The following is a 54473-nucleotide window of genomic DNA, read 5'->3' as shown; positions in this document are numbered from 1 at the left end:
CCTGCTCGACGAGCCCACCAACAACCTCGACCCGGCCAGCCGTGAGGAGATCCTGGGCGCGCTGCGCACCTACAAGGGCGCGGTCATCCTCGTCACGCACGACGAGGGCGCCGTCGAGGCCCTGGAGCCGGAGCGGATCATCCTGCTCCCGGACGGCGTCGAGGACCTGTGGGGCCCGGACTACCGGGACCTGGTGGCCCTCGCCTGACCGCCGGCGGGCCCTCGCCCGCCCCCGCCCCGTCCGCGCGGTCTGATCCAGTTCCTTATGGATCATTCGGCCCAGGGGTGATCCATCATCTGAGTGAGACGGTCTGGTACCGATCTACGACGTACGACGGCCCCGGTCGCGCCCGAGCAGGTGCGCGAGCGGGGCCGCCGGTTTTCCGGCGCCGCGCCCCTGACCAGGAGATTCCCGGTGAGGGTGAAGAAGTGTGACGGAAGTCATGCGGCGGAAGAGGAGATTCCGTTCTGCTCGGGCGTCCACCCCTCGGGAAATGCCGCCGTACCGACCTTGCGGAATGGGTGGCCAGGAAGCCGGGGAGGGGTGATCATGAGAAGTCCAGAGCGCACTTCCCACGAGGAGGCACGGGTGGCCGAGACTCTGAAGAAGGGCAGCCGGGTTACCGGCGCCGCGCGCGACAAGCTCGCGGCAGACCTGAAGCGAAAGTACGACTCCGGTGCGAGTATCCGGGCGCTGGCCGAAGAGACCGGCCGGTCCTACGGATTCGTCCACCGGATGCTCAGTGAGTCCGGGGTATCGCTGCGCGGTCGCGGTGGCGCGACGCGCGGCAAGAAGGCCGCCACGGCCTGACCTTTCCCCGGTCCCATCGGTTCGAACGGTTCCAACAGTTCCCATTCCAATGGTTCCAACGGTCCGGATCCACCTTCGGTGACCCCCGGTCGGCCCTTTGGTCGACTGGGTGGTTACTGTGCAGTCACTTAGGCCGAGAACGCGGCCGACCGCACACCGGAGGCATTCGGATGGCTCTGCTCGACAAGGACGGCGTACGACTCACCGTCGACGACACGCTCGCCACGGTGACACTGACCAATCCGGCCAAGCGAAATGCCCAATCCCCCGCGCTCTGGCGGGCTTTGGCGGAGGCCGGACGGTTGTTGCCGGGCACTGTCCGGGTCGTCGTGCTGCGCGGCGAGGGCAAGTCCTTCTCCGCGGGACTCGACCGTCAGGCGTTCACCCCCGAAGGTTTCGAGGGCGAGCCGTCCTTCCTCGACCTGGCACGTGGGTCGGACGAACTGCTCGACTCCACCATCGCCGAGTACCAGGAGGCGTTCACCTGGTGGCGCCGCAATGACATCGTCTCCGTCGCCGCCGTACAGGGGCACGCGATCGGCGCAGGCTTCCAGCTCGCGCTCGCGTGCGACCTGCGCGTGGTCGCGGACGACGTCCAGTTCGCCATGCGCGAGACCAGCCTGGGCCTGGTCCCCGACCTCGCCGGCACCCAGCCGCTGACCTCGCTGGTCGGCTATGCCCGTGCGCTCGAAATCTGCGCCACGGGCCGCTTCGTGCACGCCGAGGAGGCGGAGCGGGTCGGCCTCGCCAACCTGGTCGTCCCCGCCGACGAGCTCGACGCGGCCGTCCAGGACCTCGCCACGGCCCTGCTCGCACCGCCGCGTGACGCCGTCGTCGAGACCAAGGCGCTGCTGCGGGACGCCCAGTCGCGCCCGTACGACGACCAGCGCGCCGCCGAGCGCGCCGCCCAGGCCCGCCGACTGCGCGACCTGGCCGGGCTCTCGGACTGACACGGCCCCGGGCCGGCGCCCCGCCCAGGGACGCCCGGCCCCGGCACGGCCGCACGACCAGGGGCTTCTCCGCCCGCTGCCGCCCGGGTGCCAGGGCCCTCCGTCACACGGAAGGCCCGACCCGGTTCCGTCGCGCGCCCCGGGGCCTTTCGGACCCACGCCGCCCGGGGCGTCCCGGCACCCCCGTGACCGGGACGACCCGGGCCGGCTCCGCCGAGCGGCCCCGGGCCCCCGGTCCTCGAACGGCCGGGTGCCCGTGCTCGTACCGGCTAGTGCTCTGACCGGAAAGGTTCACCGCCTCACGACGCCCGGCACGGCACCTCGCCGCGTTGTCGCGCCACGCAAGTACGTCCAGTACAAGGCGTGGCCCTCCGCCTTGCGATGCACCGCACCGGACGCCGCGAGCCGGCAAACCTTTCCGGCCAGAGCACTAGGGGATCAGCAGCGCCTTGCCCGGCACCGTGCGGGCCTCGATCGCGCGGTGCGCCGCCTCCGCCTCGGCCAGCGGGAACGTCCGGGCGATGACCGGGCGCAGCCGCCCCGCGGCGGCCTGCTCGAACGCGACCGCCGTCAGCCGGGCGATCTCCGCCGCCGGGAACCGGACCTCCGCGATCCCCCGCACCGTGAGCCCCCGGCGCTCCACCTGTGCCGGGTCGAGCTCCGTGAAACCGCCGCTCGGCGCCCCGTGCGCCGAGATCCGGCCCCCGTCCCGGACCAGGGCGAACGCCGCCAGGCCCAGCTCGCCGCCCACCCCGTCCAGCAGCACGTCCACCGGCCCGCCGACCCGCTCCGTCCAGCCGGGCTCCGAGTAGTCCACCACCGTCTCCGCACCGAGCTCCCGTACCAGCGCCAGCTTCCGCTCGCCGCGCGCCGCACCGATCACCCGGGCCCCCGCCGCCACCGCGATCTGCACCAGCAAGGTGCCCATCCCGCCCGCCGCTCCCAGGATCAGCACCCGCTCACCCGGCCGGATCCCGATCCCCTCGGCGATGCCCGTCCCGGTCACCCCGTCGTGCGCCAGCGCCGCGGCCTCCCGCGGGCCCAGCCCCTCGGGGACCGGAACCAGGCCCTCCAGGGGGACGGGCACCAGCTCCGCGTAGGTCCCCTTCGTACCCGCCGCGGCAACGGCCCGGCGCCCCAGCCAGGCCGGATCCACCCCCTCGCCCACGGCCACGACCGTGCCCGCGGCCGCGCCGCCGGGGACGTACGGGGGCCGGATGCCGAAGGCCTCGCCCCAGCCGCCGCGGATCTGGGTCTCCACGAAGATGGTGTCGACGGCCTCGGTCCGGATCACCACCTCGCCCGCGGCCGGGACCGGATCCGGCACCTCGACGGGAACCAGCACCTCGGGACCGCCGTAGACGTCCACCCGTATCGCGCGCATGCGCTTCCCCCTTCTCAGCCTGACGCCCTCGCGCCTTCGCGCCCTCGCGTCCTCGCGTCTTGATCAACGTGACCACTCTCGGACCTCGACCGAGGTTGAGGTCAAGCGCGGACGGGCGGGGATTCCTCCGGGTGCGCCGCCCTGGGCGCGCCATTCGGGCCGCGCGCTTACGGTGGTCGGGAGTCGTTCCTTCGAGGTACGTCATTCCCAAGGAGATGCGATGACCGAATCCGCATCAGGCAGCTCCGGCAAGGAACCCGGCGAGCGGGGCCGTACGACCATCGCCGACGGGGTGGTCGAGAAGATCGCCGGGCTGGCCGCCCGCGAGGTGGTCGGTGTGCACGCCCTGGGCAGCGGCGGCGGCCTGTCCCGCACGTTCGGCGCGGTCCGTGACCGCGTCCCCGGCGGCGGCAAGCCATCCGTCAGCCGCGGGGTCAAGGCGGAGGTCGGCGAGGTCCAGACCGCCCTCGACCTGGAGATCGTCGTCGACTACGGCGTGGCGATCCGCCAGGTCGCCCGGGAGGTCCGCGAGAACGTCATCTCGGCGGTCGAGCGGATGACCGGACTGGAGGTGGTCGAGGTCAACATCGCCGTCAGCGACGTCAAGCTGCCCGACGAGCCCGACGAGGAGCCGGAGACCCGTCTCCAGTAGCCGAGAGGAGCCGCAATGAGAATGGCGGTCGCCGGTCTGTTCGCCGGCATGGCCCTGGGGTTCGCCGGTTTCTTCGGCGGTTTCGGGGCGTTCCTGCTGGTGGCGGCCCTCGGCGCCGTCGGCTTCGTCGCCGGGCGCTTCCTCGACGGGGACCTGGACCCCGGCGACCTGTTCCGCCGCCGCGACGACCGGCACGGGTGAGCCGCCCATGAGCGAGCCGAAGGCCGAGTCGATGGCCGAGTCGATGGTCGAGCCGCAGGGCGGTCCGATGCGGTCCACCCCGCCCAGGGTGGCTCCCGCCGACCGGGGATCCACCCGGATCGCCGACGGGGTGGTGGCCAAGATCGCCGCCCAGGCCGCCCGAGAGGTGCTCCCCGCCCCCTCGGGCGCGCCCCCGCACGCCACCGTCACCGTGCACCACGACATCGCGCGGGTCCGGGTCAGTCTGGAACTCGACTACCCCGCCGACCTCGCGGCCCAGTGCGCGGCCGTACGGAGTCGGGTCACCCGGCGCGTCGAGGAGTGCGCGGAGATGTCCGTGCCCGAGGTCGACATCGACGTCGAGCACCTGCACTCCACGCAGACCCGGCTCGCCGCCGGGCGGGACCGGCGGCTGCGGTGACCGCCCCGGCCGCCCGGTTCCGCTCCTCCCGGCGCATCCCCGCCGCCCTCACCGCACTCGTCCTGCTCGCGGTCGCGGCCCTCTTCCTCTACGACCTGGCCGCCGTGCGGGCCCACCGGCCCGCCATGCGCTGGCGCCACGAGCTCGCCGTCCACCTCGACCGGCTCACCCCCGCGGACCTCGCGGTGCAGGTGACCGGCGCGGCCCTCGCCGTGGTCGGGGCGCTGCTCCTGTTCCTCGCGTGCACCCCCGGCCTGCGGGGGATCCTCCCGATGCGGACCCCCGGTCAGGTCGCCGGGGTGCGGGCCGGGCTCGGCCGCAGGGACGCCGCCCAGGTGCTGCGGGACCGGGCCATGGAGGTGTCGGGCGTGCGGTCGGTGCGGGTCAGGGTGGGCCGGTCCCACGTCGCGGTGCGGGCCACCTCGCACTTCCGCGAGCTGGACGACGTACGGGCCGACCTGGACGAGGTGCTCGCCGTCGCCATCGGGGAACTGGGCCTCGCGCACCCGCCGAGTCCGCGCGTACGGGTCAGGAGGTGAGCGGGAGATGCTCGGGAAGGTGAACCGGGTCCTGCTGGCGGTCGCCGGAGCGGTCCTGGTGGCCGCCGGGGTCGTGCTGCTCACCGGCACCCGGCCGCTGCACGGGCGGCACGCTCCGCTGCTCACCGCGCAGGACCGGGTCCGGTACGGGCACGGCGAGGGCTGGTGGTGGTGGGCGGTGGTCGCCGGGCTCGCGGTGTGCGTGCTGCTGGCGCTGTGGTGGCTGGTGTCCCAGCTGCGGCGGGCCCGGCTCGCGGCCGTCGAGGTCGACACCGGGGACGGGGCCTTCGCCGTGCTGCGGGGGCGCGCCCTGGAGGAGGCCGTCGCCGCGGAGGCCGGCGCCCTCGACGGCGTGGCCCGCTGCAAGGCCTCGCTGCGGGGCCGGCGCGGTTCGCCGGCCCTGCGGGTCGCGATGGAACTGGAACCCCACGGCGTGCCCGCGGACGCGCTGTCCGCCCTCGCGGGCCCGGTCCTGGACCATGCCCGCACCTCGGCGGGCCTCCCGGAACTCCCGGCGGAGGCCCGCCTCAAGGTGACCTCGCACCGGGCGCAGCGGGTGCTGTGAGGAGCCGGCCCGACGGTCAGAAGCCGTGCCGGGCGCCGCCGTCCACCGGGAGCATGACCCCCGTCAGGTACGAGGCGGCGGGCGAGAGCAGGAACGCGGCCGCGCGGCCGAACTCCTCCGCGGTCCCGTACCGGCGCAGCGGGATCCGGGACTCGTTCCCGGCGCGGGCCGCCTGCGCGTCGCCGGACAGCGCGTCGAGTTCGCGCACCCGGTCGGTGTCGATGCGCGCCGGGAGCAGGCCGACGACGCGGATCCCGCGCGGGCCCAGATCCGCCGAAAGGGACTTGGCGAAGCCCGCCAGGCCCGGCCGCAGGCCGTTGGAGATGGTCAGGCCGGGAATCGGCTCGTGCACCGAACCGGACAGGACGAAGCCGATGACCCCGCCCTCGCCGAGCTCGGCGGCGGCCGCCCGGGCCAGACGGACCGCCCCGAGGAAGACCGCGTCGAAGGCGGCCGACCACTGCTCGTCGGTGTTGTCCGAGGCGAGGCCGGGGGCCGGGCCGCCGACACTGACGAGGATCCCGTCGAAGCGGCCGAACTGCTCGCGCGCGGCGGCGATGAGCCGGCCGGGTGCCTCCGGGTCGGCGTTGTCGGCGGCCACGCCGATCGCGTTCGGGCCCAGCTCGGCGGCGGCGTCGGCCGCCCGCTTCGCGTCGCGGCCCGTCAGGACGACCTTCGCGCCATCGGCGGTCAGCTCACGTGCGGAGGCGAAACCGAGGCCGCGGGTGGCGCCGGTGACTACGTAGACGCGGTCTTTCAGTCCAAGATCCATGCCGACACGCTACGCGGTCGCGGGCTCGGCTTCCACGGCCGCCGCCTTGGCCGCCGCCTCCTCGCGGTCCTTCTTCTCCCGTCGTACGAGGACCAGCCAGCCCACCGGCACCGCGGACGCGAACAGCCACCACTGCACGGCGTACGCCATGTGCGCGCCGATCGAGTCGTGGTCGGGTTCGGCGATGATCTCGGGGCCGTCGCCCGTCGGGGCCGGAGCGGTGAGCTCCATGTAGCCGCCGAGGACGGGCCTGCCCAGGTACTGCGCCTGCTGCGCGCTGTTGATCAGCATCACCTGGCGGTCCGGCAGACCCTTGCGGTCCTTGATGCCGCTGCCGCCGCTCGTCTCGTCGGCCTTCAGCCGGCCGGTGACGGTGACCTCGCCGGAGGGAGCGGCCGGCACCGGTGGATAGGCGCGGGGGTCGTCGCCGCCGGGCACCCAGCCGCGGTCGACCAGCGCGACCCGGCCGTCGCCGAGGACCAGCGGGGTCACGACGTGGAAGCCGACCTTGTCGTTGTTCGAGGTCCGCATCCGCACGGCCACCTCGTGAGCGGTGTCGTACGTGCCGGTCGCGGTGACGGCCCGCCAGACGTCCTCGCGGGGCACCTCGTGCCCGGGGGACGTGACCTCCGCCACGGGGACCGGCTTCGCCCCCAGGTTCGTCGCGATCAGCTCGTTCTGCGCGACCCGGTGCACATGGCGGTGGTACTGCCAGAACCCCAGCTTGATCATCACGGGGATGAGGACGAGGGCGACGAGGGTGAGGCACACCCACTGCCGGGTCAGCACAAAGCGGTACACGCGGACGACGTTACCCCCAGCGCGGAAGACCCCGGCGGCCGGGTGGCCGTCCGGGGTCCGGAGGGGGAACGGGGGAGACGGGGTGCGGGGGAGTCAGACGCGGTCGACGATGCCCACCTTCCCCTCCGCGCGGGCGCAGTGCGCCCCGCAGAACCACTGGCCCTCGACCTCGACGCCCTGTCCGATGATCTGGACCCGGCAGTGCTCGCAGACGGGCGCCATGCGGTGGATGGCGCAGGAGAAGCAGTCGAAGACGTGCACCGCGCCCTGCGCGTGCACTTCGAACGACATGCCGTAATCGTTTCCGCAGACCTCACAACGTGCCATGCGCCGAATGCTGCGCACGGCGGAGGACCGGAACAAGATCCAGCGGGGTGAGTCGCCGAGCCGGCACCCGGCCGGCGCAACGCCCCCGCTCGGGACCCGCTCAGGACTCGGGTCGGGAATCCGCGTCCGCCACGTCCCGCAGCAGCTGGGTGAAGGCCGCCTCGTCGACGACGGGCGTCCCGAAGGACTTCGCCTTGACCGTCTTCGACGTCGCCGAGTCGGGGTCGTTCGTCACCAGCAGGCTCGTGAGCCGCGACACGCTCGTGGCGACGTGCAGACCCGCCTCGACCGCACGGTCCTCCAGCAGCTCCCGCTCCACCGACGTGTCGCCGGAGAAGGCGATCCGCATCCCCTGCTTCAGCGGCTTGCCGTCCTCATAGCGCCCCGGGTTCGGGTGCGGGCACGGCGGCCGCTTGCGCGAGGGCCGCCAGCCGCTGTTCCCGTACGAGGACTGGTAGCCCACCCGCGGAGCGGCGGCCGAGTCCGACCACTCCGTCAGCGGCCGGCACTCCAGCAGGGGCAGCCGTACGCCGCCGCGCGCGGCCGCGTGCAGGGACGGGCGGAACGCCTCGGCGAGTACCCGGGCGTCGTCGAGCGCGTGGTGGGCGCGCTGCTGGACCACCCCGAAGTGCGCGGCGAGCGACTCCAGCTTGTGGTTGGGCAGCGGGAGGTTCAGCTCCTTCGACAGGGCGATCGTGCACAGCCGCTGACGGACCGGCGCGGTCACCTCGGCACGGGCGTACTCCCGGGCGATCATCTGCCAGTCGAAGATGGCGTTGTGGGCGACCAGCACCCGGTCCGCGAGCCGGTCCGCGAACTCCTCGGAGATGTCCTTGAAGAGCGGGGCGTCGGCGAGCATCGCGCTCGTCAGACCGTGGATCCACACCGGCCCGGGGTCACGCTGCGGGTTGACCAGCGTGTACCAGTGGTCCTCCACGTTGCCCTGAGCGTCGAGCCGGTAGACGGCGGCGGAGACTATCCGGTCGTCGCGAGCGAGCCCGGTGGTCTCCACGTCGACGACCGCGTACCCCTTCGGGTACGCGGTCGGCCACGTCGTCTCTGCGGTCGTACGGTCGGCGAGCATGGTCACAGAGGATATCGGCCCCGACCGACAGCCGTGGCCGCGATGTCCGCCCGGCCCAGCTCGGCCAGCAGGTCCCCGGCGCTCACCCGGGCGAACTCGCCCGATGCTTCGGCGGGTCCGGGAAACAGCCGGTACGCCGTCCCCGAAGCCGCCGCCGGGGCCGCGCCCGCGTGCACGGTCGCCAGGAACACCCGCCTGCCCGCCGCCACTTGGGCGGCCTCCGCGTCGGCGTCAGCCGCCCCGCGACGCTCCTGCGGCGGCTCCAGGGCCGAGATCCGCGAGGCGAAGGCGGCCGCCGGTTCGCAGTCCCCGGCCCGGTACAACCACAGCTCGTCGGGGAGCTCGGGACCGGCGGACCGGCGCACGACGGCCACTTGGCGGGAGCGGGCCGCGGCCCGCCACACCACCAGGTCCCACATGCTCGTACGCGTGCCGGAGCCGAAGTGCTCCCACACGTCGCGGGCGACGGACCCCAGCCGGTTCCCGTGCGAGGCCACGCTCTGGAAGCCGCCCGACGGCGGCAGGTGGACGTCCGCCCACAGGGCCCGGCGGGAGGCCAGGTCCACCACCATCGGCATGCACACCCGCGACTGCCCGGCCAGGTCGAAGCGCTGCCGGACGCTGCGCGGGTCGTACGAGGAGTCGCGCGGGCCGTCCGCCGGCAGGGCCATGAAACCGGCGAAGGCGTCCGGGAGCTCGTCGAAGGGCACGTTGTCGAAGGCGAAGACCAGTGGGACGGCGAACGCGTCCCCGTTGCCCGCGAGCGCGGCCAGGTCCAGGTCCACGTACTCGGTGGCGCCGTCCGGCGCGGGCGCCGAGGTCAGGTCGCCCGAGTGGGTGGCGGCCCCGCGCGGCCCGTGCCGGAGCGTCGTGTAGTCGCACACGCCCGTGAACCGCCACTCGGCGTCGAAGAAGGCGACGGACAGGTCGAGGTCGGTTCTGTTGCCCGCGGGCTCCGTCCAGTGCAGGAACAGCCGTAGCACCTCACCCTCGGGCAGGATCTGCGTACTGCCCCGGGGCACGGCCACCAGCGCCCGGGCGGCGGTGCGCTCGCCGAACGGCACCGTCAGGTCCGCGAGCCCGGAGTCGAGGACGGCCAGCTCGTACGGCTCCCCTTCGGCCGCCGCGAACCGGCGCAGCACCTCGGCCTCCAGCCGGGCCACGACCTCCCCGACGAGCGGCGCGGGCAGCGGGGCCCGCTCGTCCCACGCCACCTGGGCGCGGGCGACCTCTCCGCGCGGGAAGAACACCCGGCGCCCGCCCCTGCGGTCCTCGGCCCGGGCCCGCAGCGCGCCGAGCGCGGACAGCAGCGGGCCCGCGCCGACGGCGGGCAGGGCGCGCTCCAGCGCCTTCTCCAGCTCGGGGACGAACTCCTCGCCGGGATGCAGGCGCAGCAGGTGGTCGAGGCGGCGCACGAGTTCCCCCGGCCGCTCGCCGGCCAGCGCGGCAGCCGCCCCCGCGTCCCCGTGGGCGAGGGCCTCCTCGATCCGGCCGGACCAGGTGGCGGGCCGGATCCGGTCCCCGTCCACGCGGACGGCGTCCGGATGCGCGGCGGCCGTCTCCAGCAGCGCCGCGCCGAACGGGGTGGCGGCGGACACGGTGGTGGCCCGCAGCACGGCGAAGGCCAACGCGGCCCGCGGGTGCCGGGCGTGCCGCTCGAAGGGGTGCAGGCGCTCCGCGGCCCGCTTCCAGGCGGTGGGGTGCCGCAGCAGGTCCTCGACCAGGTACTGCGGGTTCAACGCGTCGAGCACCGCGAGGAGTTCCCGGCGCAGCGGCCGGCCGGGGTTGGCGAACCGCGGCAGCGGCAGCAGGCCCGCCTCTCCGCCGGAGACCACCGCGAGCAGCCGCAGCACGTCGGTCGCGGTGGTGAGCCGGGCGGCGAGCAGCGCCCGCGCCGCGTCCTCGGTCCGCCAGTCGCCCAGCAGCGTGCCGAGGACCAGCGCCTTGGTCTCCCGTACGGGGATCTCCTCGGGGAACCAGCCGAGGTCGGCCGGGGCGGCGGCGATCAGCAGGGCCAGGTCGTCGCGGTCCTCGGGGGACAGCGGGGTCTGCCGGGCGAGCAGCGAGGCGACCACGCGGGCGCAGTCGCCCGGCAGGTCGGTGCCGAGGCGCAGCAGCCGCAGCGGGCCCGCGGGCAGGTCCTCGGTCGTGCGGCCGGCCCGCTTGGCGCGCTCGTCGCGGTCCGGGCGCAGGAAGGGATCGGCGGGGTCGACGCGCCGGTTGCAGACGGGGCAGCCGGTGTGGTCGGCGCCGTCCCAGCAGGTGCGGCACACGAGGTGGGCGCAGGGCGCGACGGGGTGGACCGTGCCGTGCTCGCCGCAGAGCACGCACGGCTGCTCGGGCTCCTGGAGCAGCAGCGCGAAGACCCGGGCGACGTACCAGCGCTCGGTGTCGTGCGGGATGGAGAAGGGGAAGCGACGGAAGAGCGGCTTGTGCACCCGGTCGGCGCCCATCAGTTCGTCCACCAGCGCGAGCAGCCGCAGCCGTTCCTCGGCCAGGTCGGTCGGCGCGAGCACCGACAGGGCGGCGTACAGCTCCGCGCTCAGCGCGTGGCCGCGCTCCAGGAGCTCGCCCTCCAGGGGCCGGACCCCTTCGAGGCCGGGCGAGGCCGCGGCCGGCGGCCGGTCGATGTGGACGGTGCCGAGCCGGCGCAGCAGGACGGACTCGATGGCAGACACTGGTGGATCCCCCTCCGGACATGACGAAGCGGGGGCGGAGAGTGGGCGCGCGGGATCTTCGACAGAGGTGAGAAGGATGCACGCCGGGGAGCCGCCCCCGCGCATCCGATCCCACCACGGGCACGGGTGGTGCGGCAATCCGATTAGCCGCGCGGCGGCAACAGGGTGCCGGTCAGGGCCTGGACGGACAGCAGGAACAGCCGCTCCGCATCCGCCGGGCGGGCCAGGGCGCGGGCGAGCGCCGGGTCGTGCGGGGCCGTGGCCGGATCCCAGAGCTCGCTCTCGGCGGGGGACTGGGCGGGGGAGCGCTCGCGATTGCGCTCCACGAGCAGGAAGCCGACGATCTGGAACTGGATGGCGCGCACCACGTCGGCCGCCCGCGCCCCGCGCAGCCCGGCGACGTGCACCTCGTGGACGAGGGCCTGCTGCGCGGGCAGGAACATCCGCTCCGTGAGCCCGCGTTCGTGGACCATCGCGATCAGGTGCGGACGCGCCCGCAGCTCGCGGCGCAGGATCCGGGCCACCGACAGGATCCGCTCGGCCGGGCCGTGGCCGGCCGGTCTGATCGCGCCCATCTCCTGCACGGTCCGCTCCACGAGGGCGTCCAGCAGTTGCTCCCGGTTGCCGACGTGCCAGTAGATGGAGGTCACCGCGGTGCCGAGCTCGGCGGCCAGCTTGCGCATGGTGAGGGCGGCCGGGCCGTGCTGCTTGACCAGGGACGCGGCGGCGTCCAGTACCTCGTCACGGGTCAGCGTGCTTCTGGCCATGGATCCGGTCCGCCAATCTGTCGCATCGTCAAGAACTGGCACATCGTCAGTTCTGTTCGTGCAGGGGTCTTTACCCTTCATCGGTGGCGGTGTAACTGTGTTACAGAACCGACTCCGCTCAAGACGAGGGTGGTGCGTGAACATGGCACGCGTACGGTACGGAGCGCGAACCGAGGCAGAGATCGCGGCGTCGCGCGAGAAGAACTCCAAGCTCCCCGACATCTGGTCCACCGGTGTCGTCGCCGTCTGGGAGACCGACCCGGACGTGGTGGCGGCGGTCCTGCCGCCCCCGCTGAAGCCCGCCGAACGGCCCCTCGTACGGGCCAACATCAGCAAGGTCGACCTGCCCGGCTACCCCCTCGGCGCCGGCTCGGTGGCCGTCGCCGCCCGGCACGGCGGGGTCGAGGGCTGGTACCCGCTCGTCATGCCCATGAGCATGGAGCGTGCCCTGACCGGCGGTCGCGAGGTCTTCGGCGAGCCCAAGAAGCTCGGCGAGATAAGCGTCGAACGCGACGGCCTCGTCGTCCGGGCCGCTCTCGCCCGGCACGGGATCGCCTTCGTCGAGGTGCGCGGGGCGGTCGACCGCGAGCTGCCGCTGCCCGAGCCCACGCAGAAGGTCGACTTCTACTTCAAGTTCCTTCCTGCGGTGGACGGTTCGGGCTTCGACGCCGACCCGGTGCTCGTGCACTGCACCCGTAACGAGAAGGTCCGCAAGCTGGAGCACATCACCGGTGACGTGGTGCTCCGCGAGTCGATGTACGACCCGGTCGCCGACCTCCCGGTGCGCCGCGTCGTCGAGATCACCATCGGCGAGAAGACCACCGACCAGCAGGGCAAGGTCGTCGAACGGGTCAGCGCCCAGGCCCTGCTCCCGTACATCCACCAGCGCTACGACGACCCGATGCAGATCCTGGACGGCCCCCCGGAAGGCAGCGTCTGACATGCGACTCGAACCAGGACAGGTGGCCGTCGTCACCGGAGCGGCCAGTGGCATCGGCCTCGCCATGGCCCGCCGCTTCGCCGCCGAGGGGCTGAAGGTCGTCCTCGCCGACGTCGAGGAGGGCGCCCTGAACAAGGCCGCCGCCGAGCTCACGGCCGGCGGGGCGGAAGTCCTCGCACGGACCGTGGACGTCAGCGACCGCGACTCCGTCGTCGCCCTCGCCGACGCCGTCTACGACGCCTTCGGCGCCGTGCACGTGCTCTGCAACAACGCGGGCGTCGGCTCCGGCGCCGAAGGCCGGATGTGGCAGCACGAGCCCAACGACTGGAAGTGGGCCTTCTCCGTCAACGTGTGGGGCGTCTTCCACGGCATCCAGGCCTTCGTCCCCCGCATGATCGAGGGCGGCGCCCCCGGCCACGTCGTCAACACCTCCTCCGGCGACGGCGGCATCGCCCCACTGCCCACCGCCTCCGTGTACGCGGTCACCAAGGCGGCCGTGGTGACGATGACCGAGTCCCTCTACGCCCACCTCAAGGCGGAGGGCGCGTCCGTCGGCGCCTCCGTCCTCTTCCCCGGACCGCACATGCTGCGCACCGGGCTGTGGGAGTCGCACCGCAACCGGCCCGAGCGCTACGCGAAGGAGCGGCCGCGCAAGTCCCCGTACCGCAGCCTCGACCAGTACGAGGCCGCCATGAAGCAGGCCGGGCACGAGGTGAACTTCACCCCCGTCGAGGAGGTCGCGGAACACGTCGTCGACGGCATCCGCGCCGACCGCTTCTGGATGCTCCCGGCGAGCGAGCACAGCGACCGGCAGATCCGCGCCCGATCGCAGTCGATGCTCGACCGCGCCAACCCCGCCTATCTGGAAAGCTTCATCCTCGACTGAGGGGCCCGCAGTGAGTGACGCACCGTACGAAGACCCGTACCTGATCATCTCCTCCGACTGCCACGCGGGACTGCCGACCGAGCAGTACCGCCCCTACCTCGACTCCCGCTTCCACCCGCAGTTCGACGAGTTCCTGGGCCAGCGCGACGCCCGCCGCGAGGAGGCCACCCGCCTCGGCGTGCGCAACGAGGCCTTCGCCGAGAAGTGGTTCCACGATCACGAGGAGGGCCTCAAGGGCGGCTGGGACACCACGCAGCGGCTCAAAGAGCTCGACGGCGACGGCGTGGCCGCCGAGGTCGTCTTCCCCGACGCGGACGCCGTCGACAGCCAGACCGCGGCCCCCTTCGGCGTGGGCCTCGGCCTCTCCGGCGACCAGGACCCCGCACTCGGCATGGCGGGCGCGCAGGCGCACAACCGCTGGCTCGCGGAGTTCGTTTCGCAGAACCCCGAACGGCACTGCGGTGTCGCCCTGCTCCCCATCACCGGCGAGCCGGACAAGGTCGTCGCGGAGATCCACCGGGCCAAGGAGTCCGGGCTGGGCGCGCTGATGATCCCCTCCATGTGGGTGGACAAGGCGCCGTACCACGACCGCCGCTACGACCCGATCTGGGCGGCCGCGGCCGAGACGGCGATGCCGATCGTGACCCACTCGGGGGCCGCGCCCCGCCACGAGTACGGCGACCACCTGGGCATCTACGTCTCCGAGGTCACCTGGTGGCCGTCGCGCCCCCTGTGGTTCCTGCTGTGGTCCGGGGTCTTCGAGCGGCACCCGGGCCTGAAGTTCGGCGTGGCCGAGTCGGGCTGCTGGTGGCTGCCGAACCAGCTCTGGTTCATGGACCGCCTCTACCTCGGCGCCCACGGCGGCAAGAAGCTCTCGCCCTTCGCGGAGCTGAAGCGGCCGCCGAGCGAGTACCTCGACCGGCAGGTCTTCGTCTGCGCGACCAACACCAAGCGCCGCGAACTCGCGCAGCGCTACGAGATCGGCGTCGACAACATCCTGTGGGGCTCGGACTTCCCGCACCCCGAGGGCACCTGGCCCAACACCCGGAACTGGCTGAAGAACACCTTCCACGACATCCCGGTGGCCGAGACCCGTCGGATGCTGGGCCTGGCGGCGGCCGACGTCTTCGGCTTCGACACCGAGAAGCTCGCCCCGATCGCCCGCCGGATCGGCCCCATCCCCGCCGAGCTGGGCCAGTCGCCCGACCAGGCGTCGGTGGAGGCCTCCTGGGCCCGCTCCCGCGAGGTCGGCCGGCACTGGCTGACGGAGAACGACTTCCCGGTGCTGGGGGTGGACGCGTGACCTCGGAGGACCGCTACACCGTCATCTCGGCCGACTGCCACGCGGGCGCCGACCTGCTGGACTACAAGCCGTACCTGGAGAAGCGGTACCACGACGAGTTCGACGCCTGGGCCGCCACGTACGTCAATCCGTACGAGGACCTCCTCGCGGACACGGCGGACCGCAACTGGAACTCGGCGCGCCGGCTCGCCGAACTGGAGGCGGACGGCATCGTCGCGGAGGTCCTCTTCCCGAACACGATCCCGCCGTTCTTCCCCAAGGCCTCCCTGATGGCCCAGCCGCCGACGGCCGCCGAGTACGCGATGCGCTGGGCGGGGCTCCAGGCTCACAACCGCTGGCTGGCCGACTTCTGCGCGGACGCGCCGGGGCGGCGGGCGGGCGTGGTCCAGATCCTCCTCAACGACGTCGACGCGGCGGTCGCGGAGATCCGCCGCACCCGCGAGGCGGGCCTCACGGGCGGGATCCTGCTGCCCGGGGTCCCGCCGGGCTCGACGGTCCCCGAGCTCTACTCGGAGGCGTACGACCCGATCTGGGCGGTCTGCGACGAACTGGACGTGCCGGTCAACCACCACGGCGGCTCGGCGTCCCCACCGCTGGGCGACGAACCCGCCGCCCGTGCCGTCTTCATGGTCGAGACCACCTGGTTCTCGCACCGAGCCCTGTGGCACCTCATCTTCGGCGGCGCGTTCCGCCGGCACCCCGGCCTCAAGCTGGTCCTCACGGAACAGGGATCCGGCTGGATCCCGGGCGTGATGGAGATGCTGGACTACTACCACGGCCGCCTGGTCGCGGCCTCGGGCACGGCGGAGTCCAAGTTCGGGGCGGGCCTGGCGGACGCGATGGGCAAGGGCCCGAGCGAGGTCTGGCGGGACAACTGCTTCGTGGGCGCCAGCTTCATGCGGCCGCACGAGGTCCCGCTGCGGGATCGGATCGGCCTCGACAAGATCATGTGGGGCAGCGACTACCCCCACGACGAGGGCACCACCCCGTTCTCCCGCGAAGGCCTCCGCATCGCCTACGCGGGCCTCCCGCGGGAGGAGGTCGCCGCGATGGTCGGCGGCAACGCGGCCCGCGTGTACGGCTTCGACCTCCCCCTCCTGGACGCGCTCGCGGCGAAACACGGCCCGCTGGTCTCGGAGATCACCGAGCCGCTCACGGCGGTCCCCGAAGGCGCCACCAGCCCGGCGTTTGCCCGAGGGGGGTCGGTCCGGGTCTGGTGACGTGTTCCGCCGGGGCGGCTCGGACGTCGTACGCCGTGAGCCGCCCCGGCGGGAACCCCTCCGTTCCCGCCGGCGGGGTGGTACCCGCCGAGGCGATGCGCAGACCGGGCACGCCGCCGGGGCGCCCGGAGAACCGTCTCGAATCCCGTCATTCCCCGCCCTCCCCGAACCATCGGTAACCCCGATGGATACCGATCGGTAACAACCTCTAGCGGCACCCCGGAGACCGCCTCTAAGGTGCGGACATGCCGAACCTGCCCGATGTCGTGCTGTGGTCCATACCCGCCTTCGTACTGCTCACCGTCGTCGAGTTGGTGAGCTACCGCATCCATCCCGACGAGGACGCCGCCGGGTACGAGACCAAGGACGCCGTCACCAGCATCGGCATGGGGCTCGGCAGCATCGGCTTCGACCTGCTGTGGAAGATCCCCGTCGTGGCGATCTACACCGCCGTGTACGAGCTGACCCCGCTGCGCGTGCCGTTCCTGTGGTGGACCTTCCCGCTCATGCTGCTCGCCCAGGACTTCTGCTACTACTGGCAGCACCGCGGCCACCACGTCATCCGCATCCTGTGGGCCTGCCACGTCGTCCACCACAGCAGCCGCAAGTTCAACCTCACCACCGCCCTGCGCCAGCCGTGGACCAGTGGCACCTCCTGGCCGTTCTACCTGCCGATGATCGCCCTCGGCGTGCACCCGGCCGCCATCGCGTTCTGCTACTCCGTCAACCTCGTCTATCAGTTCTGGATCCACACCGAGCGGATCGACAAGCTGCCCCGGCCCGTCGAGTTCGTCTTCAACACCCCCTCCCACCACCGTGTCCACCACGCCTCCCAGGGCGGCTACCTGGACCGCAACTTCGGCGGGATCCTGATCATCTGGGACCGGATGTTCGGCTCCTGGGTGGGCGAGACCGACAAGCCCGTCTTCGGGTTGACCAAGAACATCAACACCTACAACCCGCTGCGCGTGGCCACCCACGAGTACGCCGCCATCGCCCGGGACGTGAAGGCCGCCGACAGCTGGCGCGAGCGCGCCGGGCGCGTCTTCCGCGGCCCCGGCTGGCAGCCGGCCCAGGCCCCGGCCGCCCCCGCGCAGGCCCCGACCGTGCAGGCCCCGGAGCGTGCCGCGTGAGCGCCGGCGAGTCCCGTACGCCGTCCTGGGCGCGGCCCGCCCCCGCAGCAGCCGGAACCACCGCGCGGCTCCTGCTCGGCGGCTTCGCCGTGGCCACCGCCGTCGACCTCGGCTCGCTGCTCGCCGGCTGGCACCTCGGCCACGTCATCGCCAAGCCGCTGCTGATGCCGCTGCTCGTCGCGTACGTGATCGTGTGCGGCGCGCCCCGGCTGCTGGTCGCCGCCCTGCTGTTCGGCTGGGGCGGGGACCTCGCCCTGCTCTTCGACGCCGATGTCGCCTTCCTCGTCGGCATGGGCTCCTTCGCCGCCGGGCACGTCTGCTACCTCGTGCTCTTCGGCAAGCGGGCCGCGAACCCGCTGCTCGGGGGTGCGTACGTCCTCGCGCTCGTAGGGACCGTCGCGATGCTCTGGGCCGACCTCCCGGCCGATCTGCGGATCCCGGTCGCCGGCTACAGCCTGCTGCTCACCGCCATGGCCTACCGCTCCAGCTCGCTGGGCCCGCGGGCCGGGATCGGCGGGGCGCTGTTCCTGCTGTCGGACACCCTCATCGCCACCGGCGTCGCCGAATGGCCCCAGCTGCCCCGGCCGGACTTCTGGATCATGGCCACGTACGTCGCCGCCCAGTACCTGCTGGCAACCGGCGCGATCACCGGCGCGACCACGGGCGAGACCGGTGCCGCGGCCGACGGCACGACCACGCGGGAAGCAGGCGTACGGTAGGGGGAGTCTTACAAGACTCAACCATTTCCCCGATCCGGAGGACTGCACCACCATGCGCGCCACCGTCATCCACGCCCCGCACGACATCCGCGTGGAGGAGGTGCCCGACGCTGCGATCCAGCGCCCCGAGGACGCCGTCATCCGCGTGCTGCGCGCCTGCATCTGCGGCAGCGACCTGTGGGCCTACCGCGGCGAGGCCGCGCGGCAGCCCGGCCAGCGCATCGGCCACGAGTTCCTCGGCGTCGTCGAGGAGACCGGCTCCGCCGTGAGCGGGCTGAAGGCCGGCGACCTGGTCGTCGCCCCCTTCATGTGGTCCGACGGCACCTGTGACTACTGCTCCGAGGGGCTGTACACCTCCTGCGTGCACGGCGGCTTCTGGGGCTCGGTCGGCCACGACGGCGGCCAGGGCGAGGCCGTCCGCGTCCCGCACGCCGACGGCACCCTGGTGAAGCTGCCCGCCGACGCGGTCTCCGACGACCACCTGCTGACCGGGCTGCTCGCGCTCTCCGACGTCATGGGCACCGGCCACCACGCGGCCCTCGGCGCCGGGGTGCGCAAGGGCTCCACGGTCGCCGTCGTCGGTGACGGCGCGGTCGGCCTGTGCGGTGTCCTCGCCGCCAAGCGCCTCGGCGCCGACCGGATCATCGCACTGGGCCGCCACGAGGTCCGTACGGACATCGCCAAGCTCTTCGGGGCCACCGACGTCGTCGCCGAGCGCGGCGAGGCGGCCGAGGCGGCCGTCCGCGAGCTGACCGGCGGCCAGGGCGCGCACTCGGTCATCGAGGCCGTCGGCACCGAGCAGTCCATGCGCACCGCCGTGAACATCACCCGCGACGGCGGGGCCATCGGCTACGTCGGCGTCCCGCACGGCAGCGGCACCGGCCTCGACCTCGGCGTGATGTTCGACCGCAACATCACCCTGCGCGGAGGCGTCGCCCCGGTCCGCGCCTACATCCCGGAGCTGCTGGAGGACGTGCTGAGCGGGGCCATCGACCCGTCGCCGGTCTTCGACCGCGCCGTGACCCTGGACGAGGTCCCGGACGGCTACCGCGCGATGGACGACCGCAGCGCGCTCAAGGTGCTCATCAAGCCCTGACGGCCGCGACGGGACACGGAGAAGGGCCGGGCGGGGAGATCCCCACCCGGCCCTTCCCGGTTCGGCCGGTTCGGCCGGTTACTTCACGGCCTTCAGCGCGTCGACCACGCCGTAGCCGTAGTAGCCCGTCTGGCCCCACTTGCTCTGGCAGGTGGTGGCGTCGATCAGGGTGCCCGCGGCGTCGTATATCTGCGTCGGGCAGGAGGCCTTCGTGGCCTGGGCCGTCAGCATCGCCTGTATCTGCGAGGGCGTGGCCGAGGGGTGGGTGCTCTTGAGGAGCGCCGCGACGCCCGCGACGTGCGGGCCGGCCATCGAGGTGCCCTGCTTGTAGCCGTAGCCGCCGCCCGGGAGGGTGGACAGCACGCGGCCGTTGGCGTCCGGGGTGGCCGGGATCTGCCACTTGTCACCGCCCGGGGCGGCGACGTCGACGACCCCGAGGCCGTAGCTGGAGTAGTACGACCGCAGGCCCTTGTCACCGGTGGCCGAGACCGTGACCACGCCCGGGAGCTGCGTGGGCAGGTCCAGGCAGACCTTCGGGTCGATGGTGCGCGGCACCGGGGTGGTGTCGTTCGGGCTGGTCTCGTCGAGCAGGGAGTCGGCCGCCAGGTCCTGGTTGGAGTTGCCGGCGGAGGCCACGTGCAGCGTGCCCTTGCGCTCGCCGTACTTGGTGGCCCGGCTGATGGCCTCCACCAGCGCCTTCTGGTCGTCGTCCGTCTTGCAGTTGAAGAGGTTCGGGTCGACGTAGTAGCTGTTGTTGGTCACCTCGATCCCCTTCTCGGCGGCGAACATGAAGCCGCAGACGACCGCCTCGGTGTAGAAGAGGCTGGTCCCCGGCTCGCTCACCTTGATCGCGGCGATCTTCACGCCGGGCGCGACACCGCTGATGCCGACGCCGTTGCGCGGGGCGGCGATGGTGCCGGCCACGTGCGTGCCGTGGTCGCTGCCGTCCGCGTACGGGCGCCAGGCGCCGTCGGTGGTGTCCGCGACGCCGCCGACGCAGTTGGCCGACTGCTCCTTGGAGAAGTTCGCGGCGAGATCGGGGTGAGTGTCGTCGACACCCGTGTCGATGATGCCCACCGTGACGTTCGGGCTGCCATCGTTGATCTTGTGAGCCTGATCGGCCTTGATCGCCCGCAGGTCCCACTGGTTGGGCTCCAGCGGCTCCTGACCCTCCTGGGCCGCGGCTGCCGCCTTGGCGGCGTCGGCCGCGCTCAGCTTCTGCGTCGCGCCCTCGTCGGTGGTCGCCACCGACTGGAGGGGGGCCGTGCGGGTGGCGCCGACCGAGACGAAGAGGCCGCGGTTGGCGCGCAGCGTCTTGGCGAAGTCCGGGTTCTGCGAGTGCGCGACGATGACGCCGATCTGCTCATAGGACGTCACCACCGTTCCGCCGGCCCGCTCGATGGCCTTCTTCGCGGCCTTCACCGTGGCGTACGAGTTCAGGTTCGCCACGTACGACAGCTTGGGGCCGGTCGTCTCGGCCTTGGATGCCGCAGCCGTCTCCGCCGTGTTGCCCAGCGGGGCGGCGGAGGCCGCGACCGAGGGCAGGAAGGCGAGCGAGGCGGTGAGCGCCAGGCCGACCGGTACGGCGAGGGCACGCCGGCGGCCGGATCCCAGATGAGCCATGGGTTCTCCAGATCATCCTTGAGAAAGCCGTCCGTACGCGGTCGCGTCGGACGGGTTCATGACAGGCGAACCTAGCGTTCTCGTTCCCTTCTCCGCCATCAGTTCGAGAAATCAGTTCCCGAAGAATCAGCGGGTGTTGAACCGTCGCGACACGCCGTCCGTGCCGTTGACAGGGGGGATCAGCACCACCGTCCCCCCACACGGAGGTTGTTTTGTCCGTCTTCCCCCCTGCACCCGCGTCACAAGGAGAGCCCCCCGTGACCACCGAAGCAGCGCCGCCCCCGGGCAGCGCGGGAACGCCACTGGCAGGCCCCACGGCCGATGACTTCGCACGCGTCCAGCAGAGCGCGGAGTTCGCCGAACTGCGCAGCTCCTACCGCTCCTTCGCCTTCCCGCTCACCGTGGCCTTCATCGCCTGGTACCTGCTCTACGTGCTGCTGTCCAACTACGCGGGCGGCTTCATGGGGACCAAGCTCTTCGGCAACGTCAACGTCGCCCTGGTCCTGGGCCTCGCCCAGTTCGCGACGACCTTCCTCATCGCCTGGCTGTACTCGCGCCACGCTGCCTCCAAGCTCGACCCGAAGGCCTCGGCCATCAAGGCGCGGATGGAGGCCGGGGAATGAGCCCGACGATCCACGCGACCACGCTCGCGGCGGGCGGCGCCGGCGAGCACCGCCCGCTGATCATCACGCTGTTCGGGCTGTTCGTCGTCGCCACCCTGATCATCACGATCCGGGCCGGCCGCCAGACCAAGGACGCCGCCGACTTCTACGCGGGCGGCCGCCAGTTCACCGGCTTCCAGAACGGCCTGGCCATCTCCGGCGACTACATGTCCGCCGCGTCCTTCCTCGGCATCGCCGGAGCCATCTCCCTCTTCGGCTACGACGGCTTCCTCTACTCCATCGGCTTCCTCGTCGCCTGGCTGGTCGCCCTGCTGCTCGTCGCCGAGCCGCTGCGCAACTCCGGCCGCTACACGATGGGCGACGTCCTCGCGTACCGGATGCGCCAGCGGCCCGTCCGCACCGCGGCCGGCACCTCCACCATCGTCGTCTCGATCTTCTACCTGCTCGCCCAGATGGCCGGCGCCGGCGTGCTCGTCTCGCTGCTCCTGGGCATCACCAGCGACGGCGGCAAGGTGGCCGTGGTCGCGCTGGTCGGCGTCCTCATGATCGTCTACGTGACCATCGGCGGCATGAAGGGCACCACCTGGGTCCAGATGATCAAGGCGGTCCTGCTGATCGCGGGCACCCTCCTGATCACCTTCCTGGTGCTGGTGAAGTTCAACTTCAACATCTCCGCCCTGCTGGGCCAGGCGGCCGAGAACAGCGGCCAGGGCGCGAAGTTCCTGGAGCCCGGACTCAAGTACGGCAAGGACTCGCTCACCAAGCTGGACTTCATCTCGCTCGGCCTCGCCCTGGTCCTGGGCACCGCCGGCCTGCCGCACATCCTGATCCGCTTCTACACCGTGCCCACCGCCAAGGCCGCCCGGAAGTCGGTGAACTGGGCCATCGGCATCATCGGGGCCTTCTACCTGATGACCATCGCCCTCGGCTTCGGTGCCGCGGCCCTCCTCAAGCGCGCCGACATCCTGGCCTCGAACAAGGCGGGCAACACGGCGGCCCCGCTGCTCGCCCAGGAGATCGGCGGCGGCGCAGGGTCCACCGGAGGCGCCATCTTGCTCGCCGTGATCTCCGCGGTCGCCTTCGCCACCATCCTCGCCGTGGTCGCGGGCCTGACCCTGGCCTCGTCCTCGTCCTTCGCGCACGACATCTACGTCAACGTCATCCGCAAGGGCCAGGCCACCGAGAAGGAGGAGGTGCGCGCCGCCCGCTGGTCCACCGTGGTCATCGGGGCCGTCGCCATCTTCCTCGGGGCCCTCGCCCGCGACATGAACGTTGCCGGCCTGGTCGCCCTCGCCTTCGCGGTCGCCGCCTCCGCCAACCTGCCGACGATCCTCTACAGCCTCTTCTGGAAGCGCTTCACCACCAAGGGCGCGCTCTGGTCGATCTACGGCGGTCTGATCTCGGCGGTCGGCCTGGTGCTGTTCTCGCCGGTCGTCTCGGGCAAGCCGACCTCGATGTTCAAGGACGCCGACTTCTACTGGTTCCCCCTGGAGAACCCCGGCATCATCTCCATCCCGCTCGGCTTCCTGCTGGGATGGCTGGGAACCGTCCTGTCCAAGGAGCAGGCCGACCCGCAGAAGTTCGCCGAGCTGGAAGTGCGCTCCCTCACCGGAACAGGCGCTCACTGAAATCGTCCGAACACCCAGCGTGGCCGCGTCGTACCTTTTTACGACGCGGCCACGTTACGTCTCGTTCATTCGGGCACCTCTGCACGACACACACGTCCCGTAGTCTCGGATGTAGAACGCGTGAGGTAGATCCACTGTCGCGCGTACCTCTACTTCCGGACAGGGGAGGGGGCCAACAGTGCTTCTCGACACGTACGGCCGCGTGGCCACTGACCTGCGGGTCTCGCTCACGGACCGGTGCAACCTGCGCTGTACCTACTGCATGCCCGAAGAGGGCCTGCAGTGGCTGGGGAAGTCGGACCTCCTCACCGACGACGAGATCGTCCGGCTGATCCGCATCGCGGTCACGCAGCTCGGGATCACCGAGGTCCGCTTCACCGGCGGGGAGCCGCTGCTCCGCCCCGGCCTGGTCGGGATCGTCGAGCAGTGCGCGGCCCTGGAGCCCCGCCCCAAGATGTCCCTCACCACCAACGGCATCGGCCTCAAGCGCACCGCGGTGGCGCTGAAGGCGGCCGGCCTGGACCGAGTGAACGTTTCCCTGGACACCCTGCGGCCCGAGGTCTTCAAGACCCTCACCCGCCGCGACCGCCACCGGGACGTCATCGACGGCATGGCCGCGGCCCGCGAGGCCGGCCTCACCCCCGTCAAGGTCAACGCCGTGCTGATGCCCGGACTGAACGACGACGAGGCCCCCGATCTGCTGGCCTGGGCCGTGGAGAACGAGTACGAGCTCCGCTTCATCGAGCAGATGCCGCTCGACGCCCAGCACGGCTGGAAGCGCGACGGCATGATCACCGCCGGCGACATCCTGCAGTCCCTGCGCACCCGCTTCACGCTCACCGAGGAAGGCGCCGACGAGCGCGGCTCCGCCCCGGCCGAGCGCTGGGTGGTCGACGGCGGCCCGGCCACCGTCGGTGTCATCGCCTCGGTCACCCGCCCGTTCTGCGGAGCCTGCGACCGTACCCGGCTCACCGCCGACGGCCAGGTCCGTACGTGCCTCTTCGCCACCGAGGAATCGGACCTGCGGGCGGCCCTGCGCTCGGGCGCCCCGGACGAGGAGATCGCCCGGCTCTGGAAGGTCGCCATGTGGGGCAAGAAGGCCGGGTCCGGCCTCGACCTCCCGACCTTCTCGCAGCCCGACCGGCCCATGTCGGCGATCGGCGGCTGAAGCGCCGAACGGCCGCCGCGCCGTGGCGCGGCGGCCGCACAAAGGGTCAGAGGCGCTCGGAGCCCTCGGGCTGCACCCACTCGTCGAGCTTCACGACGTCCTTGAGGAAACCGCGGACCCCCAGGAACTGGGAGAGGTGTTCGCGGTGCTCCTCGCACGCCAGCCAGGTCTTGCGCCGCTCCGGCGTGTGCAGCTTCGGGTTGTTCCACGCTAGGACCCATACGGCCGCGTCGCGGCAGCCCTTGGCGGAGCAGGTGGGGGTTTCGTCGGGGCCGGAGGAATCAGAGGAAGTCACGGCCCAACCCTAGAACGGAAAGGCGACGCCGAGCAGCCACGGGGGGAGCTGCCCGGCGTCGGTCCGTCGCTCCGACGGGGGATGCGGAGCGCGTGAGCAGTATGTCACGCAGGACCCGGTGCGGTGCACCGGAACTTCATGATTGATCTGAGGTTTTCCTGAGGTTTCCCGCGTCCAGTGCGGGCCGCACGGGAGCCGGGATGAAGTTCGACGGCAGGGAGGGCGTCGACTCGCGCCCCGCGTTGGCGATGACCACCGCGACGTAGGGGAGCAGGGCGCCCGCCACGAGCGTCACGATCGCCACAGGGCGCTGCACGTTCCACAAGAGCACCGTCGCGATGACCGACAGCGTCCTGATCGCCATCGAGATGACATATCTGCGCTGGCGGCCCCGTACGTCGTCCGCGAGCGCCATGCGCGCCCCGGTGATACGGAAGACCTCCGTCCCGTTCCGCTTCTGCCGCTTCGTCCGTGTCACGCTCCACCACCCGATCAGCCGCCGGACGTTCCCCGGTCCGGACGCATCCCACGGTACGCCGCGCCCGCGGGAGTGAGGAGAGGGGGTGCCCCGCTCGCTCGCCCGAACGGGTCCGCCCGAAATGCGAGCTACGCCGTACGGGTCGAAACTGGGCCCACGTGCGCACAACGCGCCAGGAGGAGGCGGGACATGTCTTGGTTGTGGGCGATCATCGTCGGTTTCGTGCTGGGCCTGATTGCCAAGGCCATCCTGCCGGGCAAGCAGCACCAGCCCCTCTGGCTCACCACCCTCTTCGGCATCATCGGCTCGGTCCTGGGCAACGCGGTCGCCACGTGGATCGGAGTGGCCGACACCCGGGGCATCGACTGGACCCGCCACCTGTTGCAGCTCGCGGGAGCCGTCCTCATCGTCGGCCTCGGCGAGATGGCCTACAAGTCGATCCGGGGCGGCAGGCACCAGACGACCTGAGCCTCCCGGAACGCGGCGGAGGGGCCGGCACGGACTGTTCGTCCGTACCGGCCCCTCCGTCGTATCCCGTGGCGTGGCCCGCGGCAGCCGTCAGGCGCCGGTGACCTCGACCGCGGCCAGGTTCTTCTTGCCGCGGCGCAGCACCAGCCAGCGCCCGTGGAGCAGGTCCTCCTTGGCGGGGACCGCGTCCTCGGCGGTGACCTTCACGTTGTTCACGTAGGCACCGCCCTCCTTCACGGTCCGGCGGCCGGCCGACTTGCTCGCGACCAGACCCGTCTCCGCGAGCAGGTCGACGACCAGGCCCGGCTCCGCCACCGTGGCGCGCGGCAGCTCGGACAGGGCCGCGGCCAGCGTGGCCTCGTCCAGCTCCGCCAGCTCGCCCTGACCGAACAGAGCCTTCGACGCGGCGATCACGGCGGCGCACTGGTCGGCGCCGTGCACCAGCGTCGTCAGCTCCTCCGCCAGCGCCCGCTGCGCGGCACGCGCCTGCGGCCGCTCGGCGGTCTGCGCCTCCAGCGCCTCCAGTTCCTCACGGCTCTGGAAGGACAGGATCCGCATGTAGGTGGAGATGTCCCGGTCGTCCACGTTCAGCCAGAACTGGTAGAACGCGTACGGCGTGGTCAGCTCCGGGTCGAGCCAGACGGCCCCGCCCTCGGTCTTGCCGAACTTGGTGCCGTCCGCCTTGACCATCAGCGGCGTCGCCAGCGCGTGCACGTGCGCCTCCGGCTCGACCCGGTGGATCAGGTCGAGGCCGGCCGTCAGGTTGCCCCACTGGTCGGAGCCGCCCTGCTGGAGGGTGCACCCGTGGCGCCGGTACAGCTCCAGGAAGTCCATGCCCTGGAGCAGCTGGTAGCTGAACTCGGTGTAGCTGATGCCCTGGTCGGACTCCAGCCGCTTCGCGACCGAGTCCTTCGTCAGCATCTTGTTGACGCGGAAGTGCTTGCCGATGTCCCGCAGGAACTCGATGGCGGACATGCCCGCCGTCCAGTCCAGGTTGTTGACCATGACCGCGGCGTTCTCGCCCTCGAAGGACAGGAACGGCTCGATCTGCGAACGCAGCCGGTTCACCCACTCCGCGATGACCGCGGGGTCGTTCAGGGTGCGCTCGGCGGTCGGGCGCGGGTCACCGATCTGCCCGGTGGCCCCGCCGACCAGCGCCAGCGGCCGGTTGCCGGCCAGCTGGAGCCGGCGCATCGTGAGCACCTGGACCAGGTGGCCGACGTGCAGGGAGGCCGCGGTCGGGTCATAGCCGCAATAGAAGGTGACGGGACCGTCCGCGAACGCCTTGCGCAGCGCTTCTTCGTCGGTGGACTGGGCGAACAGCCCGCGCCACTTCAGTTCGTCGACGATGTCCGTCACGATCTCTCGACTCCTTCGGAGATGGGAAGTTGCAACACTTAGTTGCAAGGGATCAGTCTAGGCCGGTCAGACGCCCTTGCTCACCGAACTCATGTTGAAGTCCGGGATGCGGACAGGCGGCATCGAAGCCCTCGTGAACCAGTCGCCCCACTCGCGCGGCAGGGTCTTCTCGGTCCGCCCGGCCTCCGTCGCCCGAGACAGCAGGTCCACGGGGGACTCGTTGAACCGGAAGTTGTTGACCTCGCCCACGACCTGCCCGTTCTCCACCAGGTAGACGCCGTCCCGGGTCAGCCCCGTGAGCAGCAGGGTGGCCGGGTCGACCTCGCGGATGTACCAGAGGCAGGTCAGCAGCAGACCCCGCTCGGTGGAGGCCACCATCTCGTCCAGGGACTTCTCCCCGCCCCCGTCCAGGATGAGGTTCCCGAACGCGGGGGAGAGCGGCAGACCGGTCAGCCCGGCGGTGTGCCGGGTCGTGGTCAGCCGGGTCAGCTCGCCGTCCCGGATCCACTCGGTCGCCGGCACCGGCATGCCGTTGTCGAAGACCGAGGCGTCGTCCCCGGAGCTGTGCGCGATCACGAACGGCGCGGACTCCAGGCCCGGCGCGTTCGGGTCGCTGCGCAGGGTCAGCGGCAGTTCGGACAGCTTCTCGCCGATCCGGGTGCCGCCGCCGGGCTTGGAGAAGACCGTCCGGCCCTCCGTCGCGTCCCGGGCCGCGGCCGACCACATCTGGTAGATCAGCAGGTCGGCCACGGCCGTGGGCGGCAGCAGCGTCTCGTACCGGCCGGCGGGCAGGTCGATCTTCCGCTCCGCCCAGCCCAGCCGTACGGCGAGCTCGGCGTCGAGCGAGGTCGGGTCCACGTCCTTGAAGTCGCGGGTGGCGCGGCCGGCCCAGGCCGAACGCTGCCGGTCCGGGGACTTCGCGTTGAGCTCCAGCGTGCCCTTGGGCTGGTCGTGGCGCAGCCGCAGGCCCGTCGAGGTGCCGACGTACGTGGACACCAGCTCGTGGTTGGCGAAGCCGTACAGCTCCCGGCCGCCCGCGCGGGCCCGGGCGAAGGCCTCGCCGAGGGCGGGCGCGAAGTCGGCGAACACCGCGGAGGAGGTCTCGGCCGGGGCGTCGGTGAAGTCCGGCGAGGCCGGGGTCCCGGTCACCAGCGGCTGCGCGTCCTCGGCGGGCCCGGCCCCGCGGGCGGCGGCCTCGGCGGCCCGTACCAGCGGCTCCAGGTCGGCGACCGTGACGGCGGAGCGCGAGACGACCCCCGAGGCCGTGCCCTCCTTGCCGTCGACCGTGGCGATGACGGTCAGCGTCCGGCCGCGGGTGACGCCGTTCGTGGTCAGCGCGTTGCCCGCCCAGCGCAGGTTCGCGCTCGACTCCTCGTCGGCGATGACGACGCAGCCGTCGGCGGTGGACAGTTCCAGGGCCCGCTCGACGATCTCGTGGGGCTTGCTGCGTCCGTTCGAAAGCGTGCTCATCGGCCGGCCTCCTGCGTGGTGTTCAAGATGTTCACGTCGCGGAACAGCGCCGACGGGCAGCCGTGCGAGACCGCCGCGACCTGTCCCGGCTGGGCCTTTCCGCAGTTGAAGGCGCCGCCCAGGACATAGGTCTGCGGGCCGCCGACCTTCTCCATCGAGCCCCAGAAATCGGTGGTCGTGGCCTGGTAGGCGACATCGCGCAGCTGCCCGGCCAGCCGGCCGTTCTCGATGCGGAAGAACCGCTGCCCGGTGAACTGGAAGTTGTAGCGCTGCATGTCGATCGACCAGGAGCGGTCGCCGACCACGTAGATCCCGCGCTCCACCCCGCCGATCAGGTCCTCGGTGGACAGCCCGCCCGGATCCGGCTGGAGCGACACGTTCGCCATGCGCTGCACGGGCACGTGCCCGGGGGAGTCGGCGTAGGCGCAGCCGTTGGAGCGGCCGAGGCCGGTCAGCTTCGCGATGCGGCGGTCCAGCTGATAGCCGACCAGGGTGCCGTCCTTGACCAGGTCCCAGCTCTGCGCCTCGACGCCCTCGTCGTCGAAGCCGATGGTCGCCAGCCCGTGCTCGGCGGTGCGGTCACCGGTCACGTTCATGATGGGGGAGCCGTACTTGAGCTTGCCCAGCTGGTCGAAGGTGGCGAACGAGGTCCCGGCGTACGCGGCCTCGTAGCCCAGCGCCCGGTCGAGCTCGGTGGCGTGGCCGATGGACTCGTGGATGGTGAGCCACAGGTTGGACGGGTCCACGACCAGGTCGTAGCGGCCGGCCTGCACGCTCGGCGCCCGCATCTTCTCGGCGAGCAGGCCGGGGATCTCCTCCAGCTCGGCGTTCCAGTCCCAGCCGGTCCCCGTCAGGTACTCCCAGCCGCGCCCGGCGGGCGGGGCGATGGTGCGCATCGAGTCGAACTCGCCGGTGGAGGCGTTGACGGCGACGGCCGTGAGCTGCGGGTGGATCCGCACGCGCTGCTGCGTGGTCACGGTGCCGGCGGTGTCGGCGTAGAACTTGTTCTCGTGCACGGCCAGCAGCGAGGCGTCCACGTGCGCGACGCCCTCGGCCGCCAGCAGTCGCGAGCTCCAGTCGGCGAGCAGCGCCGCCTTCTCCGCGTCCGGCACCTCGAAGGGGTTCACGTCGTAGGCGGAGATCCAGGTCCGCTCCGCGTGCACCGGTTCCTCGGCGAGTTCCACCCGTTCGTCCGAACCGGCGGCCTTGATCACCTGCGCCGACAGCTTCGCCATGGCCACGGCCTGCGAGGCCACCTTGGCCGCGCCGTCCATGGTCAGGTCGACGCCGGAGGCGAAGCCCCAGCTGCCCCCGTGCACGACGCGGACCGCGTACCCGAGGTCCGTGGTGTCGGACCCGCCGGAGGGTTTGGCGTCCCGCAGCCGCCAGGAGGCGCTGCGGATCCGCTCCAGCCGGAAGTCGGCGTGCTCGGAGCCGAGCGCACGGGCCCGGGCGAGCGCCGCGTCGGCGAGCGCCCGCAAGGGCAGCGCGGTGAAGGCCGCATCGATGGAATGGGGCACGGAAGTCCTCCCGGGGTCGGGGCCGGTCGCCCCGATCATGTCGCGATCGAGGCGCGTGTGCCTACATCTTTCTGTAGGGACTCGACAGAGCCCGTCGCAAGGCCCTGTCGGAGGTCGATTCTCCGTACGGCGGACGGGACCTATAGGTTTTCGGTATTCAGACCGCTATCGAAAGGGTGATCCGTTGAGCCGCTCGGTTCTCGTCACCGGAGGTAACCGGGGCATCGGCCTCGCCATCGCCCGAGCCTTCGCGGAGGCCGGAGACAAGGTCGCGATCACGTACCGGTCGGGGGAGCCGCCGGAGGCGCTCACCTCGATCGGCGTTCTGGCGGTCCGCTGCGACATCACCGACTCCGAGCAGGTGGAGCAGGCCTACAAGCAGATCGAGGACGCGCACGGCGCGGTCGAGGTGCTCGTGGCCAACGCCGGGATCACCAAGGACACGCTGCTGATGCGCATGTCCGAGGAGGACTTCACGGCGGTCGTCGACACCAACCTCACCGGCACGTTCCGGGTGGTCAAGCGCGCGAACCGGGGCATGCTCCGGGCCAAGAAGGGCCGCGTCGTCCTGATCTCCTCGGTCGTCGGACTCCTCGGCTCGGCCGGCCAGGCCAACTACGCCGCCTCCAAGGCCGCCCTCGTCGGCTTCGCCCGCTCGCTCGCCCGTGAGCTGGGCTCGCGCAACATCACCTTCAACGTGGTCGCCCCCGGTTTCGTGGACACCGACATGACGAAGGTGCTCACCGACGAGCAGCGCGCGGGCATCGTGGGCCAGGTGCCGCTGGGCCGCTACGCGCAGCCCGAGGAGATCGCCGCGGCCGTGAGCTTCCTGGCGTCCGACGCCGCCTCGTACATCACCGGAGCCGTCATTCCCGTTGACGGCGGATTGGGCATGGGTCACTGATCACCATGAGCGGAATTCTCGACGGCAAGCGCATCCTCATCACCGGGGTGCTGATGGAGTCGTCCATCGCCTTCCACACCGCCAAGCTGGCCCAGGAGCAGGGCGCCGAGGTCATCCTCACCGCCTGGCCGCGCCCGTCGCTGACCGAGCGCATCGCCAAGAAGCTGCCCAAGCCGGTCAAGGTGATCGAGCTCGACGTCACCAACGACGAGCACCTGGCCCGCCTGGAGGGCCTGGTCCGCGAGGAGCTCGGCGGCCTCGACGGCGTCGTCCACTCGATCGGCTTCGCCCCGCAGGACGCCCTCGGCGGCAACTTCCTGAACACCCCGTTCGAGTCGGTCGCGACCGCCATGCACGTCTCGGCGTTCTCGCTGAAGTCGCTGGCCATGGCCTGCAAGCCGCTCTTCCCGGCGGAGGGCGCGGCCATCGTGGGCCTCACCTTCGACGCGCAGTTCGCCTGGCCGCAGTACGACTGGATGGGCCCGGCCAAGGCCGCGCTGGAGGCCACCAGCCGCTACCTCGCCCGCGACCTGGGCAAGGAGAACATCCGCTGCAACCTGGTCTCGGCCGGTCCGATCGGCTCGATGGCCGCGAAGTCCATCCCCGGCTTCGGCGAGCTGGCGGACACCTGGAACCGCCGCTCCATGCTGGAGTGGGACATGAGCGACCCGGAGCCCACCGGCCGCGGCGTCGTGGCCCTGCTGTCGGACTGGTTCCCGAAGACCACCGGCGAGATCGTCCACGTCGACGGCGGTCTGCACGCCATGGGTGCCTGACCGGCTCCCGCGCACGTACGGCGGCGGCCGCGCTTCCCCTCGGGGGAGGCGCGGCCGCCGCCGTTTGCGGTACGGATTCGATCGGATGTCCACGGGCTGATCGGATCTTCCCGAGTCGAAAACCGGGACATATGCCTGCAAACTGACCAGGCCGGGATCTTCCCGGACCTTGCGGGGAGGAGGTGCGGGAGTGCGCGCGAGGCCGACTGGGGTGGCATCGCTGCTGGTCGCAGCCGTGGTCCTGACCGGCCTCCTGATGCCCGCGGCCCCCGCCCGACCCGGCGGGGACGAACCCGTCGCCGGTCCGGAGGCGCAGGCCGTCGTGAACCTGTCGGACATCGCCGTCGAGCCCCCCGTGCAGCCGGCGCGGCCCCCCGCCCGGGAACTCTTCGGCGCCGACTGCATCACCGAGATCTCGGGCTCGACGGTGACGGCGCGCTGCCACAACGGCTACCCGCAGACCGACCTGGTGCGGCTGCACGTCGAATGCGACCGCTGGTGGGACCTGGACGGCGACAGCGCCCCCGTGCCCGTCGGCCCGGCCGGCCGCGTCGAGCTCACCAGCCGCTGCTGGAAGGAGGTCCGCTCCGCCTGGGTCACCCACCAGCGGGGTTGAGGTCCTTCCCGGGCTCCTTCCCGGGCTCCCTGCCGAGGCAGACGAACGGATAGCCCGCGGCCTCCGAGGCCGCCGCGTCCCCGCCGCCCCGCCGGATCGCCTCGATCAGCCGCGCGTGGTCCACGTGGGCCTCCGGGCGCAGCTCCGTCCCCACGTCCGAGCGCAGCCAGTCGGCCACCAGGTCGCCGAGATCCGCGTACAGCTCGATCAGCACGTCGTTGTGCGAGGCCGTCACCACGGCCATGTGCAGGCTCACGTCCGCCGCGACGAACACCTCCGCGTCCCCGCTCGCCCACGCCTCCTCGCGCCGCGCCAGCAGCGCGTCCAGCTGGACGAGGTCACGCTCGCTCCGCCGCTCAGCCGCCAGCCGGGCCGCCGAGGACTCCAGCGTCGAGCGCAGCTCGGCGATGTGCCGCGGATCGGCTCCGGCGAAGCGGCGGTGCATCACGCCGGCCAGCTCGCTCGTGGCGATCACGTACGTACCCGAACCCTGGCGGATGTCGAGCAGCCCGTTGTGGGCCAGGGCCCGTACGGCCTCGCGCACCGTGTTGCGCGCGACGCCGAGCAGCTCCACCAGCTCCGGCTCGGTGGGGATCCGGGAGCCGACCGGCCACTCGCCGGAGGTGATCTGGTTCCGCAGCTGGGCGATCACCTGGTCGACGAGAGCGGAGCGCCGGGGCGACGTCAGCGGCATGGGGTCCTCTCGGAAAAACACGTGTTGTTTGCATGTAAGTGACTGGACAACCAATCATCCCATGATTCTATGATGGCGGAATGCTCGACGAAGAAATCCAGTCCCGGCAGGCCGCCGCCACCGCCCCCACCCGGCAGGCACCGGCACAGCCGGCCTGGCTGGGCCCGCTGCTCGTCGTCGGCATCGTGCTGGCCGCCCTCAACCTGAGGCCCGCCATCACCAGCCTCGGCGCCCTCTTCGAGGAGACCCGCGAGGGCCTCGGCATGAGCGGCACCGTCGCCGGACTGATCACCTCCGTCCCCGCCCTCTGCTTCGCCGTCTTCGGCGTCACCGCACCCCGGCTCTCCCGCCGCTTCGGCCCGGCCACCGTCGTCTGCGCGGCCATGGCCGCCGTCGCCGCCGGCCTGGTGATCCGCTCCTACGCGACCGGCGCCGCCGGCTTCCTCGCCGCCAGCGCCCTGACACTGGCCGGCATAGCCGTGACCAACGTCCTCATCCCGGTCATCGTCAAGCGCTGGTTCCCCGAGAAGGTCGGCACCATGACCGGCCTGTACTCCATGGCCCTGGCCTCCGGCACCTCCCTCGCCGCCGCCGCGACCGTCCCGCTCACCGACGCCCTCGGCGGCAGCTGGCGCACCGGCCTGCTCATCTGGGCCGTCCTCGCGGTGATCGCCGTAATCCCGTGGCTCCCCATCGCCCGCACCTCCCGCCGGGAGCAGCGCGCGACCGCTGCCTCCGCCGGGACCGCACCGACGGCCGACACCGGCCCCCGCATCGCCCGCAGCCGCACCGCCTGGGCCCTGTCCTGCTACTTCGGCCTCCAGGCCACCGGCGCGTACATCACCATGGGCTGGCTCCCGCAGATCTTCCGCGACGCCGGGGTCTCCGCCTCCACCGCCGGAGTGCTCCTCGCCGTCACCATGGCCGTGGGCGTCCCCCTCTCCTTCGTCATCCCCGGTCTCGCCGGCCGGATGAAGAACCAGGGCGCCATCGCCGCCACCCTCGGCCTCTTCGGCCTCACCGGCTACCTCGGGCTGTACCTCGCCCCCGTCGCCGGAGCCTGGGTCTGGGCGCTGCTCATCGGCGTGTCCAACTGCGCCTTCCCCCTCGTGATCACCCTCATCGGGCTGCGCGCCAAGTCTCCGGCCGGGGTCGTCAAGCTCTCCGCCTTCTCCCAGAGCATCGGCTACCTCATATCGATCCCCGGCCCCCTCCTGATCGGCGCGCTCTACCAGCACACCGGCGGCTGGGACCTGCCGCTCGCCCTGATGGCGGGGATCCTCGTACCGCAGATCGTGCTCGGCGTCCTCGCCGGACGGGACCGCACGATCGAGGACGAATGCGGCATGGCAGACTGACCGGCATGTCGCCCGTACTTGAACCCAACCCGCAGAACGGCCACAAGAAGCTCGGCCTCGTGCTCGGCGCGATGTTCGTCGTGACCGTCGTCATCGCGATCATCGCGACGCTCGCCTCCCCCTGAGGTAGGGGTAACCCCACCACCCCTAGGGGGTCAGGGTCAGGGTGAAGTGGGGTGTGCCCCCGATGTGAACGGCTCCCTCGGATCCATAGATTCGACGACAGAGAGCCAGTCCCGTCAGCACACCCCGCCCGCACACCCACGGAGGCGGCCATGTCGGCCCCCACGCACACCCGTACCCGCCCGTCCGCCCACACCTCCCGGTTCGGCGCGGACGCCCGGCTGCACTGGTGGGCGCTGGCCCTGCCCGCCCTCGCCTTCGGCCTGCTCCTGCTGCTCCTCGCCGGATCGGGCCAGGCCCAGGCCGCCACCGGCGAGAGCCCGGCGCTGGTACAGGTCGCACAGCAGCTCCTGCGCGCCGTCGCCTGACCCCTTCAACACCCTGCGCCGCGCCCCCCGTTTCATGCGAAGCTGGGAGTCATGAGCGCCGACACACCCCGCAGGATCGCCCTCCTCCGGCACGCCAAGGCCGACTGGCCCGATGTGTCCGACCACGAACGCCCGCTGGCGGACCGGGGCCGAAAGGACGCGCCCGCCGCCGGTCTGAAGCTCGCCGAAACCGGCATCGCCTTCGACCTGGCCCTCTGCTCCACCGCGGCCCGTACGCGAGAGACGTGGAAGCTCGCCGTCCAGGAGATGCCGCACCGGCCGAAGACCCACTACGAGGAACGGCTCTACGACGCCTCGCTCGGCGAGCTCATCGCCCTGCTGAACGAGACCTCCGACGAGGTGGCCGACCTCCTGGTCATCGGGCACAACCCCGGCATGCACGCCCTCGCCGACGCCCTCTCCGGGAGGGCGAAGGACGACACGCTCGCACGGATGACCCGTACGGGATTCCCCACGGCGGCGCTCGCCGTCGTCTCCTTCACCGGCTCGTGGAAGTCCCTGGAGCACGGGGTGGGCACGCTGCTCGACTACTGGACCCCGAAGGACCACTGAGTCCCCGCACGTGAGCGTGAAAGGGCCCCGGCCGCGTACTGCGGCTGGGGCCCTTTCACGCATCCGTACGAGTCACGCCAGGTCGGCGGCCTCGACCTCCTCGCGGGTGATCCCGAGCAGGTACAGCACCGCGTCCAGGAACGGCACGTTCACCGCCGTGTGCGCGGCCTCGCGGACCACCGGCTTGGCGTTGAAGGCCACGCCCAGCCCGGCCGCGTTCAGCATGTCCAGGTCGTTCGCGCCGTCGCCGATGGCCACCGTCTGGGCCAGCGGAACCCCGGCCTCGGCCGCGAACCGGCGCAGCAGCCGGGCCTTGCCCGCCCGGTCCACGATCTCGCCGGTGACCTTGCCGGTGAGCTTCCCGTCCACGATCTCCAGGGTGTTGGCCGAGGCGAAGTCCAGCCCCAGCCGCTCCCGCAGGTCGTCCGTCACCTGGGTGAACCCGCCGGAGACCACGCCGACCTGGTAGCCGAGCCGCTTGAGCGTACGGATCAGGGTCCGCGCGCCCGGCGTCAGCTGCACCTCGGCGCGGACCTTGTCCACGACCGATGCGTCCAGACCGGCGAGCAGTGCCACCCGGGCGTGCAGGGACTGCTCGAAGTCCAGCTCACCGCGCATGGCCCGCTCGGTCACCTCGGCGACCTCGGCCTCGCAGCCGGCGTGCGCGGCGAAGAGCTCGATCACCTCGTCCTGGATCAGCGTCGAGTCCACGTCCATGACGACCAGGCGCTGGGCCCGGCGGTGCAGTCCGGCCGAGACCACGGCCACGTCGACGCCGATCTGCGAGGCGGCGGTGGCCAGCGAGGTGCGCAGCGGCTCGGTCTCGGTGCCGGAGACGGCGAACTCCACCGCCGTCACCGGGTACTTGGCGAGCCGGAAGATACGGTCGATGTTGCCGCCGGTCGCGGTGATCCGGGAGGCGATGGCGGCGGTGGACTCGGCGGTCAGCGGATGCCCGAGCACGGTGACGTGGGAACGGCCGCTGCCGCGCGGCCGGTTGTCACCGGTACCGGAGAGGATCTCGGCCTGCATCTTCAGCGACTCGGCCCAGCTGTGGACGGTGGCCCGCAGCTCGCCCTCGGCTCCGCCGGCGGGCTTGGTGACGAGGGCGCACAGGACGATGCGGCCACGGGTGACGACCTGCTCGATGTCGACGACGTCGACGGAGTAGGCGGCGAGGGTGTCGAACAGCCCGGCGGTGATCCCGGGACGGTCCTTGCCGAAGATCTTGACGAGGAGGGTGGGGACGTCGGAGGTCTGCGATGCGCTCATGGTGCCCTCACCGTATCTTCCCGCCCCCCACTCCAGGACCCCCGTCCCACCCTACGGGCGCCGATTTCCCCACGGGGCGTGACACACGTCCGAGCGGGCCGCTCCCGGGGCTCCGCCCCGCACCCCGCGCCTCAAACGCCGGCGGGGCCGGATGTGGCTGCTGCCGCCCGCACCATTCAGCTTCGCCGGCGGTTGAGGCGCGGGCGTTTCAGCCCGTCCGGCGTTTGAGGACCGGGGTCCGGGGCGGAGCCCCGGGGAACGGTGGAAGGGCGGGTAGGGGACCGGCCCCGCGCAGCGGCACCCCCGCCCCCGCCGGGCCGCGCCCATGGGCCGTCGGGGTCGGGCGCGCGCCGGGGCACCTCCTCGGGCGTCGAACGGGAAGCGGCAGCGGACATGCAAGACGTGGTGCGTTCGACGCCCTGCGGGGGCGCCCCGCCACGCACCCGACCCCGACGGCGCGGGGGTACGGGCACGGGCCGGGCACCGGTGGCGGCCCTCACCGGCCGGGCGGTACAGGCGGCGGAGGCGGAGGCGGCGGCGGAGTGAAGGGCGGCCGCCGGGAAGGCCGAGGCGGCCGCGGAGGCCTCGGCGGGAGGCCGGTGACCGTGACGTCCCAGGATCCGTCCGGCCCGGAGTCCCCACCGGACCGGTGCCCCGACCCCGGATCAGACGGAGGGCCGGAACGGTACGGGCCCGCGGCCGGCCAGGCGGGGGCGACCCGCGCGGCCGGCGCCCGCCGCCGACGGGTCGGCAGGGCGCCCGCCGCGCCCGCCACGGCCCCCCACCCGGCCCCCAGCACCAGCGCGTACGCCACCGACCCCCGCAACTCCGCACCCGCGCCGACCGCGTCCACGCCCAGTACCGCGAGCGACGCGTCCGCCGAGAACCCCGTCAGCCCCACCAGCGCCGCCAGCGCCACCCCCGTCACCGCCGCCAACCGCGCCGCGCACTCCCCGACCCCGCGCCCCGGACTCCGGGCGCCCGCCACCACCCCCGCACAGAGCATCAGCAGCGCCGCCCCCACGACCAGCAGCCACATCCGCCCGTCGTACTCCGCGAGCCGAGCCACCGTCACCGGCTCCCGCGCGCCCGCCCCCACCAGGAGTTCGTCCAGCGGATCCGGCAGCAGCCGGGCCGGCGCCCCCGTGACCCGGCCGTGCAGCGGCACGCCCAGCCCGAGGAGCACGCCCGCCCAGGACCCGTTCGGCGCGCCGAGCAAGGCGGCCCCCAGCACCCGTCGGGGGTGATCGTCGCCCGCCGCGGCCCACACCGCCGCCGCCTGCCCGGCCGCCACCGCCACCAGCAGCACCGCCACCACCGCCGAGGCGGCGGGCCGCAGCCGCGCCAGCGCAGCCGGCCCGCGCCGCGAGACCAGCAGCGCCACGCCCAGTACGGCCGCCACCCACACTGCGGCGCCCACCAAGGTCGGCGCGAGCTCGACCGTGAAGCCCACATGGGCCCGGGTCCCGACCAGGTCCCCCACACGGTCCGGGAGCAGCCCGCCGATGTCCCCGAGCCCCGGGACCTCCAACTTCGGCGGAACCCTCACCGGCAGCCGGGGCCCGTCCAGCGTGACCACGTCGTGCCCGGCCCACGCCAGCCCGCCCACCGTGGCGACGAACAGCCCCGCGACCACCACGGTCCGGGCCACGAGGTCACCGGCCCCGGCGCGCAGCGGGCGCAGGAACACCGCGGCCAGTACCAGCGCCCCCGCCAGCGCCGGCCCCAGCGGCATGACGTCCAAGGAGCCTTCCGTGCCGGGCCCGTCGACCCCGAAGACCGACAGGTCTCCCGAGGGGGTCACCGTCCCGCCGACCGCCAACACCACCACGGCCGCCGTCATCGCCGCCGCCGAACCACCGAGGTCGTCGGCCCCCGACAGGTGCAGCCCCACCCGCGCCACCACCTCCGTCGCGATCAGAGACCAGCCCACGGCGGCGACGCCGGCAGGCAGCACGTCTCCCCAACGAACGCGACGCACACCAGGCATACGCGGTTCCCCCGATCCGGGCCGAGCGGGCGAGAAGTCCCCTTCCTCACTCTCCGGGCGAGTTGCGCCCCCGTCAACGGACGGACGTAGACGCCGTATCGTGGCCCCGATTCCACATGTGGCCCCGGGCCTGAAATAGTTCCCCCGGATGTTCGCCATCCCTAGACTCCCTGACGTCAGGGGGATTCTCGGGGGACTTAAGTGGGGCTGGAGTGCCGGAACTCGTACTGGAATTGAATGGAAGGACCTGGACGCTCGATCCGTCCAGGTCGTACTCGCTGGGGCGCGACCCCCAGGGAGACGTGGTGATCGACGACGCCCGGGTGTCGTGGCGGCACGCCACCATCGCCTGGAACGGCCGGGGTTGGAGCATCGAGGACCACGGCAGCACCAATGGCACCTACGTGCACGGTGCGAGGGTCCAGCAGACCGAACTCGTGCCCGGCACGCCGGTCCACCTGGGCAACGCCACCGACGGCCCGCGGCTGAATCTGAGCGCTGCCGCGGCGCCGCAGCAGGCCGTGCCCCAGCAGCACGCGCAGCAGCCCCAGCAGGCCTACGCGCAGCAGGCGGCCCCGGGCTACCAGGCCCAGCAGCAGGCCGCGCAGCAGGCTTGGGAACAGCAGCAGGCCCAGCAGCAGTACGCCCAGCCACAGCAGCAACCGCAGCAGGCCCACTTCCCGCACCAGCAGGGAGCCGCCGCCGCGCCCCGCCCGGCGCAGGGCGGCGCGCCCGGCTACAGCGACCGCAGCCCGACGACGTTCCACCAGCTCTCGCTGGGCCACGTCATGCGGATCGGCCGTGCGCTGGAGAACGAACTGGTCGTCTCCGACCTCCAGGTCTCCCGCCACCACGCCGAGTTCCGCTCGACCGGCGGCCGTTTCGAGATCCACGACCTGGGCAGCCACAATGGCACCTACGTCAACGGTCAGCCGCTGGCCAAGTCGAGCAGCGCGCAGATCGGCCCGAACGACATCGTCGGCGTCGGCCACTCGACGTTCCGGATCGTCGGCGACCGCCTCGAGGAGTTCGTCGACACCGGCGCGGTCTCCTTCTCGGCCCGCCACCTCACCGTCACCGTCGACGGCGGCAAGCAGATCCTGAAGGACGTCACGTTCGGCGTCCCGGAGAAGTCGCTGATCGGCGTCATCGGCCCGTCCGGCTCCGGAAAGTCGACCCTGCTCAAGGCGCTGACCGGCTACCGGCCCGCCGACCAGGGTGACGTCCTGTACGACAACCGCAACCTGTACAAGCAGTTCGCGGAGCTCCGCCAGCGCATCGGCCTGGTCCCGCAGGACGACATCCTGCACAAGGAGCTGAAGGTCAGCACGGCCCTCAAGTACGCGGCCAAGCTGCGCTTCCCCGGCGACACCGCCGCCTCCGAGCGCGAAGCCCGCATCGACGAGGTGCTGCGCGAGCTCAAGCTCGACATCCACAAGGACAAGAAGATCACCGCGCTCTCCGGTGGTCAGCGCAAGCGCGTGTCCGTGGCCCTGGAGCTCCTCACCAAGCCCTCGCTGATCTTCCTGGACGAGCCGACCTCCGGCCTCGACCCGGGCATGGACCGCGACGTCATGCAGCTGCTGCGCGGCCTCGCCGACGACGGCCGCACGGTCCTCGTCGTCACGCACTCCGTCGCCGAGCTCTCCATCTGCGACAAGCTGCTGGTCATGGCCCCGGGCGGTTCGGTCGCCTACTTCGGCCCGCCGGACGACGCGCTGAACTTCTTCGGCTACAGCACGTGGGCGGACGTCTTCTCGGCGTTCGAGAACTACCGCGACTACGACTGGGCCGGCCGCTGGAAGGGCTCGCAGCACTACCAGCTCTACGCCGCCGACCTCGACGCGGTCGCCCCGCAGTCGGTCGCCATGCCGCCCGTCCAGCAGATGCGCCCGAGCACCCCTCAGGGCTGGGGCTCGCAGCTGTTCACGCTGATGCGCCGCTACGTCTCCGTGATCGCCTCGGACATGGGCTTCCTCGCCCTGATGGTGCTCCTGCCCGCGGTCCTGGGCGTGGTCTCCACGGTGATCCCCGCGAAGTTCGGCCTCGCGCCCCCGGTCGCGCCGTCCCGATTCAACGGCGACGCCGGCACGATCATGCTGATCCTCGCGGTCGGCATGTGCTTCTCGGGCGCCGCCAACTCGGTGCGTGAGCTGATCAAGGAACGGGTGATCTACGAGCGTGAGCGCGCGACCGGCCTGTACCGGTCCGCGTACCTCATGTCGAAGGTCATCGTCCTCGGCGTCATCACGGCCTTCCAGGGCGTGATCATCTGTGCGATCGGCTTCTTCCCGCGCGACCTGCCCACCGAGGGTCTGATCATGCCGCCGGCCGTCGAGATCTGCCTGTCGGTCATCGCTCTCGGCTTCACCTCGATGATGTTCGGCCTGGTGATCTCCTCGCTGGTGAAGACCGCCGAGAAGACCATGCCCCTGCTGGTCATGTTCGCGATCGTCCAGGTCGTGTTCACCGGCATCCTCTTCCAGGTGTACGACTCCCCGGGCCTGGAGCAGTTCGCCTGGCTGATGCCCTCCCGCTGGGCCATCGCCGCCGCGGGCACCACGCTGAACCTCGGCAAGCTCATGCCGCCGTGGGACGCCCAGAACCCGACCAACACGGACCCGCTCTGGGAGCACTCGATCGGCCAGTGGAGCCTGAACATCACCATCCTGGTGCTCCTCGGCGTCGCCTGCGGCTTCGCGGTCCAGCGACTGCTGCGCCGCCACGAGCCGGAGGTCATGCGCGCCGGCAAGTAACCCGGCACGGCCGGCACCACGTACGAAACGCCTCAGGGGCGGCATCCGGAATCCGGGTGCCGCCCCTGAGGCGCATGGGGGCTGCCGTGTCAGCGGGGCCTAGTAGGCGCTGTTGACGTTGTCCATCGAGCCGTAGCGGTCGGCCGCGTAGTTGCAGGCGGCGACGATGTTGGCGACGGGGTCGTACAGGTCGAACTTCGTGCCCTTGACGTGGTACGTGTTGAAGGTCGGCTGGATGACCTGCAGCAGACCCTTCGAGGGGATGCCGTTCTTGGCGTTGATGTCCCAGTTGTTGATGGCCATCGGGTTGCCGCTGGACTCGCGCATGATGTTGCGGTGGATGCCGGCGTAGGTGCCCGGAATGCCCTCGCGCTTCATGATGAAGAGCGCTTCCTTGATCCAGCCGTCCAGGTTGTTCGCGAAGACGGGGGTGCGGGCGGCGGAGCGGCTCGCGGCGGCCTTCTGCTCGCGGTCCTTCTTCGCAGCGGCCTCGGCAGCGGCCTTGGCCTTCGCGTCGGCGTCGGCCTTGGCCTTCGCCGCGGCCTTCGCGTTGGCGTCGGCGATGACCTGCTGGGCGGAGAGGTGGCCGTGCATTGCCTTCGTCTGCGCACCGTCGACGACCTTGGTCCAGGCGACGGGGGCGGCGGCGACCTCGACCTGGGTGCTCTCGGCGGCGTCGGCCGGGACCAGGGAGAAGGCGAGCGCGGCGACGCTGAACGTGGCGACACCGGCAATGGACAGCTTGTGTGCCTTCGTCAGACGACTGTGACCGGGGGTGCGGGAAGCAGACATGGCGGGGCAACCTCTTCGAATAGCGGGGGCCGCAGGAAGGCGCCTTGCGGATCCGGGATCCGCGGCGCCTGGCGACGGGAGCAATTCTTAGCGGCGGCAAAATCCTGTGGCAAAGGTGTGACGTACGATCCTGCTTAGTGGATCAGGGGCGGGCGTCGAGGGTCGATTTCAGGCCTCAGCTCCGGCCCCGTCCGCCCTAGTGGGACCTGCACTCTTCCACTAGGGAGCTTCGTAAGTGATGTGGGTCCTATGCCGGGGCTCACATCGCCCTTACCTCGTTCTCACCATGCGTTGCTTCAGCAATGCATTCCGTTACGGTTGTCATCCCTGAGTAGCAGATGGGCGTCCCCGAACTCGTGCCAAAGGCAGAGACGGGCCATCGCCTCGGCATACCCGCGCCGTACGGCGTCCCGCCCCGCCACCGCCTCCAGCATCAGGAGGTGGGAGGCCCCGGGCTCGTGCAGCCCGGTCAGCAGCCCGTCCACCACCCGCACCCCGCGCTCCGGCGTCACCACCAGATCGGTCCACCCGCCCGCGGCGCGCACCACCCCGTTCGGATCCGCCGCCGACTCCAGGGCCCGTACGGCGGTGGTCCCGACCGCGATCACCTTCCCGCCCGCCGCCCTCGCGGCGTTCACCAACCGGGCCGTCGTCGCCGGCACCTCGTACCGCTCCGGGTACGGCGGCTCGTGCGCCTCCTGCGAAGCCACCCCCGTGTGCAGCGTCAGCGGCGCGAACCACACCCCCCGGTTCACCAGCCGCGCCACCAGCTCCGCCGTGAAGGGCCGGCCCGCGCTCGGCATCTCCGCCGAGCCGGAGCCGTCGGCCGCCGGGACCGCGAAGACCGTCTGGTGCGCCGACAGCGGCTGGTCCCGCTCGGTGTAGGCGTAGCGGATCGGCCGCCCGTACGCCCGCAGCAGCGCCGGCACCTCCCCGGACGGCCGCGCCCACCACAGCCGGTCCGCCCCGGCGGCGAGCGGCTCCTCCAGTACGAGTCGATGCCCTCCCGGCAGCTCCACGAGGCCGCCCGCGGGCCCGCCCGCCCGCCTCCGGGTCGTACCCCGACCGGCCGGCTCCCGCAGCTCCACCGCCCAGCGCCCGTCGTCCCCGCGGGTCGAGAAGTGCACGACCACCTCCTCCCGGCCCAGCCGCCCGTCCACGGCGGCCGCCAGCGTGGCCGACGTGTTCACCACCAGGACGTCCCCGGCCCGCAGCAGCCCCGGCAGCTCCCGGAAGGCGTGCAGCGACACCTCCGCACCGCCCCGCGAGACCAGCAGCCGCACGGAATCCCGCCCCAGCCCCGGCCCCCGCTGCTCGACGGGCACCCGGGCCGACAGCTCCGGCGGAATGTCCGTTATATGCAGTCCCTCCCCTATATGTAGTGCCTCTCCGGCCCCCGCCCTCATCGGGCCCCCTCCGCCCCGCCGACTGCTCCGCCGGCGGTGGGCTCCCCACCCACCTCGCCGTCAGGGGCATCGCCACCCGACCCTTCCGGCACTGGGTCCAGCGTGGCGCCCGCCGGCTCACCGGTGGCCCCGCCCGTACCGGCCTCGGCGACCGCCCGGCCGCCCGAGCCGCCCGCACCCGGCTCCGACCCCGCCCCGCCGCTCGCCGCGAGGCGCTCCGCACCCCCCGCGCCCGCCACCCGGCCCGCCGCCAGGCGCTCGGCCGTGTACCGCCCGCTCGGCGGCCACCCGTCCAGCAGCCCCAGCAGCACCGGCGCCACCTCCTCCGGCGCGGGCAGGCCCGCCAAGTCCTCCCCGGGCTCGGCCGCCGCCATCATCCGCGTCCGCATGGAACCCGGATCCGCCCACCACACCCGCAGCCCCGGCTCCTCCACCGCCAGTACGGCCGACAGCAGGTCCCCCGCCGCCTTCGTCGCCCCGTACGCCCCCCACGTCGCGTACGGAACGACCGCCGCGTCCGAGCTGATGTTCAGCACCGCCCCGGCCGCCGAGGCCCGCAGCAGCGGCAGCCCCTCCTGGAGCAGCCCCAGCGGCCCCACCACGTTCACTTCGAACGCCTCCCGCAGCCCGTCCAGCGCGTGCTCCGCCAGCGGCACCAACGGCTCCGCCCCCAGCACCCCCGCGTTGTTCACCAGCAGGTCCAGCCCGCCCAGCTCCCGCGCCGCGGCGACCAGCGCCGCCCGGTGCGCCGCCGAGGACACGTCCCCGGCCACCGCCACCACCCGCCCGCCCCCCTCCTCCTTCTCCAACTCCGCCACGGCCGCCCCCAGCGCCCCCGCGCCCCGCGCACTCAGCACCAGGTCCCAACCGCGCGCCGCCAGCTCCCCGGCCAGCGCCCGGCCCAGCCCACGCGAAGCCCCCGTCACCATCGCCACCGACATGACCGCACCCACGTCCTTCGTACCGACCATCAGATGCCCCCAACGTAGGGAGCCCCCACCCCCCGCCGCGTCGGCCGCGAGCCCCACCCGTACCGGTCCGTTGGACCTACGCCCGAGGCCCGATCCCGCAGGTCACGGTCGTGGGTACGGTGAGCCCATGCACAAAGGTCCGGAACGCACCGGCTTGGCCGCCGTCAGCACCGCGCTGCTCGCCATGAGCCGCCGCCTGGAGGTCCGCGACGTCCTGCGCACGATCGTCGTGTCGGCCCGCGAGCTCCTGGACGCCGAGTACGCGGCCCTGGGCGTCCCGGACGACCACGGCGGCTTCGCCCAGTTCGTGGTCGACGGCATCAGCCCGGAGCAGTGGCGGGCCATCGGCCCCCTGCCCCGCCAGCACGGCATCCTCGCCTCGATGCTCCACAAGGACGCCCCCGAGCGACTGGCCGACGTACGCCAGGACCCCCGCTTCGGCGGCTGGCCGGCCGCGCACCCCGAGATGTCCGACTTCCTCGGCCTGCCCGTCCGCGACGGCGAGGAGATCCTCGGCGCCCTCTTCCTCGCCAACAAGAAGGGGCCGGACGGCTTCACCGACGAGGACGAGGAACTCCTCGACCTCCTCGCCCAGCACGCGGCCATCGCCCTGACCAACGCCCGGCTCTACGAGCGCAGCCGCGAGCTCACCATCGCCGAGGAGCGCTCCCGCCTCGCCCACGAGCTGCACGACGCCGTCAGCCAGAAGCTCTTCTCGCTCCGCCTCACCGCCCAGGCCGCCGCCGCCCTCGTGGACCGCGACCCGAATCGCGCCAAGGACGAGCTCCAGCAGGTGTCCGCGCTCGCCGCCGAGGCCGCCGACGAACTGCGCGCCGCCGTGACCGAGCTCCGCCCGGCCGCCCTCGACGAGGACGGCCTCGTCGCCACCCTCCGCACCCACGTCCACGTACTCGACCGGGCGCACACCGCGCACGTCACCTTCACCTGCGACGGCGTGCGGGCCCTGCCCGCGACCCAGGAGGAAGCCCTCCTGCGCGTCGCCCAGGAAGCCCTCCACAACGCCCTGCGCCACTCCGGAGCCGACCGCGTCGAGGTCACCCTGGCCCGGACGCCCGGCGGCGGCGCGGTCCTCAAGGTCCTCGACACCGGCAAGGGCTTCGCCCCTCAAGCCGTCCGCCGCGCCGGCCGTCACCTCGGCCTGGTCTCCATGCGGGACCGGGCGAGCGGCGTCGGCGGCAGGCTCACCGTGAACTCGGAGCCCGGCAGGGGCACCACGATCGAGATGGAGGTCCCCGGTGGCTGACGACACCGGTCGCATCCGCATCCTGCTGGTCGACGACCACCAGGTGGTCCGCCGAGGCCTGCGCACCTTCCTGGAGGTGCAGGAGGACATCGAGGTGGTCGGCGAGGCCTCCGACGGCGAGGAGGGCATCGCCCGCGCCGAGGAGCTCCGGCCCCACGTCATCCTCATGGACGTGAAGATGCCGGGCACCGACGGCATCGAGGCCCTGCGCCGGCTGCGGGGACTCGCCAACCCCGCCCGCGTGCTGATCGTCACCAGCTTCACGGAACAGCGGACGGCGATCCCCGCCCTGCGCGCCGGAGCCGCCGGATACGTCTACAAGGACATCGACCCCGACGCCCTGGCCGACGCGATCCGCTCCGTCCACGCGGGCCACGTGGTCCTCCAGCAGGAGGTGGCGGAGGCCCTCCTCTCCCAGGAGGAGCAGAACCCGGCCGGCACGGGCCGCCCCGGTTCCCTCACCGACCGCGAACGCGAGGTCCTCGGCCTGATCGCGGACGGCCGCTCCAACCGGGAGATCGCCCGCACGCTGGTCCTGTCCGAGAAGACGGTGAAGACGCACGTCTCGAACATCCTGATGAAACTGGACCTCGCCGACCGGACCCAGGCGGCGCTCTGGGCCGTCAGGCACGGTCTGGCCGAGTAAATCGGACCAACCGAGATTCATACGGTCGGGTGTATGTAGCCCGGATGGCGCATCCCGATCACGGGCCGACCGTTCTCCATGACGTGCCGCGACGGCTGGTCGCGGCAGACGTACTGGAGGACGAGAACGTGAAGAACTTCAAGAAGGCCGCTGCAGTCACCATGATCGCGGGCGGCCTCATCGCCGCCGGCGCCGGTGTCTCCTCGGCGCACGGCGGTGCGTCGGCGGAGGGCGAGGCCCTGAACTCGCCCGGCGTGGCCTCCGGGAACCTGCTCCAGGTCCCGGTCCACGTCCCGGTCAACGTCGTGGGCAACTCGGTCACCGCGATCGGCCTGCTGAACGGCGCCTGGGGCAACACGGGCGTGAACTCCTGACCACGTAGCCTCCGGCCCCGCTTCCCTCCCTCTCCCCGGGAAGCGGGGCCGCAGCCATTTCCCCCGGGTAAACGCGGGGCGAAACCAGCCCCGCCGGCGCTTGAGGCGCGGGGGCCCGGGGGCGGAGCCCCCGCAACGGAGCCGCACCCGAAACCAGCCCCGCCGGCGTTTGAGGCGCGGGGCCCGGGGCGGAGCCCAGGCCGCCGCGGCGGGCAGCCCACCCGGAACCCCGCCGAGCCCGCGCTAGCGACCCCGCTCGCGCTCCTCAACGGCCGAGTTGTACGCCGCCACCAGCGCCCGCCGAGCCACCCGCTCCATCGGCCGCAACGCCTCCGCCCGCGCCGCCATCTCCGACGAGGACACCGCACCCCCGTGCCCGCTCTCGTACGCCAGCGACACCATCAGGTCCACCCGCTGCGCCAGCGACAGCACCCGCACGGCCCGCGCCGGATACCCGGGCGCCAGGGCACCGTCCGACGGCCCCGCCTCCGCCCGCGCCCGGTACGCCGACAGCGCGGCTTCCGCGACCGGCCCCGACCCGGCCACGTCCAGGCGCGTCAGCACCACCGTCGCCTCGCGCAGCGCCTCCGCCAGCTCCCGCTCCGCCTCGCCCAGCGAAGGCACGTCCGCCGGCGGCGCCTCCCGTACCGGCAGGCAGTGCCACACCACGGAGACGTGCACGTCACCCGCCGGGCCCGCCTCGGTCACCTCGGGCACCAGGCCCAGCGCGGCGCCCACGCACACCACGGCCTCCTCGGCCTCCAGCGCCCGCGCATTGAACTCCGGCGGCCCGCTCAGCCCCAGCGGATGCCCCGGAGCGGGCAGCGCGATCCGCAGTCCGCTCGCCCCCAGCCCCCTCAGCCGGCCGAGCGCCAGCGTGAGCCCCACCGGCTCCGCCTCACCCGGCAGGCCCGCCACGCGGTGCACGGCGTCCTCGCCCACGATCGACAACACGGCCTCGTCGGGCGAGACCAGACCGGCCAGCAGAGCGTTCCCCCAGGCGGCCAGCCGCCCTGAACGTGGTTCGAAAAGCATCCCCCCACTCTACGGATCCGCTCCGACGGGCCCCCCGCGCCGGGCCCCGGCCCCGGACCCCTCCCCGAGTGGCGTAGGTTTTCCCCTGGGGCCGCGCCTACAGGCGCGCACAGAACCGTGACTGCAAGGGGTGACAACACGCTCATGAGCGATGTTCTGGAGCTGGTGGACGTATCCGTGGTCCGCGAGGGCCGGGCGCTGGTGGACCAGGTCTCCTGGTCGGTCAAGGAGGGCGAGCGCTGGGTGATCCTCGGCCCGAACGGCGCCGGCAAGACCACGCTGCTGAACCTCGCCTCCAGCTACCTCTACCCCACCAAGGGCACCGCCACGATCCTCGGCAGCACCCTCGGCAAGCCCGGCAGCGACGTCTTCGAACTGCGCCCCCGCATCGGCGTCGCCGGCATCGCGATGGCCGACAAGCTCCCCAAGCGGCAGACCGTCCTCCAGACCGTCCTCACCGCCGCCTACGGCATGACGGCGACCTGGCAGGAGGAGTACGAGGAGATCGACGAGCTGCGCGCCCGCGCCTTCCTCGACCGCCTCGGCATGACCGACTACCTCGACCGGAAGTTCGGCACCCTCTCCGAGGGCGAGCGCAAGCGCACCCTGATCGCCCGCGCCCTGATGACCGACCCCGAACTGCTGCTCCTCGACGAGCCCGCCGCGGGGCTGGACCTCGGCGGCCGCGAGGACCTCGTACGCCGCCTCGGCCGCCTCGCCAGCGACCCGCTCGCGCCCTCGATGGTGATGGTCACCCACCACGTCGAGGAGATCGCCCCCGGCTTCACCCACGTCCTGATGATCCGTCAGGGCAAGGTCGTCACCGCGGGCCCGATCGACCTCGAACTGACCTCCCGCAACCTCTCGCTCTGCTTCGGCCTCCCGCTGATCGTCGAGCGCAACGGCAACGACCGCTGGACCGCCCAGGGCCTGCCCCTGCGCTAGCGCGCACCGGCGCCGACACGAACGCCCCCTGTCCGGACCGCGCTTACCGCGCCTACCATGACCATGTGGACATCGACGCGTGGGTGTGGTGGCTCATAGGCGCGGTCGGACTGGGCATCCCCCTCGTCCTGACCGCGATGCCGGAGTTCGGGATGTTCGCCGTCGGCGCCGTCGCGGCCGCCGTCACGGCGGCCCTCGGCGGGGGAGTGGTGGCCCAGGTCCTCGTCTTCGTGATCGTGTCGGTCGCGCTCATCGCCGTCGTACGGCCGCTCGCCAACCGGCACCGTGACCAGCGGCCCCAACACCGCAGCGGAATCGACGCGTTGAAGGGCCGCAGCGCCGTCGTCCTCGAACGCGTCGACGGCCGGGGCGGCCGGATCAAGCTCGCCGGCGAGGTCTGGTCCGCGCGCACCCTCGACGCGGACACCAGTTTCGAACCGGGCCAGTCGGTCGACGTCGTCGAGATCGACGGGGCGACCGCCGTCGTCATGTGACAAGCAGCCTGCTCGCGGGCCCCGGGTCTGCGAGACTCCGTTCAACGGGGCAGCACAGACAGCCGGAAGGGCACGGGGAGAACCGCATGCAACCGATCATCATCGTCCTGATCATTCTGGTGGTTCTGGTCTTCATCGCACTGGTCAAGACGATCCAGGTGATCCCGCAGGCCAGCGCCGCCATCGTCGAGCGGTTCGGCCGCTATACGCGCACCCTCAACGCGGGCCTCAACATAGTCGTGCCGTTCATCGACTCGATCCGCAACCGGATCGACCTCCGCGAGCAGGTCGTCCCCTTCCCGCCGCAGCCGGTGATCACCCAGGACAACCTGGTCGTCAACATCGACACCGTCATCTACTACCAGGTGACCGACGCGCGGGCCGCCACGTACGAAGTGGCCAGCTACATCCAGGCGATCGAGCAGCTCACCGTCACCACCCTGCGCAACATCATCGGTGGCATGGACCTGGAGCGGACCCTCACCTCCCGCGAGGAGATCAACGCGGCCCTGCGCGGGGTCCTCGACGAGGCCACCGGCAAGTGGGGCATCCGCGTCAACCGCGTCGAGCTGAAGGCGATCGAGCCGCCGACCTCCATCCAGGACTCGATGGAGAAGCAGATGCGCGCCGACCGCGACAAGCGCGCCGCGATCCTCCAGGCCGAAGGTGTCCGGCAGTCGGAGATCCTGCGCGCCGAAGGCGAGAAGCAGTCCTCCATCCTGCGCGCCGAGGGTGAGGCGAAGGCCGCCGCGCTGAAGGCCGAGGGCGAGGCCCAGGCCATCCGTACGGTCTTCGAGTCGATCCACGCCGGCGACGCCGACCAGAAGCTCCTCGCCTACCAGTACCTCCAGATGCTCCCGAAGATCGCCGAGGGCGACGCCAACAAGCTCTGGATCGTGCCCAGCGAGATCGGCGACGCCCTCAAGGGCCTCTCCGGCGCCATGGGCAACTTCGGCCCCATGGGCGGCGGTTCGGGCTTCAACCCGCAGGGCACCGGCAAGGAAGGCGCCGCCCCGGAGGGCGGCATCGGCGCCCAGCGCCGCGAGCAGCCCCCCATCGACTAGCGGGACCGGGAGGAATCCCGGGAGAGTCCCGGGGGCAGTCCCGGGGGTGGGGATCGCCCGCCCCCGGACACCCCCGGCCCGGTTCGCTCAGGCATGATCAGTGAGGCCCCTCGACCTTCATGGCGGGGAGGCGACTCACTCATGCAAAGGGGACGACCCCGCCCATGTCCATCTGGGAAGCACTCGCGGTCTTCGCCGCCGGCATCGGTGCCGGCACGATCAACACCATCGTCGGTTCCGGCACCCTGATCACCTTCCCGGTGCTGCTGGCCACCGGCCTGCCACCGGTCACCGCCAACGTGTCCAACACCCTCGGCCTGGTGCCCGGTTCCATCAGCGGGGCCATCGGCTACCGCAAGGAACTCCAGGGCCAGCGCTCCCGCATCCTGCGGCTCGGCGCCGTGTCCCTCGTCGGCGGTCTCGCCGGAGCCGTCCTGCTCCTGACCCTGCCGTCCGACTCATTCGACACGATCGTGCCCGTCCTCATCGGACTGGCCCTCGTGCTCGTCGTCTTCCAGCCCCGCCTCGCCGCCTACCTGCGGCGCCGCCAGGAGACCACCGGAGGCGATCCGGGCCACCCCGACGGCGGCCCCGCGCTCCTCGGCGGAATGTTGCTCGCCAGCGCGTACGGCGGCTACTTCGGGGCCGCCCAGGGCGTCCTCTACCTCGGCCTGATGGGCCTGCTGCTCCACGAGGACATGCAGCGGATCAACGCCGTGAAGAACGTCATCGCCGCGCTGGTGAACGGAATCGCGGCCGTCGTCTTCCTCTTCGTCGCGGAGTTCGACTGGACGGCCGTCCTGCTCATCGCCGTCGGCTCCACCATCGGCGGCCAGATCGGCGCCAAGGTCGGCCGCCGCCTCTCGCCGACCGTCCTGCGCGCGGTCATCGTGACCGTCGGCGTTGTCGCGATCGTCCAACTGCTGATCCGCTGAGTGACGTAGAGGATCTACGCCACTCAGCGGACCGGGGCATCAGGCGGAACGCTCCAGCCACTCCGGCAGCACGTCCCGCCCGTTGACCCCCAGGGCCAGCAGCATGGCGTCCGCCGGAGACGGTACGAAGGGCTTCCGGAGGAGCGGCATCCCCGCTTCCTCCGGAGTCCTCGCCGCCTTGCGGTGGTTGTCCTCGGCGCACGAGGCCACCGTGTTCAGCCAGGTGTCCCCGCCCCCCTGGGCCCGCGGAAGTACGTGGTCCACGGTCGTCGCGCGCTTCCCGCAGTACGCGCACCGGTGTTGGTCCCGGACCAACACCCCCCTCCGTGACCAGGGAGCATGTCTTCGGAAGGGCACCCGTACGTACCTGCAGAGCCTGATCACCCGGGGCAGCGGAAGGTCCATGGTGGCACCGCGCACACGCAGATCGGGGTGCGACTGTTCGACGACGGCCTTGTCCTGGAGAACCAGGACAACGGCTCGGTTCAACGTCACCGTCGACAGCGGCTCGAAGCTCGCATTCAGCACCAGCGTGTCCCGCATCTCGCCCACCTCCCGTGTGCAGGCCCGCGACCACCCCGGCGGCAGGGCCCGCAACCACTCTGGCCGCGCGAGCCACGCGGGACAACGCAATAAAAATGCCCGGTCCAGGCCGTCTTTAGACCAGGACCGGGCAAACACCGGGAGAACGATCAACGCTTGGGCGACTCGTACTCCGCGATCAGCTGCGCACGCCCGATGGAGTGGAAGCGGAGGTGGAACCCGACCACCGCCGGCGAGGAGTCCTCGTCCGGACCCAGCTCCTCCTGGTCCACCGCGTACACCGTGAACACGTACCGGTGCCGCTCCCCGCGCGGCGGAGCCGCCCCGCCGAAGTCGCGCGTGCCGTAGTCGTTGCGCACGTGCACCGCACCCTCCGGCAGCCCCTCGAAGTCCCCGCTGCCCGCACCCGCGGGCAGGGAGGTCACCGAGGCCGGGATGTCGAAGAGCACCCAGTGCCAGAACCCGCTGCCCGTCGGCGCGTCCGGGTCGAAGCACGTCACCGCGAAGCTCTTCGTCCCCTCGGGGAAGCCCTCCCAGCGCAGCTCCGGCGAGAGGTTCTTGCCCGTGAGGACCTGCGCCGCGTGCAGATCGGCTCCGTGGGAGACGTCCTCACTGGTGACGCTGAACGACGCCACCTCGGGGTGGAAATCGTGCGGAAGGGGCGCCCTGTTCGGCTGGGCCACAGCTGTACCTCCTGATGGGAAAACGCGTGCGGGCGTACGCGTCCGAGCCTAGAACCAGTTGCGCTGCGAACCGACCGAGGCGATCCACTGGTTCAGGTACGCCGCCCAGTCGGTCCCCTGGTACGACTGCAGCCCCACCTGGAAGCAGCGGTAGGTGTCACTGCCCTCGCTGAACAGACCCGGCTTCTTGTCCATCTCCAGCACGACGTCCATCTCGTGCCCGTCCGAGACGAAGGTCAGCTCGACCTGGTTCAGCCCCCGGTACTGCGACGGCGGCAGGAACTCGATCTCCTGGTAGAAGGGCAGCGTCTGCCGCGTCCCGCGGATGTGCCCGCGCTCCATGTCCGCGCTGCGGAAGGAGAAGCCCAGCTGCCGGAACGCGTCGAGGATCGCCTGCTGCGCCGGCACCGGGTGCACGTTGATCGGGTCGAGGTCGCCGGCGTCCACCGCACGCGCGATCTCCAGCTCGGTGCTGACCCCGATGTTCATCCCGCGCAGGTGCTGACCCCCGAAGTGGGTGATCGGCGTCTCCCAGGGGATCTCCAGCCCGAAGGGCACCACGTGCACGGCACCGGGCTGCACCTGGAAGGCACCGCCGAGACGCTGCTTGGTGAAGACGATGTCCTGCTTGTACTCCTGGTCGCCGCCCTCCACCTCCACGCGCGCCTGCAGTCCGACCGACAGCCCCTCGATCTGCTGCTCCACGGACCCGCCCTGGATCCGCACCTCGCCCTGGACGATCCCGCCCGGCACGACGTTCGGCTCGGTGATGATCGTGTCCACCGAAGCACCGCCGGCACCCAGGCTCGCGAACAGCTTCCTGAACCCCATGATCGAACTCCCCTTGAAGGCACTGTGTATATAGGTGTGGCGACTGCGCCGCGACTACCTCTTACAAACGCGGAACCTTAGGCCCCGGTTGCACGAGCGCGCGTGCCACTACGCTCGACCGGATGAGCGCGCGACCCGACCGTACGCCCCTGGCCCGGTCCTTCTTCGACCGCCCGGTCCTCTCGGTGGCCCCCGACCTCCTGGGCCGCACCCTCGTCCGGCGTACCCCGGACGGCCCCATCGAACTGCGCATCACGGAGGTGGAGGCGTACGAGGGGGAGTCCGACCCCGGATCCCACGCCTACCGGGGCCGCACCGCGCGCAACGCATCGATGTTCGGTCCGCCCGGACACGCGTACGTCTACTTCATCTACGGCATGTGGTTCAGCCTCAACCTGGTGTGCGGCCCGCAGGACCACGCGAGCGGGGTGCTGATCCGCGCGGGCGAGATCACGAAGGGCGCCGAGCTCGCCGCCAAACGTCGAGTTTCAGCCAGATACCCCAGGGAACTGGCCAAAGGGCCGGCCCGCCTGGCCACGGCCCTGGACGTGGACCGCTCCCTCGACGGCACGGACCTCTGCGGGGGCCCCGAGTCCCCGCTGTCCCTCCTCGCCGGCACCCCCACCTCACCCGACCTGGTGAGCAGCGGCCCGCGCACCGGAGTGGGCGGAGCCGGCGCGGCTCACCCGTACCGCTTCTGGATCACCCACGACCCGACGGTGAGCCCGTACAGACCCCACGCGCCACGCCGCCGCTCAACTTGACTCGCCCCTTGCGGACGCCTAACGTAGCCCGAGCCGCTTGAACGGGGCACTGCCATCAGCAGACCCCCGGAGCGGCCAAACCACTACCTACGACTTACCCCTGGCGGGGTCCTTTTCGGCATGCCCGAATTCCCTGCCGGCGGCTCGATTATGAGCTGCAAGGGAAAAGCGCTAACGTAGCGGAGCGCCGAAAGGCACAGACCCCCAACGGTCACCGAATTCAAATCCAAGTCGGAAACGACGCGGAAATGATCTGGTAGAGTTGGAAACGCAAGACAGCAGAACGAAAGCCCGGAGGAAAGCCCGCGAGGGTGAGTACGAAGGAAGCGTCCGTTCCTTGAGAACTCAACAGCGTGCCAAAAATCAACGCCAGAAGTTGATACCCCGTCCACTTCGGTGGATGAGGTTCCTTTGA

At 71.9% G+C, this 54473-nt stretch carries 58 protein-coding genes and 1 pseudogene (1 of these 59 running past the window's edge); 35 read left to right on the top strand and 24 right to left on the bottom strand.

The features are described 5' to 3' along the window. The 3 genes from ACFYYJ_RS33715 to ACFYYJ_RS33705 all read left to right on the top strand — a co-directional run. Positions 1-208, top strand: partial view of an ABC-F family ATP-binding cassette domain-containing protein gene (locus ACFYYJ_RS33715; protein ID WP_384749490.1) — the end only. 1391 nt of this gene lie to the left of the window's left edge; only the last 208 of its 1599 coding nucleotides appear in the window; the start codon falls outside the window, past its left edge; it ends in the stop codon at positions 206-208. 381 nt (positions 209-589) lie between these two features. Further along, positions 590-811, top strand: a complete 222-nt coding sequence (locus ACFYYJ_RS33710; RefSeq protein ID WP_376658873.1) for a helix-turn-helix domain-containing protein — start codon at positions 590-592, stop codon at positions 809-811. Between the two features lie 170 nt (positions 812-981). Next, a complete protein-coding gene (locus ACFYYJ_RS33705; protein ID WP_385129172.1) occupies positions 982-1761 on the top strand; it encodes an enoyl-CoA hydratase/isomerase family protein in 780 nt (259 codons plus the stop codon). Positions 1762-2191: 430 nt separating this feature from the next. Here the strand turns inward: ACFYYJ_RS33705 and ACFYYJ_RS33700 are convergent, their stop codons facing one another. Then, on the bottom strand, positions 2192-3145 hold the full coding sequence (locus ACFYYJ_RS33700; protein ID WP_389137952.1) for a zinc-binding dehydrogenase: 954 nt from the start codon (positions 3143-3145) through the stop codon (positions 2192-2194). A gap of 220 nt (positions 3146-3365) precedes the next feature. Between ACFYYJ_RS33700 and ACFYYJ_RS33695 the strand changes: the two genes are divergently transcribed. The 5 genes from ACFYYJ_RS33695 to amaP all read left to right on the top strand — a co-directional run bounded on the left by ACFYYJ_RS33695 (position 3366) and on the right by amaP (position 5523). After that, entirely contained in the window at positions 3366-3797 is a 432-nt protein-coding gene (locus tag ACFYYJ_RS33695; protein WP_385129176.1) for an Asp23/Gls24 family envelope stress response protein, read from the top strand. A gap of 15 nt (positions 3798-3812) precedes the next feature. Continuing rightward, complete coding sequence (locus ACFYYJ_RS33690) at positions 3813-3998, top strand: hypothetical protein (protein WP_385129178.1); 186 nt, start codon at positions 3813-3815, stop codon at positions 3996-3998. A gap of 67 nt (positions 3999-4065) precedes the next feature. Continuing rightward, positions 4066-4419 carry an Asp23/Gls24 family envelope stress response protein gene (locus ACFYYJ_RS33685; RefSeq protein WP_385365548.1) on the top strand — a complete coding sequence of 118 codons (354 nt, stop codon included), beginning with the start codon at positions 4066-4068 and terminating at the stop codon, positions 4417-4419. After that, positions 4416-4958, top strand: coding sequence for a DUF6286 domain-containing protein (locus ACFYYJ_RS33680; protein WP_389137950.1), 543 nt, complete (start codon positions 4416-4418; stop codon positions 4956-4958). Before ACFYYJ_RS33685 ends, ACFYYJ_RS33680 begins: the two co-directional genes overlap by 4 nt. A 7-nt stretch (positions 4959-4965) precedes the next feature. Beyond that, the gene (gene amaP, locus ACFYYJ_RS33675; protein ID WP_385365538.1) at positions 4966-5523 is read left to right on the top strand and encodes an alkaline shock response membrane anchor protein AmaP; all 558 of its coding nucleotides are present in this window, start codon (positions 4966-4968) and stop codon (positions 5521-5523) included. Positions 5524-5539: 16 nt separating this feature from the next. On the opposite strand, the gene ACFYYJ_RS33670 is transcribed toward amaP, so the two are convergent. From ACFYYJ_RS33670 to ACFYYJ_RS33645, 6 genes are all read right to left on the bottom strand, one after another. Then, a complete protein-coding gene (locus ACFYYJ_RS33670; RefSeq protein ID WP_389137948.1) occupies positions 5540-6295 on the bottom strand; it encodes an SDR family oxidoreductase in 756 nt (251 codons plus the stop codon). Between the two features lie 9 nt (positions 6296-6304). Then, on the bottom strand, positions 6305-7096 hold the full coding sequence (locus tag ACFYYJ_RS33665) for an SURF1 family protein (protein ID WP_385129186.1): 792 nt from the start codon (positions 7094-7096) through the stop codon (positions 6305-6307). Between the two features lie 93 nt (positions 7097-7189). Then, positions 7190-7423, bottom strand: coding sequence for a hypothetical protein (locus ACFYYJ_RS33660; RefSeq protein ID WP_215139859.1), 234 nt, complete (start codon positions 7421-7423; stop codon positions 7190-7192). Positions 7424-7523: 100 nt separating this feature from the next. After that, positions 7524-8513, bottom strand: a complete 990-nt coding sequence (locus ACFYYJ_RS33655; protein WP_385129188.1) for a DEDDh family exonuclease — start codon at positions 8511-8513, stop codon at positions 7524-7526. Beyond that, positions 8510-11185, bottom strand: a complete 2676-nt coding sequence (locus ACFYYJ_RS33650) for an MXAN_6230/SCO0854 family RING domain-containing protein (RefSeq protein WP_389137945.1) — start codon at positions 11183-11185, stop codon at positions 8510-8512. Before ACFYYJ_RS33650 ends, ACFYYJ_RS33655 begins: the two co-directional genes overlap by 4 nt. Positions 11186-11328: 143 nt before the next feature. Continuing rightward, positions 11329-11952: a TetR/AcrR family transcriptional regulator gene (locus ACFYYJ_RS33645; RefSeq protein WP_385129191.1), complete on the bottom strand. Its 624-nt coding sequence runs from the start codon at positions 11950-11952 to the stop codon at positions 11329-11331. 142 nt (positions 11953-12094) lie between these two features. On the opposite strand from ACFYYJ_RS33645, the gene ACFYYJ_RS33640 reads away from it, so the two are divergent. From ACFYYJ_RS33640 to ACFYYJ_RS33610, 7 genes are all read left to right on the top strand, one after another. After that, on the top strand, positions 12095-12892 hold the full coding sequence (locus ACFYYJ_RS33640; protein WP_384584372.1) for an acetoacetate decarboxylase family protein: 798 nt from the start codon (positions 12095-12097) through the stop codon (positions 12890-12892). 1 nt (position 12893) lies between these two features. Then, on the top strand, positions 12894-13778 hold the full coding sequence (locus ACFYYJ_RS33635; RefSeq protein WP_385129193.1) for an SDR family NAD(P)-dependent oxidoreductase: 885 nt from the start codon (positions 12894-12896) through the stop codon (positions 13776-13778). Between the two features lie 10 nt (positions 13779-13788). After that, positions 13789-15081, top strand: a complete 1293-nt coding sequence (locus ACFYYJ_RS33630; RefSeq protein WP_389137942.1) for an amidohydrolase family protein — start codon at positions 13789-13791, stop codon at positions 15079-15081. Next, positions 15078-16301, top strand: a complete 1224-nt coding sequence (locus ACFYYJ_RS33625) for an amidohydrolase family protein (RefSeq protein ID WP_389137940.1) — start codon at positions 15078-15080, stop codon at positions 16299-16301. The genes ACFYYJ_RS33630 and ACFYYJ_RS33625 overlap by 4 nt, the downstream gene beginning before the upstream one ends. Before the next feature lie 245 nt (positions 16302-16546). Beyond that, positions 16547-17434: a sterol desaturase family protein gene (locus tag ACFYYJ_RS33620; protein WP_389137938.1), complete on the top strand. Its 888-nt coding sequence runs from the start codon at positions 16547-16549 to the stop codon at positions 17432-17434. Then, positions 17431-18153 carry a lysoplasmalogenase gene (locus ACFYYJ_RS33615; RefSeq protein ID WP_389137936.1) on the top strand — a complete coding sequence of 241 codons (723 nt, stop codon included), beginning with the start codon at positions 17431-17433 and terminating at the stop codon, positions 18151-18153. The genes ACFYYJ_RS33620 and ACFYYJ_RS33615 overlap by 4 nt, the downstream gene beginning before the upstream one ends. A 52-nt stretch (positions 18154-18205) precedes the next feature. Continuing rightward, a complete protein-coding gene (locus tag ACFYYJ_RS33610) occupies positions 18206-19249 on the top strand; it encodes a zinc-dependent alcohol dehydrogenase family protein (RefSeq protein WP_385129201.1) in 1044 nt (347 codons plus the stop codon). A 78-nt stretch (positions 19250-19327) separates the two neighbouring features. On the opposite strand, the gene ACFYYJ_RS33605 is transcribed toward ACFYYJ_RS33610, so the two are convergent. After that, a complete protein-coding gene (locus ACFYYJ_RS33605; RefSeq protein WP_389137933.1) occupies positions 19328-20872 on the bottom strand; it encodes a S8 family serine peptidase in 1545 nt (514 codons plus the stop codon). A gap of 257 nt (positions 20873-21129) precedes the next feature. On the opposite strand from ACFYYJ_RS33605, the gene ACFYYJ_RS33600 reads away from it, so the two are divergent. The 3 genes from ACFYYJ_RS33600 (at position 21130) to moaA (ending at position 24291) form a co-directional block, all read left to right on the top strand. Continuing rightward, on the top strand, positions 21130-21495 hold the full coding sequence (locus ACFYYJ_RS33600; RefSeq protein ID WP_384584348.1) for a DUF485 domain-containing protein: 366 nt from the start codon (positions 21130-21132) through the stop codon (positions 21493-21495). Continuing rightward, a complete protein-coding gene (locus tag ACFYYJ_RS33595; RefSeq protein ID WP_385129205.1) occupies positions 21492-23123 on the top strand; it encodes a cation acetate symporter in 1632 nt (543 codons plus the stop codon). The genes ACFYYJ_RS33600 and ACFYYJ_RS33595 overlap by 4 nt, the downstream gene beginning before the upstream one ends. Positions 23124-23301: 178 nt before the next feature. Continuing rightward, the gene (moaA, locus tag ACFYYJ_RS33590) at positions 23302-24291 is read left to right on the top strand and encodes a GTP 3',8-cyclase MoaA (RefSeq protein WP_389137931.1); all 990 of its coding nucleotides are present in this window, start codon (positions 23302-23304) and stop codon (positions 24289-24291) included. 46 nt (positions 24292-24337) lie between these two features. Here the strand turns inward: moaA and ACFYYJ_RS33585 are convergent, their stop codons facing one another. Together ACFYYJ_RS33585 and ACFYYJ_RS33580 are read right to left on the bottom strand one after the other, a co-directional pair. Beyond that, positions 24338-24586: a hypothetical protein gene (locus ACFYYJ_RS33585; protein ID WP_389137929.1), complete on the bottom strand. Its 249-nt coding sequence runs from the start codon at positions 24584-24586 to the stop codon at positions 24338-24340. Positions 24587-24722: 136 nt separating this feature from the next. Continuing rightward, on the bottom strand, positions 24723-25001 hold the full coding sequence (locus ACFYYJ_RS33580) for a DUF3099 domain-containing protein (protein WP_385129217.1): 279 nt from the start codon (positions 24999-25001) through the stop codon (positions 24723-24725). A 252-nt stretch (positions 25002-25253) separates the two neighbouring features. On the opposite strand from ACFYYJ_RS33580, the gene ACFYYJ_RS33575 reads away from it, so the two are divergent. Beyond that, positions 25254-25532, top strand: a complete 279-nt coding sequence (locus tag ACFYYJ_RS33575) for a GlsB/YeaQ/YmgE family stress response membrane protein (protein WP_384584336.1) — start codon at positions 25254-25256, stop codon at positions 25530-25532. A 90-nt stretch (positions 25533-25622) separates the two neighbouring features. Here the strand turns inward: ACFYYJ_RS33575 and tyrS are convergent, their stop codons facing one another. From tyrS to ACFYYJ_RS33560, 3 genes are all read right to left on the bottom strand, one after another. Beyond that, the gene (gene tyrS, locus ACFYYJ_RS33570; protein WP_376661288.1) at positions 25623-26891 is read right to left on the bottom strand and encodes a tyrosine--tRNA ligase; all 1269 of its coding nucleotides are present in this window, start codon (positions 26889-26891) and stop codon (positions 25623-25625) included. A 66-nt stretch (positions 26892-26957) separates the two neighbouring features. After that, positions 26958-28361 (bottom strand): metallopeptidase TldD-related protein, encoded by a 1404-nt coding sequence (locus tag ACFYYJ_RS33565; RefSeq protein WP_385129210.1) that lies wholly within the window; start codon positions 28359-28361, stop codon positions 26958-26960. Then, on the bottom strand, positions 28358-29920 hold the full coding sequence (locus tag ACFYYJ_RS33560) for a TldD/PmbA family protein (RefSeq protein ID WP_385365258.1): 1563 nt from the start codon (positions 29918-29920) through the stop codon (positions 28358-28360). Before ACFYYJ_RS33560 ends, ACFYYJ_RS33565 begins: the two co-directional genes overlap by 4 nt. A 145-nt stretch (positions 29921-30065) precedes the next feature. Here ACFYYJ_RS33560 and fabG point away from each other — a divergent pair, with 145 nt between their 5' ends. From fabG to ACFYYJ_RS33545, 3 genes are all read left to right on the top strand, one after another. Beyond that, entirely contained in the window at positions 30066-30785 is a 720-nt protein-coding gene (fabG, locus tag ACFYYJ_RS33555) for a 3-oxoacyl-[acyl-carrier-protein] reductase (RefSeq protein ID WP_385129213.1), read from the top strand. Between the two features lie 5 nt (positions 30786-30790). Continuing rightward, positions 30791-31561 carry an enoyl-ACP reductase FabI gene (fabI, locus tag ACFYYJ_RS33550; protein WP_385129215.1) on the top strand — a complete coding sequence of 257 codons (771 nt, stop codon included), beginning with the start codon at positions 30791-30793 and terminating at the stop codon, positions 31559-31561. Between the two features lie 220 nt (positions 31562-31781). Then, on the top strand, positions 31782-32177 hold the full coding sequence (locus ACFYYJ_RS33545) for a hypothetical protein (RefSeq protein WP_389138027.1): 396 nt from the start codon (positions 31782-31784) through the stop codon (positions 32175-32177). On the opposite strand, the gene ACFYYJ_RS33540 is transcribed toward ACFYYJ_RS33545, so the two are convergent. Then, positions 32158-32871, bottom strand: coding sequence for a FadR/GntR family transcriptional regulator (locus ACFYYJ_RS33540; protein WP_389137925.1), 714 nt, complete (start codon positions 32869-32871; stop codon positions 32158-32160). The two genes, ACFYYJ_RS33545 and ACFYYJ_RS33540, sit on opposite strands and share 20 nt — an antisense overlap. 80 nt (positions 32872-32951) lie before the next feature. Here ACFYYJ_RS33540 and ACFYYJ_RS33535 point away from each other — a divergent pair, with 80 nt between their 5' ends. The 4 genes from ACFYYJ_RS33535 to ACFYYJ_RS33520 all read left to right on the top strand — a co-directional run bounded on the left by ACFYYJ_RS33535 (position 32952) and on the right by ACFYYJ_RS33520 (position 35293). Continuing rightward, entirely contained in the window at positions 32952-34229 is a 1278-nt protein-coding gene (locus tag ACFYYJ_RS33535; protein ID WP_389137924.1) for a CynX/NimT family MFS transporter, read from the top strand. A gap of 5 nt (positions 34230-34234) precedes the next feature. Then, on the top strand, positions 34235-34354 hold the full coding sequence (locus tag ACFYYJ_RS33530) for an SGM_5486 family transporter-associated protein (protein WP_384596232.1): 120 nt from the start codon (positions 34235-34237) through the stop codon (positions 34352-34354). A 150-nt stretch (positions 34355-34504) separates the two neighbouring features. Continuing rightward, positions 34505-34720 carry a hypothetical protein gene (locus tag ACFYYJ_RS33525; RefSeq protein WP_385134237.1) on the top strand — a complete coding sequence of 72 codons (216 nt, stop codon included), beginning with the start codon at positions 34505-34507 and terminating at the stop codon, positions 34718-34720. 51 nt (positions 34721-34771) lie between these two features. Further along, positions 34772-35293 (top strand): SixA phosphatase family protein, encoded by a 522-nt coding sequence (locus ACFYYJ_RS33520; protein ID WP_385134234.1) that lies wholly within the window; start codon positions 34772-34774, stop codon positions 35291-35293. 72 nt (positions 35294-35365) lie between these two features. On the opposite strand, the gene serB is transcribed toward ACFYYJ_RS33520, so the two are convergent. Beyond that, on the bottom strand, positions 35366-36565 hold the full coding sequence (gene serB, locus ACFYYJ_RS33515) for a phosphoserine phosphatase SerB (RefSeq protein ID WP_385134230.1): 1200 nt from the start codon (positions 36563-36565) through the stop codon (positions 35366-35368). A 496-nt stretch (positions 36566-37061) separates the two neighbouring features. Continuing rightward, positions 37062-38522 (bottom strand): streptophobe family protein, encoded by a 1461-nt coding sequence (locus tag ACFYYJ_RS33510; RefSeq protein WP_389137921.1) that lies wholly within the window; start codon positions 38520-38522, stop codon positions 37062-37064. A gap of 245 nt (positions 38523-38767) precedes the next feature. Between ACFYYJ_RS33510 and ACFYYJ_RS33505 the strand changes: the two genes are divergently transcribed. After that, positions 38768-41311, top strand: a complete 2544-nt coding sequence (locus tag ACFYYJ_RS33505) for an FHA domain-containing protein (protein WP_389137919.1) — start codon at positions 38768-38770, stop codon at positions 41309-41311. 99 nt (positions 41312-41410) lie between these two features. Here the strand turns inward: ACFYYJ_RS33505 and ACFYYJ_RS33500 are convergent, their stop codons facing one another. From ACFYYJ_RS33500 to ACFYYJ_RS33490, 3 genes and pseudogenes are all read right to left on the bottom strand, one after another. Beyond that, positions 41411-42103 (bottom strand): transglycosylase SLT domain-containing protein, encoded by a 693-nt coding sequence (locus tag ACFYYJ_RS33500; RefSeq protein ID WP_385133200.1) that lies wholly within the window; start codon positions 42101-42103, stop codon positions 41411-41413. Positions 42104-42399: 296 nt separating this feature from the next. Continuing rightward, a complete protein-coding gene (locus ACFYYJ_RS33495) occupies positions 42400-43509 on the bottom strand; it encodes an S-adenosylmethionine:tRNA ribosyltransferase-isomerase (RefSeq protein WP_389137916.1) in 1110 nt (369 codons plus the stop codon). A gap of 239 nt (positions 43510-43748) precedes the next feature. After that, positions 43749-44450: pseudogene (locus ACFYYJ_RS33490) on the bottom strand (SDR family NAD(P)-dependent oxidoreductase); the annotation flags it as partial. Between the two features lie 157 nt (positions 44451-44607). Here ACFYYJ_RS33490 and ACFYYJ_RS33485 point away from each other — a divergent pair. The 3 genes from ACFYYJ_RS33485 to ACFYYJ_RS33475 all read left to right on the top strand — a co-directional run bounded on the left by ACFYYJ_RS33485 (position 44608) and on the right by ACFYYJ_RS33475 (position 46764). After that, complete coding sequence (locus tag ACFYYJ_RS33485) at positions 44608-45744, top strand: GAF domain-containing sensor histidine kinase (RefSeq protein WP_389137914.1); 1137 nt, start codon at positions 44608-44610, stop codon at positions 45742-45744. Next, entirely contained in the window at positions 45737-46390 is a 654-nt protein-coding gene (locus ACFYYJ_RS33480; RefSeq protein ID WP_385133192.1) for a response regulator, read from the top strand. The genes ACFYYJ_RS33485 and ACFYYJ_RS33480 overlap by 8 nt, the downstream gene beginning before the upstream one ends. Before the next feature lie 128 nt (positions 46391-46518). Next, positions 46519-46764, top strand: a complete 246-nt coding sequence (locus ACFYYJ_RS33475; protein ID WP_384595688.1) for a chaplin — start codon at positions 46519-46521, stop codon at positions 46762-46764. Positions 46765-47007: 243 nt separating this feature from the next. Here ACFYYJ_RS33475 and ACFYYJ_RS33470 read toward each other — a convergent pair whose 3' ends face one another. After that, a complete protein-coding gene (locus ACFYYJ_RS33470; RefSeq protein WP_389137912.1) occupies positions 47008-47799 on the bottom strand; it encodes a hypothetical protein in 792 nt (263 codons plus the stop codon). A gap of 144 nt (positions 47800-47943) precedes the next feature. Here ACFYYJ_RS33470 and ACFYYJ_RS33465 point away from each other — a divergent pair, with 144 nt between their 5' ends. From ACFYYJ_RS33465 to ACFYYJ_RS33450, 4 genes are all read left to right on the top strand, one after another. Then, positions 47944-48744 (top strand): ABC transporter ATP-binding protein, encoded by an 801-nt coding sequence (locus ACFYYJ_RS33465; RefSeq protein ID WP_385133186.1) that lies wholly within the window; start codon positions 47944-47946, stop codon positions 48742-48744. Positions 48745-48809: 65 nt separating this feature from the next. Further along, positions 48810-49238: an NfeD family protein gene (locus tag ACFYYJ_RS33460; protein WP_384595851.1), complete on the top strand. Its 429-nt coding sequence runs from the start codon at positions 48810-48812 to the stop codon at positions 49236-49238. Positions 49239-49324: 86 nt separating this feature from the next. Beyond that, a complete protein-coding gene (locus tag ACFYYJ_RS33455) occupies positions 49325-50302 on the top strand; it encodes an SPFH domain-containing protein (RefSeq protein WP_385133180.1) in 978 nt (325 codons plus the stop codon). Between the two features lie 164 nt (positions 50303-50466). Further along, the gene (locus ACFYYJ_RS33450) at positions 50467-51237 is read left to right on the top strand and encodes a sulfite exporter TauE/SafE family protein (protein ID WP_385133177.1); all 771 of its coding nucleotides are present in this window, start codon (positions 50467-50469) and stop codon (positions 51235-51237) included. Between the two features lie 39 nt (positions 51238-51276). Here the strand turns inward: ACFYYJ_RS33450 and ACFYYJ_RS33445 are convergent, their stop codons facing one another. The 3 genes from ACFYYJ_RS33445 to ACFYYJ_RS33435 form a co-directional block, all read right to left on the bottom strand. Next, a complete protein-coding gene (locus ACFYYJ_RS33445; RefSeq protein ID WP_384595860.1) occupies positions 51277-51780 on the bottom strand; it encodes an HNH endonuclease in 504 nt (167 codons plus the stop codon). A 149-nt stretch (positions 51781-51929) separates the two neighbouring features. Continuing rightward, on the bottom strand, positions 51930-52463 hold the full coding sequence (locus tag ACFYYJ_RS33440) for a YbhB/YbcL family Raf kinase inhibitor-like protein (RefSeq protein WP_385365719.1): 534 nt from the start codon (positions 52461-52463) through the stop codon (positions 51930-51932). Positions 52464-52511: 48 nt separating this feature from the next. Next, a complete protein-coding gene (locus ACFYYJ_RS33435; RefSeq protein ID WP_385133172.1) occupies positions 52512-53294 on the bottom strand; it encodes a sporulation protein in 783 nt (260 codons plus the stop codon). 122 nt (positions 53295-53416) lie between these two features. Here ACFYYJ_RS33435 and ACFYYJ_RS33430 point away from each other — a divergent pair, with 122 nt between their 5' ends. Further along, positions 53417-54058 carry a DNA-3-methyladenine glycosylase gene (locus ACFYYJ_RS33430; protein ID WP_389137907.1) on the top strand — a complete coding sequence of 214 codons (642 nt, stop codon included), beginning with the start codon at positions 53417-53419 and terminating at the stop codon, positions 54056-54058. 220 nt (positions 54059-54278) lie between these two features. On the opposite strand, the gene ACFYYJ_RS33425 is transcribed toward ACFYYJ_RS33430, so the two are convergent. Continuing rightward, positions 54279-54473 (bottom strand): hypothetical protein (locus ACFYYJ_RS33425; RefSeq protein ID WP_389137905.1); only part of this gene is annotated, 195 nt, incomplete at its 5' end.

Origin of the sequence: Streptomyces sp. NPDC002467 (assembly GCF_042889825.1) — a bacterium.
Taxonomy (GTDB): domain Bacteria; phylum Actinomycetota; class Actinomycetes; order Streptomycetales; family Streptomycetaceae; genus Streptomyces.
This window is presented reverse-complemented; position numbering and strand designations above follow the sequence as displayed.

What these genes read in the sequence shown, in the direction of transcription:
- ACFYYJ_RS33605 (WP_389137933.1), bottom strand. Translation starts at nt 20,872, where the DNA reads ATGGCTCATCTGGGATCCGGCCGCCGGCGTGCCCTCGCCGTACCGGTC.
- ACFYYJ_RS33595 (WP_385129205.1), top strand. Translation starts at nt 21,492, where the DNA reads ATGAGCCCGACGATCCACGCGACCACGCTCGCGGCGGGCGGCGCCGGC.
- ACFYYJ_RS33535 (WP_389137924.1), top strand. Translation starts at nt 32,952, where the DNA reads ATGCTCGACGAAGAAATCCAGTCCCGGCAGGCCGCCGCCACCGCCCCC.
- ACFYYJ_RS33500 (WP_385133200.1), bottom strand. Translation starts at nt 42,103, where the DNA reads ATGTCTGCTTCCCGCACCCCCGGTCACAGTCGTCTGACGAAGGCACAC.
- ACFYYJ_RS33580 (WP_385129217.1), bottom strand. Translation starts at nt 25,001, where the DNA reads ATGGCGCTCGCGGACGACGTACGGGGCCGCCAGCGCAGATATGTCATC.
- ACFYYJ_RS33575 (WP_384584336.1), top strand. Translation starts at nt 25,254, where the DNA reads ATGTCTTGGTTGTGGGCGATCATCGTCGGTTTCGTGCTGGGCCTGATT.
- ACFYYJ_RS33525 (WP_385134237.1), top strand. Translation starts at nt 34,505, where the DNA reads ATGTCGGCCCCCACGCACACCCGTACCCGCCCGTCCGCCCACACCTCC.
- ACFYYJ_RS33465 (WP_385133186.1), top strand. Translation starts at nt 47,944, where the DNA reads ATGAGCGATGTTCTGGAGCTGGTGGACGTATCCGTGGTCCGCGAGGGC.
- ACFYYJ_RS33640 (WP_384584372.1), top strand. Translation starts at nt 12,095, where the DNA reads ATGGCACGCGTACGGTACGGAGCGCGAACCGAGGCAGAGATCGCGGCG.
- ACFYYJ_RS33690 (WP_385129178.1), top strand. Translation starts at nt 3,813, where the DNA reads ATGAGAATGGCGGTCGCCGGTCTGTTCGCCGGCATGGCCCTGGGGTTC.
- ACFYYJ_RS33695 (WP_385129176.1), top strand. Translation starts at nt 3,366, where the DNA reads ATGACCGAATCCGCATCAGGCAGCTCCGGCAAGGAACCCGGCGAGCGG.
- ACFYYJ_RS33530 (WP_384596232.1), top strand. Translation starts at nt 34,235, where the DNA reads ATGTCGCCCGTACTTGAACCCAACCCGCAGAACGGCCACAAGAAGCTC.
- ACFYYJ_RS33670 (WP_389137948.1), bottom strand. Translation starts at nt 6,295, where the DNA reads ATGGATCTTGGACTGAAAGACCGCGTCTACGTAGTCACCGGCGCCACC.
- ACFYYJ_RS33445 (WP_384595860.1), bottom strand. Translation starts at nt 51,780, where the DNA reads ATGCGGGACACGCTGGTGCTGAATGCGAGCTTCGAGCCGCTGTCGACG.
- ACFYYJ_RS33455 (WP_385133180.1), top strand. Translation starts at nt 49,325, where the DNA reads ATGCAACCGATCATCATCGTCCTGATCATTCTGGTGGTTCTGGTCTTC.
- amaP (WP_385365538.1), top strand. Translation starts at nt 4,966, where the DNA reads ATGCTCGGGAAGGTGAACCGGGTCCTGCTGGCGGTCGCCGGAGCGGTC.
- ACFYYJ_RS33560 (WP_385365258.1), bottom strand. Translation starts at nt 29,920, where the DNA reads ATGATCGGGGCGACCGGCCCCGACCCCGGGAGGACTTCCGTGCCCCAT.
- ACFYYJ_RS33485 (WP_389137914.1), top strand. Translation starts at nt 44,608, where the DNA reads ATGCACAAAGGTCCGGAACGCACCGGCTTGGCCGCCGTCAGCACCGCG.
- ACFYYJ_RS33700 (WP_389137952.1), bottom strand. Translation starts at nt 3,145, where the DNA reads ATGCGCGCGATACGGGTGGACGTCTACGGCGGTCCCGAGGTGCTGGTT.
- ACFYYJ_RS33610 (WP_385129201.1), top strand. Translation starts at nt 18,206, where the DNA reads ATGCGCGCCACCGTCATCCACGCCCCGCACGACATCCGCGTGGAGGAG.
- ACFYYJ_RS33435 (WP_385133172.1), bottom strand. Translation starts at nt 53,294, where the DNA reads ATGGGGTTCAGGAAGCTGTTCGCGAGCCTGGGTGCCGGCGGTGCTTCG.
- ACFYYJ_RS33705 (WP_385129172.1), top strand. Translation starts at nt 982, where the DNA reads ATGGCTCTGCTCGACAAGGACGGCGTACGACTCACCGTCGACGACACG.
- ACFYYJ_RS33685 (WP_385365548.1), top strand. Translation starts at nt 4,066, where the DNA reads ATGCGGTCCACCCCGCCCAGGGTGGCTCCCGCCGACCGGGGATCCACC.
- ACFYYJ_RS33520 (WP_385134234.1), top strand. Translation starts at nt 34,772, where the DNA reads ATGAGCGCCGACACACCCCGCAGGATCGCCCTCCTCCGGCACGCCAAG.
- ACFYYJ_RS33620 (WP_389137938.1), top strand. Translation starts at nt 16,547, where the DNA reads ATGCCGAACCTGCCCGATGTCGTGCTGTGGTCCATACCCGCCTTCGTA.
- ACFYYJ_RS33495 (WP_389137916.1), bottom strand. Translation starts at nt 43,509, where the DNA reads ATGAGGGCGGGGGCCGGAGAGGCACTACATATAGGGGAGGGACTGCAT.
- fabI (WP_385129215.1), top strand. Translation starts at nt 30,791, where the DNA reads ATGAGCGGAATTCTCGACGGCAAGCGCATCCTCATCACCGGGGTGCTG.
- ACFYYJ_RS33470 (WP_389137912.1), bottom strand. Translation starts at nt 47,799, where the DNA reads ATGCTTTTCGAACCACGTTCAGGGCGGCTGGCCGCCTGGGGGAACGCT.
- ACFYYJ_RS33645 (WP_385129191.1), bottom strand. Translation starts at nt 11,952, where the DNA reads ATGGCCAGAAGCACGCTGACCCGTGACGAGGTACTGGACGCCGCCGCG.
- ACFYYJ_RS33565 (WP_385129210.1), bottom strand. Translation starts at nt 28,361, where the DNA reads ATGAGCACGCTTTCGAACGGACGCAGCAAGCCCCACGAGATCGTCGAG.
- ACFYYJ_RS33540 (WP_389137925.1), bottom strand. Translation starts at nt 32,871, where the DNA reads ATGCCGCTGACGTCGCCCCGGCGCTCCGCTCTCGTCGACCAGGTGATC.
- ACFYYJ_RS33450 (WP_385133177.1), top strand. Translation starts at nt 50,467, where the DNA reads ATGTCCATCTGGGAAGCACTCGCGGTCTTCGCCGCCGGCATCGGTGCC.
- ACFYYJ_RS33660 (WP_215139859.1), bottom strand. Translation starts at nt 7,423, where the DNA reads ATGGCACGTTGTGAGGTCTGCGGAAACGATTACGGCATGTCGTTCGAA.
- ACFYYJ_RS33635 (WP_385129193.1), top strand. Translation starts at nt 12,894, where the DNA reads ATGCGACTCGAACCAGGACAGGTGGCCGTCGTCACCGGAGCGGCCAGT.
- ACFYYJ_RS33430 (WP_389137907.1), top strand. Translation starts at nt 53,417, where the DNA reads ATGAGCGCGCGACCCGACCGTACGCCCCTGGCCCGGTCCTTCTTCGAC.
- serB (WP_385134230.1), bottom strand. Translation starts at nt 36,565, where the DNA reads ATGAGCGCATCGCAGACCTCCGACGTCCCCACCCTCCTCGTCAAGATC.